This is a genomic window from Microbacterium sp. SLBN-111, from assembly GCF_049739645.1.
Classification (GTDB): Bacteria; Actinomycetota; Actinomycetes; order Actinomycetales; family Microbacteriaceae; genus Microbacterium.
The window spans coordinates 907,680-965,350 of the sequence record NZ_JBMGQH010000001.1 but is presented as its reverse complement, the minus strand read 5'-3'; the positions used below and the strand labels follow the sequence as shown (position 1 = coordinate 965,350).

At 70.6% G+C, this 57,671-nt stretch carries 49 protein-coding genes, 3 tRNA genes and 2 pseudogenes (2 of these 54 cut by a window edge); 32 read left to right on the top strand and 22 right to left on the bottom strand.

The window, feature by feature from the left end; translation table 11 throughout:
* Window positions 1-1,454, top strand: partial view of an efflux RND transporter permease subunit gene (locus tag RKD05_RS04555; protein ID WP_424711768.1) — the end only. It extends 1,711 nt beyond the left edge of the window; the window shows 1,454 of its 3,165 coding nt (coding positions 1,712-3,165); the start codon falls outside the window, past its left edge; its stop codon occupies window positions 1,452-1,454.
* Between the two features lie 310 nt (window positions 1,455-1,764).
* On the opposite strand, the pseudogene RKD05_RS04550 reads toward RKD05_RS04555, so the two are convergent.
* The 3 genes and pseudogenes from RKD05_RS04550 to RKD05_RS04540 all read right to left on the bottom strand — a co-directional run.
* A pseudogene (locus tag RKD05_RS04550) lies at window positions 1,765-2,298 on the bottom strand (DUF998 domain-containing protein); the annotation flags it as partial.
* Window positions 2,299-2,623: 325 nt separating this feature from the next.
* Window positions 2,624-3,529 carry an aldose 1-epimerase family protein gene (locus RKD05_RS04545; protein ID WP_424708319.1) on the bottom strand — a complete coding sequence of 302 codons (906 nt, stop codon included), beginning with the start codon at window positions 3,527-3,529 and terminating at the stop codon, window positions 2,624-2,626.
* Window positions 3,526-4,149, bottom strand: a complete 624-nt coding sequence (locus tag RKD05_RS04540) for an antibiotic biosynthesis monooxygenase (RefSeq protein ID WP_424708318.1) — start codon at window positions 4,147-4,149, stop codon at window positions 3,526-3,528. Before RKD05_RS04540 ends, RKD05_RS04545 begins: the two co-directional genes overlap by 4 nt.
* 497 nt (window positions 4,150-4,646) lie before the next feature.
* On the opposite strand from RKD05_RS04540, the gene RKD05_RS04535 reads away from it, so the two are divergent.
* Window positions 4,647-6,821 carry a DEAD/DEAH box helicase gene (locus tag RKD05_RS04535; RefSeq protein ID WP_424708316.1) on the top strand — a complete coding sequence of 725 codons (2,175 nt, stop codon included), beginning with the start codon at window positions 4,647-4,649 and terminating at the stop codon, window positions 6,819-6,821.
* A gap of 52 nt (window positions 6,822-6,873) precedes the next feature.
* Here the strand turns inward: RKD05_RS04535 and RKD05_RS04530 are convergent, their stop codons facing one another.
* Window positions 6,874-8,469, bottom strand: a complete 1,596-nt coding sequence (locus RKD05_RS04530) for an Rv2578c family radical SAM protein (protein ID WP_424708315.1) — start codon at window positions 8,467-8,469, stop codon at window positions 6,874-6,876.
* A gap of 156 nt (window positions 8,470-8,625) precedes the next feature.
* Between RKD05_RS04530 and RKD05_RS04525 the strand changes: the two genes are divergently transcribed.
* From RKD05_RS04525 to RKD05_RS04510, 4 genes are all read left to right on the top strand, one after another.
* Window positions 8,626-9,711 (top strand): M15 family metallopeptidase, encoded by a 1,086-nt coding sequence (locus RKD05_RS04525; protein ID WP_424708314.1) that lies wholly within the window; start codon window positions 8,626-8,628, stop codon window positions 9,709-9,711.
* Between the two features lie 34 nt (window positions 9,712-9,745).
* On the top strand, window positions 9,746-10,411 hold the full coding sequence (locus RKD05_RS04520) for an SDR family oxidoreductase (protein ID WP_424708312.1): 666 nt from the start codon (window positions 9,746-9,748) through the stop codon (window positions 10,409-10,411).
* Window positions 10,412-10,456: 45 nt separating this feature from the next.
* Window positions 10,457-10,777, top strand: coding sequence for a hypothetical protein (locus tag RKD05_RS04515; RefSeq protein WP_424708310.1), 321 nt, complete (start codon window positions 10,457-10,459; stop codon window positions 10,775-10,777).
* A gap of 126 nt (window positions 10,778-10,903) precedes the next feature.
* Window positions 10,904-11,716 (top strand): NYN domain-containing protein, encoded by an 813-nt coding sequence (locus RKD05_RS04510; RefSeq protein ID WP_424708308.1) that lies wholly within the window; start codon window positions 10,904-10,906, stop codon window positions 11,714-11,716.
* Window positions 11,717-11,732: 16 nt separating this feature from the next.
* Here RKD05_RS04510 and RKD05_RS04505 read toward each other — a convergent pair whose 3' ends face one another.
* Window positions 11,733-12,488 carry an energy-coupling factor transporter transmembrane component T family protein gene (locus RKD05_RS04505; protein ID WP_424708306.1) on the bottom strand — a complete coding sequence of 252 codons (756 nt, stop codon included), beginning with the start codon at window positions 12,486-12,488 and terminating at the stop codon, window positions 11,733-11,735.
* Complete coding sequence (locus RKD05_RS04500) at window positions 12,485-14,230, bottom strand: ABC transporter ATP-binding protein (protein WP_424708304.1); 1,746 nt, start codon at window positions 14,228-14,230, stop codon at window positions 12,485-12,487. The genes RKD05_RS04505 and RKD05_RS04500 overlap by 4 nt, the downstream gene beginning before the upstream one ends.
* A 251-nt stretch (window positions 14,231-14,481) precedes the next feature.
* On the opposite strand from RKD05_RS04500, the gene RKD05_RS04495 reads away from it, so the two are divergent.
* The 3 genes from RKD05_RS04495 to RKD05_RS04485 are packed head-to-tail and all read left to right on the top strand — an operon-like array spanning window position 14,482 to window position 17,155.
* Window positions 14,482-16,263, top strand: coding sequence for a TIGR03767 family metallophosphoesterase (locus tag RKD05_RS04495; RefSeq protein ID WP_424708303.1), 1,782 nt, complete (start codon window positions 14,482-14,484; stop codon window positions 16,261-16,263).
* Window positions 16,260-16,607: a hypothetical protein gene (locus RKD05_RS04490; protein WP_424708301.1), complete on the top strand. Its 348-nt coding sequence runs from the start codon at window positions 16,260-16,262 to the stop codon at window positions 16,605-16,607. Before RKD05_RS04495 ends, RKD05_RS04490 begins: the two co-directional genes overlap by 4 nt.
* Window positions 16,604-17,155, top strand: coding sequence for a hypothetical protein (locus RKD05_RS04485; protein WP_424708300.1), 552 nt, complete (start codon window positions 16,604-16,606; stop codon window positions 17,153-17,155). Before RKD05_RS04490 ends, RKD05_RS04485 begins: the two co-directional genes overlap by 4 nt.
* On the opposite strand, the gene RKD05_RS04480 is transcribed toward RKD05_RS04485, so the two are convergent.
* A complete protein-coding gene (locus RKD05_RS04480; protein WP_424708298.1) occupies window positions 17,152-17,706 on the bottom strand; it encodes an ECF transporter S component in 555 nt (184 codons plus the stop codon). The two genes, RKD05_RS04485 and RKD05_RS04480, sit on opposite strands and share 4 nt — an antisense overlap.
* A 151-nt stretch (window positions 17,707-17,857) precedes the next feature.
* Between RKD05_RS04480 and RKD05_RS04475 the strand changes: the two genes are divergently transcribed.
* The 3 genes from RKD05_RS04475 to RKD05_RS04465 all read left to right on the top strand — a co-directional run bounded on the left by RKD05_RS04475 (window position 17,858) and on the right by RKD05_RS04465 (window position 22,458).
* Window positions 17,858-20,419: a S8 family serine peptidase gene (locus RKD05_RS04475; RefSeq protein WP_424708297.1), complete on the top strand. Its 2,562-nt coding sequence runs from the start codon at window positions 17,858-17,860 to the stop codon at window positions 20,417-20,419.
* Entirely contained in the window at window positions 20,361-21,431 is a 1,071-nt protein-coding gene (locus tag RKD05_RS04470; protein WP_424708296.1) for a hypothetical protein, read from the top strand. Before RKD05_RS04475 ends, RKD05_RS04470 begins: the two co-directional genes overlap by 59 nt.
* 76 nt (window positions 21,432-21,507) lie before the next feature.
* Window positions 21,508-22,458, top strand: coding sequence for a hypothetical protein (locus RKD05_RS04465; protein ID WP_424708294.1), 951 nt, complete (start codon window positions 21,508-21,510; stop codon window positions 22,456-22,458).
* A gap of 58 nt (window positions 22,459-22,516) precedes the next feature.
* Here the strand turns inward: RKD05_RS04465 and RKD05_RS04460 are convergent, their stop codons facing one another.
* From RKD05_RS04460 to RKD05_RS04450, 3 genes are all read right to left on the bottom strand, one after another.
* Window positions 22,517-23,899: a hypothetical protein gene (locus RKD05_RS04460; RefSeq protein WP_424708293.1), complete on the bottom strand. Its 1,383-nt coding sequence runs from the start codon at window positions 23,897-23,899 to the stop codon at window positions 22,517-22,519.
* Between the two features lie 127 nt (window positions 23,900-24,026).
* Complete coding sequence (locus RKD05_RS04455) at window positions 24,027-25,049, bottom strand: pirin family protein (protein ID WP_424708292.1); 1,023 nt, start codon at window positions 25,047-25,049, stop codon at window positions 24,027-24,029.
* Window positions 25,046-25,384, bottom strand: coding sequence for a GNAT family N-acetyltransferase (locus tag RKD05_RS04450; RefSeq protein WP_424708290.1), 339 nt, complete (start codon window positions 25,382-25,384; stop codon window positions 25,046-25,048). The genes RKD05_RS04455 and RKD05_RS04450 overlap by 4 nt, the downstream gene beginning before the upstream one ends.
* A 107-nt stretch (window positions 25,385-25,491) precedes the next feature.
* On the opposite strand from RKD05_RS04450, the gene RKD05_RS04445 reads away from it, so the two are divergent.
* From RKD05_RS04445 to RKD05_RS04435, 3 genes and pseudogenes are all read left to right on the top strand, one after another.
* Window positions 25,492-25,869: a VOC family protein gene (locus RKD05_RS04445; protein ID WP_424708289.1), complete on the top strand. Its 378-nt coding sequence runs from the start codon at window positions 25,492-25,494 to the stop codon at window positions 25,867-25,869.
* 72 nt (window positions 25,870-25,941) lie between these two features.
* A pseudogene (gene recQ, locus RKD05_RS04440) lies at window positions 25,942-27,982 on the top strand (DNA helicase RecQ).
* Window positions 27,983-28,135: 153 nt separating this feature from the next.
* Window positions 28,136-30,238 (top strand): acyl-CoA dehydrogenase, encoded by a 2,103-nt coding sequence (locus RKD05_RS04435; protein ID WP_424708287.1) that lies wholly within the window; start codon window positions 28,136-28,138, stop codon window positions 30,236-30,238.
* Between the two features lie 49 nt (window positions 30,239-30,287).
* Here the strand turns inward: RKD05_RS04435 and RKD05_RS04430 are convergent, their stop codons facing one another.
* Window positions 30,288-30,488: a hypothetical protein gene (locus tag RKD05_RS04430; protein ID WP_424708285.1), complete on the bottom strand. Its 201-nt coding sequence runs from the start codon at window positions 30,486-30,488 to the stop codon at window positions 30,288-30,290.
* Between the two features lie 81 nt (window positions 30,489-30,569).
* On the opposite strand from RKD05_RS04430, the gene RKD05_RS04425 reads away from it, so the two are divergent.
* The 3 genes from RKD05_RS04425 (at window position 30,570) to RKD05_RS04415 (ending at window position 35,428) form a co-directional block, all read left to right on the top strand.
* Window positions 30,570-31,142, top strand: coding sequence for a DNA-3-methyladenine glycosylase I (locus RKD05_RS04425; protein WP_424708283.1), 573 nt, complete (start codon window positions 30,570-30,572; stop codon window positions 31,140-31,142).
* Window positions 31,143-31,327: 185 nt separating this feature from the next.
* Window positions 31,328-33,058, top strand: coding sequence for a DEAD/DEAH box helicase (locus tag RKD05_RS04420; RefSeq protein ID WP_424708281.1), 1,731 nt, complete (start codon window positions 31,328-31,330; stop codon window positions 33,056-33,058).
* Between the two features lie 24 nt (window positions 33,059-33,082).
* A complete protein-coding gene (locus tag RKD05_RS04415; RefSeq protein ID WP_424708279.1) occupies window positions 33,083-35,428 on the top strand; it encodes an ATP-binding cassette domain-containing protein in 2,346 nt (781 codons plus the stop codon).
* Window positions 35,429-35,490: 62 nt separating this feature from the next.
* Here the strand turns inward: RKD05_RS04415 and RKD05_RS04410 are convergent, their stop codons facing one another.
* The 7 genes from RKD05_RS04410 to RKD05_RS04380 all read right to left on the bottom strand — a co-directional run bounded on the left by RKD05_RS04410 (window position 35,491) and on the right by RKD05_RS04380 (window position 42,661).
* Window positions 35,491-35,958: a dehydrogenase gene (locus tag RKD05_RS04410; RefSeq protein ID WP_424708278.1), complete on the bottom strand. Its 468-nt coding sequence runs from the start codon at window positions 35,956-35,958 to the stop codon at window positions 35,491-35,493.
* A gap of 99 nt (window positions 35,959-36,057) precedes the next feature.
* Entirely contained in the window at window positions 36,058-37,812 is a 1,755-nt protein-coding gene (locus RKD05_RS04405; protein ID WP_424708276.1) for a cation:proton antiporter, read from the bottom strand.
* A 44-nt stretch (window positions 37,813-37,856) separates the two neighbouring features.
* Window positions 37,857-39,095, bottom strand: coding sequence for a kynureninase (locus RKD05_RS04400; RefSeq protein ID WP_424708275.1), 1,239 nt, complete (start codon window positions 39,093-39,095; stop codon window positions 37,857-37,859).
* The gene (locus tag RKD05_RS04395; protein ID WP_424708274.1) at window positions 39,085-40,020 is read right to left on the bottom strand and encodes a hypothetical protein; all 936 of its coding nucleotides are present in this window, start codon (window positions 40,018-40,020) and stop codon (window positions 39,085-39,087) included. The genes RKD05_RS04400 and RKD05_RS04395 overlap by 11 nt, the downstream gene beginning before the upstream one ends.
* A gap of 8 nt (window positions 40,021-40,028) precedes the next feature.
* Window positions 40,029-40,283: a glutaredoxin family protein gene (locus RKD05_RS04390; protein ID WP_022879717.1), complete on the bottom strand. Its 255-nt coding sequence runs from the start codon at window positions 40,281-40,283 to the stop codon at window positions 40,029-40,031.
* A gap of 43 nt (window positions 40,284-40,326) precedes the next feature.
* Window positions 40,327-41,451: a glycosyltransferase gene (locus RKD05_RS04385; protein ID WP_424708272.1), complete on the bottom strand. Its 1,125-nt coding sequence runs from the start codon at window positions 41,449-41,451 to the stop codon at window positions 40,327-40,329.
* 130 nt (window positions 41,452-41,581) lie between these two features.
* Complete coding sequence (locus RKD05_RS04380) at window positions 41,582-42,661, bottom strand: polysaccharide deacetylase family protein (protein WP_424708270.1); 1,080 nt, start codon at window positions 42,659-42,661, stop codon at window positions 41,582-41,584.
* A 181-nt stretch (window positions 42,662-42,842) separates the two neighbouring features.
* Between RKD05_RS04380 and RKD05_RS04375 the strand changes: the two genes are divergently transcribed.
* The 3 genes from RKD05_RS04375 (at window position 42,843) to RKD05_RS04365 (ending at window position 46,723) form a co-directional block, all read left to right on the top strand.
* A complete protein-coding gene (locus tag RKD05_RS04375; RefSeq protein WP_424708269.1) occupies window positions 42,843-43,799 on the top strand; it encodes a Gfo/Idh/MocA family protein in 957 nt (318 codons plus the stop codon).
* A gap of 44 nt (window positions 43,800-43,843) precedes the next feature.
* Window positions 43,844-45,037: a chromate efflux transporter gene (gene chrA, locus RKD05_RS04370; RefSeq protein ID WP_424708267.1), complete on the top strand. Its 1,194-nt coding sequence runs from the start codon at window positions 43,844-43,846 to the stop codon at window positions 45,035-45,037.
* A gap of 102 nt (window positions 45,038-45,139) precedes the next feature.
* Window positions 45,140-46,723: an AMP-binding protein gene (locus RKD05_RS04365; protein WP_424708265.1), complete on the top strand. Its 1,584-nt coding sequence runs from the start codon at window positions 45,140-45,142 to the stop codon at window positions 46,721-46,723.
* A gap of 252 nt (window positions 46,724-46,975) precedes the next feature.
* Here the strand turns inward: RKD05_RS04365 and RKD05_RS04360 are convergent.
* From RKD05_RS04360 to RKD05_RS04350, 3 genes are all read right to left on the bottom strand, one after another.
* Window positions 46,976-47,048, bottom strand: a tRNA-Phe gene (locus RKD05_RS04360).
* A gap of 64 nt (window positions 47,049-47,112) precedes the next feature.
* Window positions 47,113-47,186: transfer RNA gene (locus tag RKD05_RS04355), tRNA-Asp, on the bottom strand.
* Window positions 47,187-47,212: 26 nt separating this feature from the next.
* Window positions 47,213-47,285 (bottom strand) — tRNA-Glu (locus tag RKD05_RS04350).
* A gap of 215 nt (window positions 47,286-47,500) precedes the next feature.
* Here RKD05_RS04350 and RKD05_RS04345 point away from each other — a divergent pair.
* Window positions 47,501-48,931 (top strand): M23 family metallopeptidase, encoded by a 1,431-nt coding sequence (locus tag RKD05_RS04345; RefSeq protein WP_424708264.1) that lies wholly within the window; start codon window positions 47,501-47,503, stop codon window positions 48,929-48,931.
* A 53-nt stretch (window positions 48,932-48,984) separates the two neighbouring features.
* On the opposite strand, the gene RKD05_RS04340 is transcribed toward RKD05_RS04345, so the two are convergent.
* A complete protein-coding gene (locus tag RKD05_RS04340; protein WP_022879724.1) occupies window positions 48,985-49,518 on the bottom strand; it encodes an inorganic diphosphatase in 534 nt (177 codons plus the stop codon).
* Between the two features lie 205 nt (window positions 49,519-49,723).
* Here RKD05_RS04340 and tilS point away from each other — a divergent pair, with 205 nt between their 5' ends.
* The 10 genes from tilS to RKD05_RS04290 all read left to right on the top strand — a co-directional run.
* Window positions 49,724-50,725: a tRNA lysidine(34) synthetase TilS gene (gene tilS, locus RKD05_RS04335; protein WP_424708262.1), complete on the top strand. Its 1,002-nt coding sequence runs from the start codon at window positions 49,724-49,726 to the stop codon at window positions 50,723-50,725.
* 137 nt (window positions 50,726-50,862) lie between these two features.
* Window positions 50,863-51,888 (top strand): hypothetical protein, encoded by a 1,026-nt coding sequence (locus tag RKD05_RS04330; protein WP_424708261.1) that lies wholly within the window; start codon window positions 50,863-50,865, stop codon window positions 51,886-51,888.
* A 23-nt stretch (window positions 51,889-51,911) separates the two neighbouring features.
* Window positions 51,912-52,463, top strand: a complete 552-nt coding sequence (gene hpt / locus RKD05_RS04325; RefSeq protein ID WP_022879726.1) for a hypoxanthine phosphoribosyltransferase — start codon at window positions 51,912-51,914, stop codon at window positions 52,461-52,463.
* A gap of 149 nt (window positions 52,464-52,612) precedes the next feature.
* Window positions 52,613-54,619 (top strand): ATP-dependent zinc metalloprotease FtsH, encoded by a 2,007-nt coding sequence (gene ftsH, locus RKD05_RS04320; protein WP_424708259.1) that lies wholly within the window; start codon window positions 52,613-52,615, stop codon window positions 54,617-54,619.
* A gap of 6 nt (window positions 54,620-54,625) precedes the next feature.
* Complete coding sequence (gene folE / locus RKD05_RS04315; RefSeq protein WP_424708257.1) at window positions 54,626-55,216, top strand: GTP cyclohydrolase I; 591 nt, start codon at window positions 54,626-54,628, stop codon at window positions 55,214-55,216.
* The gene (gene folP / locus RKD05_RS04310; protein WP_424708255.1) at window positions 55,213-56,004 is read left to right on the top strand and encodes a dihydropteroate synthase; all 792 of its coding nucleotides are present in this window, start codon (window positions 55,213-55,215) and stop codon (window positions 56,002-56,004) included. Before folE ends, folP begins: the two co-directional genes overlap by 4 nt.
* Entirely contained in the window at window positions 56,004-56,372 is a 369-nt protein-coding gene (gene folB, locus RKD05_RS04305) for a dihydroneopterin aldolase (protein ID WP_424708253.1), read from the top strand. Before folP ends, folB begins: the two co-directional genes overlap by 1 nt.
* Window positions 56,369-56,998 (top strand): 2-amino-4-hydroxy-6-hydroxymethyldihydropteridine diphosphokinase, encoded by a 630-nt coding sequence (gene folK, locus RKD05_RS04300; protein ID WP_424708252.1) that lies wholly within the window; start codon window positions 56,369-56,371, stop codon window positions 56,996-56,998. The genes folB and folK overlap by 4 nt, the downstream gene beginning before the upstream one ends.
* Window positions 56,995-57,489 (top strand): DUF3180 domain-containing protein, encoded by a 495-nt coding sequence (locus RKD05_RS04295; protein WP_424708251.1) that lies wholly within the window; start codon window positions 56,995-56,997, stop codon window positions 57,487-57,489. Before folK ends, RKD05_RS04295 begins: the two co-directional genes overlap by 4 nt.
* A protein-coding gene (locus RKD05_RS04290; protein WP_424708250.1) for a PH domain-containing protein crosses the window boundary here: on the top strand, window positions 57,434-57,671 show its 5' portion. 359 nt of this gene lie beyond the right edge of the window; the window shows 238 of its 597 coding nt (coding positions 1-238); the start codon lies at window positions 57,434-57,436; its stop codon lies beyond the right edge, outside the window. The genes RKD05_RS04295 and RKD05_RS04290 overlap by 56 nt, the downstream gene beginning before the upstream one ends.

Below are 57,671 nucleotides of genomic sequence, written 5' to 3'. Positions count from 1 at the left end.
AGAAGATCGGATCGGCGCCGAGCCTCGCGGCCGAGGACACCGCCGCGCAGCGCGTCGAGGCCGTCCTGCGGGACGTGCCGGGTGTCGAGACCGTGCAGACGTCGATCGGCTCCAGCGGCTCGGCCCTGCGCGACGCCTTCTCCGGCGGCGGCTCGGGCATCACGTACTCCATCACGTCCGAGGCGGGCGTCGACCAGGTCGACCTGCGCGCGCGTGTGCGCGACGCGGTGTCCGGGATCGCCGACGCCGGCGACATCGAGGTCAGCGCCCAGGGCAGCGGCTTCGGCTCGAGCGACATCACCGTCGACGTCACGGCCGCGGACGGCCAGGGGCTGCAGCAGGCCGCCGACGCGGTCGTCGCCGGATTGCAGGGTCGCGACGGCATCGGGCAGGTCACGAGCAGCCTGTCGGCCTCGCTGCCGTTCGTCTCGGTGAAGGTGGACCGGGATGCCGCGGCCGAGCGCGGGCTGTCCGAGCGCACCGTCGGTGCCCTGGTGTCGGGCGCGATGCAGCCGCGCCAGGCCGGCACCGTCGAGATCGACGGGCGCGGCGTGAGCGTCTACATCGCGTCGCAGGACCCGCCGACCACCGTCGACACGCTCAAGGCGCTCGAGATCCCCACCGCCCGGGGTGCAGTGCGCCTCGACCAGATCGCGACGGTGGAGACGAGCCAGACGCCCCCGAGCATCACGACCTCGCGCGGCCTGCGGACCGCCACGGTGACCGTCACCCCGACGACTGACAACCTCAGCAGCTCCTCCGCGAGCGTGCGCGAGGCCCTCGCCGACGTGTCGCTCCCCGACGGCGCGACCGCGAAGCTCGGCGGCGTCGTGACGAACCAGCAGGACGCGTTCGGCCAGCTCGGTCTCGCGCTGCTCGCGGCGATCCTCATCGTCTACGTCGTGATGGTCGCGACGTTCAAGTCGCTGCGTCAGCCGCTCGAGCTGCTGGTGTCGGTGCCGTTCGCCGCGACCGGCGCGATCCTCATGCTGCTGATCACGGGCGTGCCCCTCGGGGTGGCCGGCATGATCGGCGCGCTGATGCTCGTCGGCATCGTCGTCACGAACGCCATCGTCCTGATCGACCTGGTGAATCAGTACCGCGCGAGAGGACTCAGCGTCTTCGAGGCGACGGTCGTGGGCGGCTCACGCCGACTCCGTCCCATTCTCATGACCGCGCTCGCCGCGATCTTCGCGCTCGTGCCGATGGCGCTGGGGATCACCGGGCACGGGGGATTCATCTCGCAGCCGCTGGCCGTCGTGGTGATCGGCGGGCTCGTGTCGTCGACGTTCCTGACGCTGCTCGTGCTGCCGACGCTGTACAACCTCGTCGAGGGAGCACGGGAGCGCCGTACCGCTCGGCGCGCGGCGCGGTCGACGCCGGCCGCAGTCGAGGTCGAGCCGACGACGGACGAGCACCCGCTGAGCCGGCGAGAGCTGCGCGAGCGCCACTGACGATCGCGGGACGACGCCGCACCGCGCTCACGCGGCCGCGGCGGACCGGGCGCGACCCGAGGGTCGTGGGGCTGACGGGCGTGCCCGCGAGGACCGTGCGGGTGTCGGGTGTGCGGGTGATGGGCGTGCCGGTGAACCAGGCGGCCACGGCCGCGACGCCGGTGGCGGGGATGCCGATGAACGGTGACGCGGCGGCGAGGGTGTGGCCGGTAGCGACCGGCTCGCGGCGTGCGACGGCGACGGCGGGGTCTTCTGCGGCCGCGACCGGACGCGCGTGAGCGCCGGTCAGGCAGTGCGTGAAGATCCCGGACCATGTGAACATCGCGCTGAAGGCGATGACCTCGAACAGGGCGAGGTTGATCGTCGAGGTGACGAACAGCCAGGCGCCGGCGAAGAGGAAGACGAACACCAGTGACGTGGCGATCGGGAGACGCTTGGGCAGACGGTGGAGGAGGAAAGGCGAGGTGAGCAGGAGCGCCGCGAAACCGAGGACCATCATTCCGGCGACCTTGTCGTGCAGGTCTTTGTTGGTGTTGAGCGGAATGCATCCGACGAGGGCCAGATTCACGCCGATCACGGTGAGGAAGAATGCCGCGGCGGTGGGAGCGCCGCGCCGTCCCGCGCGCCGCCCGAGGTGACGGAGATCACGCCGCACGCGGACGGCGTAGACGACGACGAGCGATCCGCCGACCTTGAGCGTGGTGTTGAAGAATGCCGCCGAGAGGTCGTGGAAAGTGCCGAGCTCGCTGAAGTGCAGCTGCCACCACAGCGGATCGCTCGTGGTGAGGATCGACGCCAGGATGCCGCCGACCAGCACGACGAGCACGAGACCCGCGAGGTGCATCGTGGGGATCGCGTCGAAGCGACGGGTGACACGCCGCGCGAAGGTGGGGAGGGCGGCGGAGGGGACGGCGGGACGGACCGCAATGCTCATCTCGGGCACTTTCGTCGTGGACGGGTTGGGTGTCCCCCCACACCGCGAGACCCCCGGCCCCCGTCGGCTCATTCGGGTTTGAGCCGAGGGAACGATGGTCCTCGGTCTCCCCGGCGGCGACGGAATCCGTCAAGGGAATGGTAACTTTCCCGACGGTCGCTTAGGAAAGGTCTTGCCTGCGAATTCCCCAGATCGTATGCGAAATTCATTGTCCCCCATTTGGGGGACAAGACCCTCATGCGCGGTAGGAAACACCCCATTCGCGACGCAATTCTCCGCCCGGTTCGAGGGCGATGAGATCCAGTCCGGTCGCAAAGGCGTTCGAGGGAGCGGTCATCGGTTCGATGGCGACCGCGAGGGGATTCCCCGGGTACCGGTCGGTGGTGAAGACCTGCGCCCACGGGAAGCCGGCATCCTGCCAGAGTTCGACGCGACGACCATCGGGCGCCGTGAGGGTGTGGCGCGTGCGGCCATCGGCATCCCGGTCGAATCCCCGATAGGCGTTGTCGAGCGAGACGTCGCCCAGACGCCGGCCTTCGCGGAGGTCGGTCGCGTCGTCGACGGGGACCTCGTCGACGGGCAGTTTCCGGTCGTCGAGTACGAGCGTCGAGGTACCGGTGGACCGGATGACGAGGTCTTCGGTGGGCACCCCGCCGATCTGCAGATACGGATGGATGCCGAGCGCCACCGGCGCGGTCGCGGCGCCGACGTTTTCGATCACGTGCTCGACGTGCAGGCCGTCGACGAGGAGGGTGAAGATCACGCGCGTGCGCAGGTGAAACGGGTAGCCGGTCTGCGGGACGACGTCGGCGGTGAGCACGAGCCGGTCGTCGGTCTGCTCGGCGGCCGTGTAGGAGCCGAAGCGGAGGAGCCCGTGGCTGGCGTTGCCGAACGCGGGCTCGCTGATCGCGAGCTGCCGCTCCGCGCCGCCGAAGGTGTACTTCCCATCCCGGATGCGATTCGGCCACGGGACCAGAACGACCCCGGATGCCGCCGGCGTGGGCACGTCGTCGGCGTAACGCGGTACGAGGTCGACGCCGTCGACCGTCAGCGCGCGGAGGGCGGCGCCCACCTGCGCGATCTCCGCCGAGGAGCGGGGGCCCTGCAGGCGGAAGCGGTGGCCGGTGGGGTCGGCGGTCATGAGGCGGCCTTTCGAGAGCGGGGCGGGCGTTGCAACCAGGGTCGCAGGAGACGTGTCACCCAGGGAAGCACCGCGTAGGTCATCACCGGGGTGAGCAGCAGTGTCGTGCCGAGGACGCGCAGCGGCAGCGGAACCTCGGTGAATCCCGGGATGAACCCGAGCAGCCAGCTGGCGAGCAGATTCGTGGGGAAGAAGCCGATCCAGATCGTCACGGCCTGCTTCCACCGGGGCGGCGCGACCGGGACCGGTTGCTGGACCGTCTGGGTCGTGGCATCCGTCGGCTCGAGGACCGAACCGAACGGGGCGTCGAACCATCCCTCGATGCCGGTGCGCCGCTCGACGCGCTCCTCGCGCGCGAACGGGCGGCCGGAGTCCAGCCACCACCGGCGCTGCGAGGACGTCTCCCAGCCCTCGAGGGTGGTGATGTCGCGGAAGCGGTACAGCATGTACCAGAGGTCGCTGTCTTCGCCCGCGCGCACCCAGCCCGAGCCGAGAAAGCCCGGGAAAGCGGTCGCGAGGTCGGTGCCGGCCTGCATCCAGGAGGTCGCTTCGGCGGTGCGCGTCGGGTCGATGCGCCGCTCGATCGCCACCGTGATGGGGTGGGCGTCGGTGTCTGCCATGGTTCCATCTTCGGTCAGCGGCGGGGCGTCGTGCCGTGGCCAGCGCGGCGCCGGGGTGGGTGTGTCCCGCTTTGTGCGGGTAGCCGGGTGGGGTGTGTCCCACTTTGTGCGGGTAGCCGGGTGGGGTGTGTCCCACTTCGTGCGGGAATCGGCGGTCGAATGTGCACGAAGTGGGACATGGGGCGGGGTGGGGCGTGGAGCGGTGCGGGGCGGGGCGGCGTGCGGGGGAGGGGTGTCCCACTTTGTGCGGAAATCGGTGGTCGAATGTGCACAAAGTGGGACATGGATGCCATTCCCAGGAGCGACCTGTAACGTTGAGAGGTCGGCTCTGGACACCGCACTGTGTGCGGATGGGTTTGTGAGTCCAAGGGGCCGATGGAGGGAACGCGATCGCGTTCTCGACCATCACTAGTGAATGGCCCCCGGCCGACGGATGTCCGGGTTGCACCGCCGTGCGGTGCCGCTGTTTCGCGCAAACAGAACCCAGAAGGACACCCATGCCCAAGAACAAGAAGCCGGCCGGCGGCCGCGCCGCGAAGAACTTCGAGCCGCGCTACGGCGCGAAGACCTCGTTCCAGGACCGCAAGCGCCGTCCCGGTACCGAGGCGCCTGCCAAGCCCGGCAGCAAGAGCCCCAACCACCGCGGCTACCGCGCCCCCGAGGCCGACACCGCGCCCGCGAAGCGTCGCTGGACCTCGCAGGAGCGCGCCGGCCGCGACGAGGCTCGTGGCATCCGCAACCACGCCCGCGGTGACGAGCGTCCGGCCCGGTCGTTCGATCGTGACGAGCGTCCGCGTCGTTCGTTCGAGGACCGTCCTGCCCGGTCGTTCGAGCGTCGTGACGAGCGTCCTGCGCGTGACGACCGTCCCGCGCGGTCGTTCGACCGCGGCGAGCGCCCTGCCCGTTCGTTCGATCGTGACGAGCGTCCGCGTCGTTCGTTCGAGGACCGTCCGGCTCGGTCGTTCGAGCGTCGTGACGAGCGTCCCGCGCGTGACGAGCGTCCTGCTCGGTCGTTCGACCGCACGGACCGTCCTGCTCGTTCGTTCGATCGTGACGAGCGTCCGCGTCGTTCGTTCGAGGACCGTTCGGCCCGCTCGTTCGACCGCCGTGACGAGCGTCCTGCGCGTGACGAGCGTCCTGCTCGTTCGTTCGACCGCACGGATCGTCCTGCTCGTTCGTTCGATCGTGACGAGCGTCCGCGTCGTTCGTTCGAGGACCGTCCGGCTCGGTCGTTCGAGCGTCGCGATGAGCGCCCCGCCCGCGAGGATCGTCCGGCTCGGTCGTTCGAGCGTCGCGATGAGCGCCCCGCTCGCGAGGACCGTCCTGCCCGTTCCTTCGAGCGCCGCGAGGACCGTCCCCGCCGCAACGACGGCCCCAACCGCTCCGACTGGAACGCTTCGCCGAAGCGTTCGGCCGAGCACGAGGAGCGCGTCGACGTCGTCCACGAGCGTCTTCAGGCGGAGGCCGTGGATGCCGCGACCGTCGCCGAGGCGAGCTTCGCCGACCTCGGGCTGGGCGACAACATCGTCCGCGCGCTCGCCGGTCTCGGCGCTGCGAGCCCCTTCCCGATCCAGGCCGCGACCGTGACCCCGATCCTCGAGGGTCGCGACGTGCTCGCGCGCGGTCGCACCGGCTCGGGCAAGACCATCGCGTTCGGCGCCCCGCTCGTCGAGAGCATCCTGCGCGCCCAGGCGGGCAAGCGCCGCGAATTCGGGCGTGCCCCGAAGGCGCTCATCCTGGCGCCGACGCGCGAGCTCGCGCTGCAGATCGACCGCACCGTCCAGGTCATCGCGCGCAGCGTCGGCCTGTTCACCACGCAGGTCTACGGCGGTGTGCCGCAGGCGCGCCAGGTCGGCGCGCTCAAGAAGGGCGTCGACATCGTCATCGGGACGCCCGGCCGCATCGAGGACCTCCTCAACCAGGGCAAGCTCGACCTGTCCGACGTGAGCATCGCGGTGCTCGACGAGGCCGACCACATGTGCGAGCTCGGCTTCCTCGAGCCGGTGCAGCGCATCCTCCGTGCGACCGCGGACGGCAGCCAGAAGCTGCTCTTCTCGGCCACGCTCGACCGCGAGGTCGCCGCGCTCGTCGACGAGTTCCTCGTCGAGCCGGCCGTCTACGAGGTCGCCGGTGAGGACCAGGACTCGGGCACCATCGACCACCGTGTGCTCGTCATCGACCACCGTGACAAGGCCGAGATCCTCGGTTCGCTCGTCGACCGCGAGGGCAAGACGCTCGTCTTCGCGCGCACCCGTGCGTACGCCGAGATGCTCGCCGAACAGTTCGACGAGGCCGGCATCGCTGCGGTCGCCCTGCACGGCGACCTGAACCAGCAGAAGCGCACCCGCAACCTCGAGAAGCTCACCTCGGGCCGCGTGAACGTGCTCGTCGCCACGGACGTCGCCGCTCGTGGCATCCACGTCGACGACATCGACCTGGTCATCCAGGCCGACGCTCCCGATGAGTACAAGACGTACCTGCACCGCTCCGGCCGTACCGGTCGCGCCGGTCGCCGGGGCACGGTGGTGACGCTCATCACGCGTCAGCGCCGCCGGCGCATGACCGAGCTGCTCGACCGCGCCGAGATCGAGGCGCCGTTCGAGGAGACGCAGCTCGGTGACGACGTCATCGAGGAGCTCGCGGGTCGCCAGCTCTCCGACGTCACGTCCTGAGCCTCCCCGTCGAGAGCCCCGTCCGCCGTGTGCGGGCGGGGCTCTCGCGTTCTCAGAACAGGGTGGGCTCACTCGCCGGCGCGACGGAGGGGCGAGCGGATGCCGTCGACCCGGTGGTGCGCACGGGGCCGAGCCGCGGCGCGGTCGCGGTGCGGCTGGCGAGTCCGGGTTGGGGCCTGCCGCGCGGGTGGTCGTCCTCGTCCCACCCGTCGAGCCGGTGCATCCGCAAGAGGGGCTGCACGCGTTTGCCGAGCCACCGCCGGTACGCCTGGGGCGCCTGGACCGACACCCCGGGGTACAGGCCGCGGTACGACGACACGAGCTCCGGATGCTCGCGTTCGAGCCATTGCAGGAACCACTCCTTGGCGCCGGGCCGCAAGTGCAGCGCGCCGTAGACGACCCGCGGCGCACCGGCGGCACGGATGCGGGCGAGGGCGTGGTCGAGCGCCGCGACCGAATCGGTCAAGTGCGGGAGGATCGGCATGAGGAACACCGTCACGCGGAAGCCCGCGTCGGTGGCGGCGCGGACGGTGTCGAGGCGTGCCTCCGCGGTGGGCGTCCCGGGCTCGAGCGACCGCTGCAACGTGTCGTCGAACACGGCGATGGACATCGCGAGCGTCACGTGGACCTCTTTCGCCGCGTCGGTGAGCAGCGGGAGGTCGCGCCGCAGCAGCGTGCCCTTGGTGAGGATCGAGAACGGCGTGCGGTTCTCGGTGAGCGCGCCGATGATGTCGGGCATGAGCCGGTAGCGCCCCTCGGCGCGCTGGTACGGGTCGGTGTTCGTCCCGAGCATCACGGGCTCGCGCGCCCACGATCCGCGCCGCAGCTCGCCGCGCAGAACGTCGGCGACGTTCACCTTGACCACGATCTGCGAATCGAAGTCGGCGCCCGAGTCGAGGTCGAGGTACTCATGCGTCTTGCGAGCGAAGCAGTTGTGGCTCACGACGCCGTTGGCGATGAAGTCACCCGTGCCGGTGGTGATGTCGATCATGTCGATCTCGTAGCCCAGGTCTTCGACGGAGACGACGCGGAGGTCGGAGCTGGTTTTGACGGCTGCCCCGACGACATCGAGCGAGGTTCTGGCGGATTCGGGCGTGATGGCGCCCACGCCGAAGCCCTGCAGACGATTCGATGTCGTCAGATACGGGCGTTGATCCGGCCCCTGCATCGCGCCGCGGACGAACTTCCATCCGCGTTCTGTGAGGAAGCGATGGTCCGCGCTCGCGACGATCTCGGTACCGTCGGCCAGGGTCACGCGGAAGGCTCGCTTGCGCGTGGGCCACTTCGCCAGGACTTCGGTGCGCACGAACCTTCGGTAGGCGCCGCGACGCTCCGTGCCGATGATCCCGTCGCCCACCTTCACGTCCGCGAGGGCAACGTGCCGTCCGTCCGCAGCCAGGATGAGCGTGTCGGGCGACAAGCAGTAGGCACACGAATGACTGCACCCTCGGTACGGGTTCACCGTCCAGTCGAACGGCATCGCGGAGGCGCCGGGAACGCGGTTGAGCGCCGTCTTGGCGAGCACCTCGTGGAACGTCATGCCGGCGAACTCGGGGGTGGTGACCGAGCGTACGAGACCGTCCATGCGCTCCATGCCGGGGAGCGCCGCCGTGTCGTCGACGCCGAGCTTCTGTCCCTGCCACCTCATTCATCCATGAGAACAGATGTTCGAATGCAAGGCAACCCGCGAGCGAAAGAAGTAGAATAAAGAGACTCGCACGCCGCCGCCGTCCCAGCCGTGGATCCGCTCGACACCACCGCGCCCGACTCGACCTCGGCGAATGCGCGGGCGACAATGGGGCGAGTGACGTTCCACGATCCCGAGACCTCGCCCCGCCGCGCCGCGCGCGCGGAGGCCGAGCGACGGGCGACGGCGGCGATCACCCTCCCCCACGGTGGGCCGGATGCCGTGGAGCCGCCGTCGCGGCGGAATCTCCGCGCCGACCCCGGCCCGCGTCTCCGCGCGATCCCGCTCCTCGTCCGGCGCCGCATCGCGGTCGCCGCTCTCGCCCTGGTCGTCGTCGCGTCCGGCGCTGTGGCGATCGGAGCCGCCGTCGCTTCCGGGAAGACGCCGGCGACCGAACCGCAGGCCGCGGCGGCGATCGCCGGCCCGCCGGCCGTGCCCGCCGAGGGGCTCCCTGTCCCGGTCATCGCCGAGGCGCCGGCCCCGAAGAGCCCCTGCGACGACCCGGCGTTCACCTCCGCCCTGGCGTCGGGCGACGACGGAGCGACGATCGCCGCGATCGGTGGCGGGGAGGCGTTCCGTTCGGCCGTGGCATCCGGGATTGCTCCGTGCGTCTCGTTGGCGGATGCCACCCGCCAATGGGTCGTCGTCAACAAGCAACGCCCGTACGACCCGGCGAATTACCGCCCGAACGACCTCGTGATGCCGAACGGCGTGCGGGCGCTCGAGGATTCGGCGCTGCGGCAGCGGGCCGCGGACGCCCTGTCGAAGCTGGTGCAGGCGGCCGAGGATGCCGGCGCCGGGGAGATCGGCTACCTCAGCGCGTTCCGTTCGTACGAGACGCAGCAGAAGACGTACGCGGCGCGGGTCTCGGTCGGCGGCGTCGCGGAGGCAGACAAGGAGAGCGCGCGCGCCGGGTTCAGCGAGCATCAGTCCGGCCTCGCGGTCGACATCGTTCCCTGCAGTCGGTCGTGCGGCACGCTCGACGACGTCGGCGGGTCGACCCAGGGCGCGTGGGTCCGCGACCACGCGTGGGAGTACGGCTTCATCACCCGCTACGAGCAAGGGCGGATCGACGTCACCGGCTACGAGCCCGAGCCGTGGCACCTGCGCTACATCGGGCCGGAGCTGGCCAAGGCCTATCACGACGGCGGCTACACGACGCTCGAGGAGTTCTTCGGCTTGCCCGCCGCCCCGTCCTACTGACCACAGACTGGCGGCCGTCGTTACGATCGAGCGCATGCCCCTCGCCCTCGTCACCGGTGCCGCGCGCGCCAACAGCATCGCCGCCGGCATCGTTCCGCGCTTGGCCGCGGACGGCTGGGACGTCGTGACCAGCGATCTTTCGACGGGCGACTTCCCGTCCGACCTCTCCGACCCGGCGGCGCCGACGGCGTTGATCGAACGTGTCACCCGCGAACGGGGCACGCTGTCGGCGCTCGTTCTGAGCCACGCGCACGACGTGGAGTCCGGCATCCTGGACACGACCGCCGAGAGCTTCGACGCGCACGTCGCGGTCAACGCCCGTGCGACATTGCTGATGATCGCGGCCTTCGCCCGCCAAGCGGATGCCACCGGTGGGGCCATCGTGGCCTTCACGAGCGATCACACCACCGGGAACCTGCCCTACGGTGCATCGAAGGGGGCGCTGGATCGCATCGTCATCTCTGCCGCGCGGGAACTCGGCCCCCTCGGAATCTCGGCCAACGTCGTGAACCCTGGGCCGATCGACACGGGCTGGATGGACGACGAGACGCGCGCTGCCCTCACGGCGATGCATCCGCTCGGTCGATCGGGGACGCCGAAGGACATCGCGGCGCTCACGTCGTTCCTCCTGTCCGACGAGGGGCGCTGGGTCAGCGGCCAGCTCCTCCACGCCGACGGGGGATTCTCGGCTCGGCTCTGAGCGCTGACCCGCGCGGATGGATGCCATGCGACCTACACTCGGCGCATGAATGACGTGCTGGGCTGGGGGAGCATCGCGGTCGTCCTCGGCCTGCCCGTTGTACTCGTCGTGTCGGCCGCGATCGGGCGTCGTCGCCCGAAGGGTGATGCCGTGCTGTCGTCCGGCGGTCTGCTCGGATTCGATGAACTGTTCCACCCGTCCGCTCACGAAGCGCGGGTCGTGTGGGAGGCCGAGCAGGAGACCCCGGCTCCCGCCCCGACGCCGGACACCGGACCCGGGGTCATCGAGAACGGTCGGCGGATCACGATCGAACTGACAGCGGATCGCTTGGCAGAGAGCGTTGCGGGTGAGAAGCGTCACATCTGAGGTGATCCACGCCAAGACCGCGGAGCGCGTCATGTAGCCTCGACGCAACGTGCCCTTGCCGTTGACCACCCAGCCGATTGTGGGTAGGCCGATGACAAGGGCCTTCTTCTTTCGAGAGGCAGGCGAATGGCTGGTCGACAGCGCGAGGCGTTACTCACGCCGGTAACCGGGCGCGTCGATTCGGCGCCGATTCCCGTACGCGCCGAGCAGGTCACCGCCATCCTGGTTGACGGCGATTTCTATCGTCGACGTGCCGCACGACTCTTCGGACACAAGGAGCCGTCCGAACGTGCCGACGAACTCCTGGAGTACAGCCGCCGCCATATCAAGCAGTCGAAGTCGCGGCTGTACCGAATCTTCTACTACGACTGTCCGCCCTCGGAAAAGGTCGTCTTCCACCCCTTGACCCGCCAGGTCGTGAACCTCGCCAAGACGGCCGACCACGACTGGATGGTCGCACTCCATAGTGAACTGGTCAAGCGCAGGAAGGTCGCACTGAGGCGGGGGGAACCCCTCGAGACCCAAGCGGGATATCAGCTCAGACCTGAGAAGCTCAAGGAGCTTCTCTCCGGGCAGCTCTCGACTGCGGATCTGACGGAGAAGGATTTCAGCCTCGACCTGACGCAGAAAGGCGTCGACATGCGCTTGGGGCTGGACATCGCGACATTGGCCGCCAACGGGCACGTCAACCAGATCATCATGATCGCCGGCGACAGCGACTTCGTGCCTGCGGCGAAACACGCCCGTCGCGCCGGCATCGATTTCGTCCTCGATCCAATGTGGGCACGCGTATCGGATTCGCTGCACGAGCACATCGACGGCCTGTGGCAGTGCGTCAGCCCGGAACCAAGGAATCTCAAGGATCCACTTCACGTCGACAACTTGAGGTCGCGAGACGCGAGTGCGGTCGGTGGCGACATCGGCGCCGAAGAGTTCTGACAGGTCGAGCCCCGCGTCACACCACGACGAACACCGCCGCCGACACCACCCAGAACGCGAGCACGAACGCGGTGTCGCGGCGACGCCACGGGACGAGGTGCCGTTCGGTGCGGTCGGGGTGGGCGCCGAAGGCGCGCGCATCCATGGCGAGGGCCACGCGTTCGGCGTGACGAATGCCGCCGGCGAGCAGCGGCACGACCGTCCGCATCCACCGCGCGGGCGGGAAGCCGCCGACGCCGCGGACCCGGTGGGCCTGCCGGATCGTCTCGAGTTCGCGGCCGAATCGCGGGACGAACCGGATCGCCGCGAGGGCCGCGTATCCGATCCGATACGGCACGCGCAGCTGCTGGACGAGCGCCCGAACCAGATCAGGGCCGGTCGTCGTGAGGCCGCCGATGAACGCGAGCGTCATGATCGCGGCCAGGCGCAGGCCGGTCGCCCACCCGACGGCGAGGGCGCTGTCGGTGAGGACCCACGACCCCACGCGCACCACGGCGGACCCGCCCGAGGCATCGGCCCACAGCGCGAAGCCCCCGGTCACGACGAGGACCGCGAGCGGCACGACGACGCCGAGCAGCACGACGAACCGCGCCGACCAGCGGGCACCGGTGAGGAGCACGAGGTACGCCAGGCCCAGGAACGCCGCCGGAGTCGCGACGTCGCGCACGAACACGAGGGCGACCATCGCGGGGAGCGCCGCCGCGATCTTCGCGAGCGGGTTCAGCCGCGCGAGGTACGTCGTCCGACCGGTGTCGAGCGCGACGGCGGTCACCGGTCACCGCCGGGGAGGTCGCGGAGCCGCGTGATCGACGCGAGTTCCGGATGCTGCCGGAGCCCCTCGAACGCCCGGCGCAGGGGTGGGACCCCGAGGCCGGTCCGTTCGAGCAGCGCCACGTCGGCGAACGCGTCCGCGACGGTCGCATCGGCGGCGAGTCGGCCGGCATCCATCACGACCACCCGATCGGCGTGCTCGGCGACGAGCTGCAGGTCGTGCGTGACCACGACGATCGCCGTTCCGCTCGCGCGGAGGTCGTCGAGCATCGCGAGCATCTCCTCCGCGCGGGCGCGGTCCTGCCCGTAGGTGGGCTCGTCGAGCACGAGCAGCCGAGCCCCGCCGATGAGCGCCGTGCCCACCGACAGGCGCCGCTTCTGCCCGCCCGAGAGCAGGAACGGGTGCGCGTCCGCGCGGTCCGCGAGGCCGAACCGCGCGAGCATCTCGTCGACGCGCGACCGCACCTCCGCCTCGGGCACCCGTAACCGGCGCAGGCCGTGCGCGAGTTCGTCGTCCACGGTGGTCGCGATGAACTGGTGCTCGGGGTTCTGGAACACGAAACCGACGTGACGGGACAGCTCCCGCGCGGACAGACGCCGCACGTCGACCCCGTCGATGCGCACCGTGCCGCGCGGCGGCCGCCGCACTCCGGCGATCGCCTGCACGAGCGTGGTCTTTCCGGCACCGTTCCGGCCGACAACGGCGACGAACTCGCCCGCCGCGACGTCGAGGTCCACGTCGTGCAGGATCGTCGCGCGCCCTCGCGTGACCCCGAGGCCCCGCACGCGAAGGAACGGCTCACCGCCGGGCTTCCGCGGGGTCGGAAGAGCCGTGGATGCCACGCCCCCGGCCGCCTTCTCCAGAGCCGCCCGCAGCTCCTCGGGCGTCAGCGGCAGTCGCCCGAGGTCGTAGCCGGCGCGCTGGAGCCGCAGTGCCGCGAGGGTTGCGGTCGGCAGCCACACCCCGAGGTCGTGCAGCTCGCGCGCCCGCCCGCGGAGCACCTCATCCACGCTGCCGTCCGCGACGACACGCCCCGCGCCGTCGAGCGCGACGACCCGGTCGACCAGTTCGACCGCGGCATCCAGGTCGTGTTCGATCAGCACGATCGCCCGGTCTCCCGCGGCGACGACGTCGCGCAGCGCCGCGTAGACCTCCGCGACCCCGGCCGGATCGAGGCTCGCGGTCGGCTCGTCGAGAACGAGGAGGGGGGATGCCATCGCCAGCGCGCACGCGATCGCGAGACGTTGCCGACCCCCGCCGGACAGGACGTCGGGGGACTCGTCGCGCCGGTCCCACAGCCCCACGCGGCGCAGCGCCGACTCGGCGCGCGCGAGCACCTCGGCCACGGGGAGCCGCAGGTTCTCGGGGCCGAAGCAGACCTCGTCGAGCACGGTGCCAGTGATGAGCTGCGCGTCGGGGTCCTGGAAGACCATCGCGACGGTCGGCGCGAGCTCGGCGACCGGGGTGGTCGTGGCATCCCTCCCCCCGACAATCACCTCGCCGAGGACCTCGCCCGGGACGGCCTGGGGGAGGAGCCCGTTCATCGTGAGCGCCAGGGTGGACTTGCCCGACCCGCTCGGCCCGAGCAGCAGCACCACTTCGCCCGGGCGCACCTCGAAACTCACGTCGGCGGGCGTCGGGCGGTCGGCCTCGAGGTGCGTGACGGCGACGTTCCGCAGGCGCAGCAGCGCGTCGACCTCGGCGCGGGGCTCCGCGGCGGTCGGGTGCGGGTGGGCGGTCACGGGTGTCCTTCGGCGAGACCTCCAGTCTATTTAGGTAGGCCTTACCCGCGCCGGATGGCGTCTCGACGTCGAGGCGACGGCATCCGCGTGTGTGAACGAGGGAGGGTCTGGGACGAGCGGAGGACCGGCTCGCCGCCGCGGCTCCTCCGCCCGTCCCTCGCCCTCCGCTCCTCACGCGCGACCGCGCGCTCTGGACGGCCGAATTGCGCGAACGGTACATTCGAGGTTCCTCCGCCCGAACGGATGATCTCGTGACCGGTCTCTCCCGCCGTCAGTTCCTGCACGCCACCGCCGCCGCCGCCGCCGCGACGGGGCTCGGCTTCGACGTCCTCGCGCCGCAGCTCGCGCGCGCCGCGACGCCCTCGGTCGACATCCCGTCGACGCTGCTCCAGACGATCCGGCAAGGCGCGATCCTGTCGGGCAAGTACCGCACGCTCACGACCGGGCCGGGGGAGCCGTACCTGCCGCGCATCGACGTGCTGCGACGCTCACCGTCGCCCGCGCGCGCCACCGCCCGTCGCTCGCTGCTGTACCTCGGGCACCTGTCCGACCTGCACGTCATCGAGGCGCAGTCGCCGGGCCGCATCGAGCCGATGATCGTGCAGGCCCACTCGGCGTGGGGCTCGGCCTTCCACCCGCAGGACCCGCTGAGCCCGCACGCGACGGCGGCGATGGTGCAGGCCTTCTCGGACGCCCGCTACAGCCCGCTCACGGGCGCACCGATGAGTGCGGCGATCGTCACCGGCGACAGCGCCGACATGCACTCGCACCTCGAGCTGCGCTGGTACATCGACCTCATGGACGGCCTCGCGGTCGATCCGGCCACGAGCGGGCCGACATGGCAGGGCGTGCAGGCCTGGAGCGAGGCGACGTGGGCGTATCGCCCGGGCGATCCGAGCGGCGGCGACTTCGGCGACTACGGCTTCCCGCGCCTGCCCGACCTCCTCGCGCAGGCGATCGCGCAGCCCGTGAAATCAGTCGGCCTCCCCGCGCCCTGGTACGCCGTCTACGGCAACCACGACACGCTCCTGCTCGGAACGTTCGACATCAGCCCGCAGCTGCGCGCGCTCGCCGTGGGCGCCCGGAAGTCGTACACCCTGGATGCCACGGCCTCCACGGCCCTCGAAGGGTGGGCCGCGGGCACGAGCGTCCTCGCGCAGGTGCTGGCCGCTCTCGGATTGGCATCCGGGGGTCCGGGGTTCAAAGAGGTCACGGCCAACCCCGAGCGCTACCTGTTCGAGCAGCGCGACTTCATGGCCGAGCACTTCCGGACCGAACCCACGCCCGGACCCGTCGGCCACGGCTTCACCGCGCACAACCTCGCCTCGGGCGAGACGTGGTGGCAGGCCGACCTCAGCCCGCGCATCCGGGCGTTCGGACTCGACACGTGCAACGCCGTCGCCGGACCCGACGGCGCGGTGCCCGAATCGCAGATGCAGTGGCTGCGCGCGCAGCTCGAGATCGCGCAGCGCGACCAGGTGCTCGCGCTGATCTTCAGCCACCACAACAGCCTCACGCTCGAGAACCGTGCGACCCGACCCGGGGTCGACGAGAAGCTGTACGGCGCGGACGAGTTCGTCGCGATGCTGCTGGAGTTCCCCGTCGTCGTGGGGTGGCTGAACGGCCACACGCACCTCAACCAGATCCTCGCCCACACGAACGCGGGCGGCGGGTTCTGGGAGATCACGACCGCGTCGTGCATCGACTTCCCGCAGCAGCAACAGGTCGTGGAGATCGTCGACAACCGCGACGGCACGCTGTCGCTGTTCACGACCGTGCTCGACCACGCCTCGCCCGCCGCTCCGGGGAACTCGGGTTCGGTCGCCGACCTCGCCGCGCGCAGCCGCGAGCTCGCCGCGAACGACTGGGCCGAGACGCCGCTCATGCGGCGCGGATCGCCGCTCGACCGCAACACCGAGCTGCTCCTGCCGGCGCCGTTCGACCTGTCGGTGATCACTGACGCGCAGCTCGAGGCGCAGCACGTGACCGAGCGCGCGCGGATCCTCGCGTACGAGAAGGAGCGGGGACTGTGAGGCGGTTCTTCGGGGTGTGCGCGCTGGCGGCGACCGTCGCGCTGGCCGGCTGCTCGCAGGTCGCCGCGATCGCTCCCGTCGGCGGGAATCACCTGACCGAGGTGCGTTTCGCCACCATCGACGTGCTGCAGCAGAAGAGCGTCGCGCTGGAGGAGGTGCCGACGTGCACGCGCGCGTCCGACGGGGCGATCTCGTGCACCGGGACGACCGCGGACGGCGCGGCGGTCACGGCCGCCTCCCCCGCGGACGACCCCGACAGCTTCACCGTGACGGTGGGCTCCGACACCGTGTTCACCGGCAGCGTCAGCGCCGTGATCGACCAGGCCGCGGGGGTCGCCCCGTGAAGCGCGTCCTGCTGATCGCGGCCGTCGTGCTGGGGAACGCCGTCGTGCAGGCGCTGTGCGTGCTCCCGGGCGCGACGCCCTCCGTCGACCCGCTGTTCCTCGCTCTGCTCGCGGCATCCGTCCTCTCGCTCGTGGCCTCGGCGACGGCGGTGGTCGCGCTCGTGGGCGGTTCGGGTGCGCGGTGGCTGCGCGCGCTCGCCGCCGTGGTTCTGGCGTTGGCGATCGTCGGCGCGCTCGCGGTGCTCTCGTCGGCCACCCTCATCCCCGCCGCGCTGGCCGCCTTCGTCTTCGTCTCACCCGCGGGGAACCCGGATGCCACGGCGTGGAGCGGCCCGCGGGCGTTCGCGTGGCATCCGGTCCGGGCGATCCTGCTCGCGATCGTGACGTTGGTCGCGCTCGTCGTGCTCGCCGTGGCCGCGCTGCTTCTCGGGTTCTTCGTGACCGGATGGCTCGGGTCTTTCGCGACGTGGGTACTCGTGGGGGCCGTCGCAGCGCTGCTCGCCCGGGCCTGGGCGCAGGTCGCGTCGCGGCCGCGTCGGCCCCGTTAGCGCCGAGACAGCCCGCGCGCGACGCCGGCGCCGCGGAGGCCCGAACCGATCGCGATGCCCACCGCCGTCCAGGCGACCGGCCCCAGCACGCTGATCACCAGGTACGTCACCTGCGCCCAGGGCGCGAGGGCGCCGAGGTGCGCCGCGAACCACACGGCCGCCGCGACGATCAGCCCGATGATCACCGCCGACACGAAGAAGCGCGCCGTCGCCCACACGCGGTAGCGCGTGAGCGCGGCGATGCCCTCCTGGATGCCACCGAAGAGGATCGCGGTGCCGAGGAAGCGGAAGGTCCACTGCGGAGCCATGGCGCTCGCGACGAGGGCCGCGAGCACGTGGGTGAGAAGGGCGACCCACGGCCGTCGGACGACCTGCTGAGCAATGATGCCGGGCAGCACGTGCGAGCCGAGCACGAGGCCGTACGCCCACGGGGCGGTGGCCAGCACGGCGAGGGTCAACCAGCCCGCGGCGCCCCCCAGGATCCCGGTTCCCACGCCGATCGCAGCGCACACGAGAAGGATACGGGTGGACAGACGGGATGCCGACGACACGGGGTCAGCGTATCGGGGCGGCGCCGTCGGGTTCCCGGACGCCGTCCAAAAGAAAACGTTGGTGATGAATTTGCCGTGAGTTATGTTTGTGCGACGCGCGCCACCGAAGCCGCGCACATCGCTCAATTCATCCCCCCGTTTGGAGCGCACTATGGGTCGTACCCTGCGTTCGGCCGCGGTCATCGCATTGGCCGGGCTGTTCACCGCTGCCGGAGTCACCTCCGCGCAGGCCGCCGTCGTGGGCGAGGGGGTGACGCCTCCCACACCCATCGAATCCGCCACCGGGCGCTACATCGTCGTGCTCGACGAAGCGCCCGTCGCCACCTACGACGGCGGCGAAGCGGGCCTGCGCGCCACGAAGTCCGACGACGCGCGGCTCGACACCGGCTCCGACGCGGTCCGCGAGTACTCGGAGTTCCTCGAGAAGCGCCAGCAGGACGTCGCGGCCGAAGCCGGGGTGGATGCCGACTACTCGTACACGCTCGCCGTCAACGGCTTCAGCGCCGCGATGGACCCGAACCAGGCCGCGAAACTCGCCGCCACGAAGGGCGTGCAGAAGGTCGTCCCCGACGAGATCCGCCACCCCGCGGCCGTGCCGTCGACCGAGTTCCTCGGTCTCGAGGGCGACGGCGGCGTCTGGCAGAAGGTCGGCGGCATCGACGCGGCCGGTGAGGGCATCGTCGTCGGTGTCGTCGACACCGGCATCGCGCCGGAGAACCCGTCGTTCGCGGGCGACCCGCTCGGCACGACGCCGGGCGACGAGCCCTACCTCGACGGCAACGACGTCGTGTACCGCAAGGCCGACGGCACCGACTTCCGGTCGCCGCGCGTCGCGACGGGCGACGGGTGGTCGGTCGACGACTACTCCACGAAGCTCGTCGGCGCCCGCTACTTCGACCAGGGTGCTGCGGCGACCGGCTTCACGTTCGAGGCGGACTACCGCTCCCCGCGCGACGGCGACGCGCACGGTTCGCACACGGCGAGCACCGCCGCGGGTAACAACGGCGTCGAGGCCAGCGTCGAGGGCATCGACTTCGGGGCGATCTCGGGTGTCGCTCCCGCCGCCAAGGTCGCCGCGTACAAGGCGTGCTACTCCGGCCCCGACCCGCTCGTCACCACCGATGACATCTGCGCGCTGAGCGACCTGCTCGGTGCGATCAACGCCGCGGTCGCCGACGGCGTCGACGTCATCAACTACTCGATCGGCGGCGGGGCGGCCACCACCACCCTGGCGCTCGAGGATGCGGCGTTCTTCAACGCGGCCGCCGCGGGCATCTTCGTCTCGGTCTCGGCAGGCAACTCCGGTCCCGACGCTTCGACCGCCGACCACGCCTCGCCCTGGTACACCACCGTCGCGGCATCCACGATCCCCACCTACGAGGGCACCGTGAAACTCCCGAACGGCTTCCAGGCCGCCGGTGCGTCGGTCTCCGTCCGCGCGGGTGAGGACGTGACGGCGCCGGTCGTCTACGCCGGCGACATCGCGGCATCCGGAGCGGATCCGGCGAACGCCGCGCTGTGCCTCCTCGGATCGCTCGACGCCGCGAAGGCCGCGGGCAAGATCGTCGTGTGCGACCGCGGGCAGAACGCCCGCATCGAGAAGTCGCAGGCCGTCAAGGAGGCGGGCGGCGTCGGCATGATCCTCGTCAACGTCACGCCGGCCTCGGTCGACAACGACTTCCACGCGGTGCCGACCGTGCACATCGATGCGCGGTACCGCGACGACCTGCTCGCCTACGTGCAGGGGACCCCGGATGCCACGGCCACGCTGATCGGCGAGAACGTCACCGGCGTCGAGACCCCGACGCCGCAGGTCGCCGGCTTCTCGAGCCGCGGGCCCATGCTCGCCGACGGCAGCGACGTGCTGAAGCCCGACATCTCGGCTCCGGGAGTGGCGATCCTCGCCGCGGCCGCGAACGCCGAGGGCGCGGCGCCGACGTTCGAGTTCCTGTCCGGAACGTCGATGTCGTCGCCGCACATCGCGGGTCTCGCGGCGCTGTACCTGGGGGAGCGGCCGCTGGCCACGCCCGCCGAGGTGAAGTCCGCCATGATGACCACCGCGTACGACACGGTCGACGTCGACGGGGCTCCCGCGCAGGATCCGTTCGCGCAGGGCGCCGGCCACGTCGACCCGACGAAGTACTTCGATCCGGGCCTGCTCTACCTCAACGGCCCCGCCGACTGGGCGGCCTTCCTGCAGGGCAAGGGCCTCGAGGACTTCGGCGTCGAGCCGATCGACGGCAGCGATCTGAACCTGGCATCCATCTCGATCGGATCGCTCGCGAAGCCCCAGACCGTGACCCGCACGGTGACGTCCACGCAGGCGGGGACGTTCGCGGCATCCATCGACGTTCCCGGACTGGATGCCACGGTCGAGCCATCCACGCTCACGTTCGGCGCCGCGGGCGAGACGCAGGACTTCACGGTCACGTTCTCGCGCACGACCGCCGCGGCGGAGGAGTGGACGACGGGCTTCCTCACGTGGACGAGCGGCGACACCCAGGTGCGCTCGCCGATCGCGGTGCGCCCGACGACCGCCGAGGCTCCAGCCGAGGTGTCGGGCGCGGGACTGTCGGGTTCGACCCCGGTGGAGATCCTGCCGGGCGTGAGCGGCGACCTGCCGTTGACGGTGTCGGGCCTCGCGGCGGAGACGCGTGCTGGCCGACCCCGACAACCCGGTCGACGGGCACTCCGGCAATCAGGACTCGGGTGACGCGGACGGTTACGTCCGGTGGGTCGTCGACGTGCCCGAGGGGACGACCCTCTCGCGCTTCGACCTCGACTCGTCAGACGACACCGGCAGCGACCTCGACCTGTTCGTGTCGCGCGTGGTGAGCCCCGACGACCTGCGGTACTACGAGCGGTTCACGTCGGCGACGGGCTCGGCGGACGAGCGCGTCTCGCTCCCGAACCCCACGCCGGGCACCTACCTCGTCGAGGCGAACATCTACTCGTTCACGGCGCCGTTCACGTGGGACATGTCCTACGCGAACGTGACTCCGGGAGGCGAGGGCCAGCTCACCGCGACGCCGAACCCGATCCCGGCCGAGCAGGGCGTCGCGACGACCTACGACCTGTCGTGGCAGGGCCTACAGCCGCAGACGCGGTACCTCGGCGTCGTGCAGTACGGCGAGTCGAACGTGCAGACGGTCCTGACCGTCGACTCGGGTCAGGCGGCTCCGATCAACGTGGAGGCGCCGACGATCTCGGGCACGCCGAAGCTCGGTCGCACCCTCACGGCGACCCCGGGCACGTGGGATCCCGCCGAGGTGACCACGGCGTTCCATTGGCTGCGCGGCGGTGAGCCGATCGAGGGCGCGACCTCGTCGACCTATCGCGTGAAGCGCGAGGACGTGGGCACCGTGCTGTCGGTCCGCGTGACCGCGACCGACCCCGCGACCGGCCTCACCGGCACCGCGGACAGCGCGGGCGCTCCGGTGACGGTCGCGTCGTTCACCACCGTGACGGTGAACCCGTGGGTCGGCCGCAGCTCCGACACCTACACGCTCACCGTGAAGGTGCGCGCGCTCACCGGCCCGACGCCGACGGGCGACGTGACGGTGACCGTGGCGGGCAAGCCGTACACGGCGACCCTGCAGGACGGCCGTGCGACGATCACGCTCGACCCGCAGACGCGGGGCGTGCGCATCGTGACCGCGGAGTACGCCGGCAGCGAGACGGTCGAGGAGTCCACGGCGCACAGCGCGTTCATCGTGCTGCGCTGATCCCTTCGCCGACGCGGCGCCCGGGCTTCGGCTCGGGCGCCGCGTTCGTTCGATCGGCGTGAGGTCGCGGGCAGGAATGGGCGAATTGTCTGTATTCTGCACAATCCGTGACGGGTTTTTGCGTAGGCCTATCGAATTGTTAGATGCGATAAACGCAATGCGTATTCTCAAAGCGCATATGGACGCGTCAAGAGATCGCGCGAGCGAAGAACTCAACAATTTTGGATGGCATTCCCTCACGGATATCGGCAGTCTCCAGATCGACGGGGTGGGCTCGGCCGATCACTACATCGGCCGGGCCTGGTCCCCGGACGGCTCATACCGAGCCCTTGGCTCCCCCGGCGGAATATACGTCCTCCTGGGAATCGAAGGACGTGCGACGGTCACGTATGACGGAGCGTCGTACGACGTCCCACGCGATCACCTCTTCTTCCTCGATGCCGAGGCCGACATCCACGTGCACCTCACCGCCGCCACAGCGCGTTATCTGTGGCGATTGCGGCCCGATGCCTTTTCGCATCCGCTGGTTCGCGCCACCATCGGCGAACCGCTTCCCGTCTCGGGCGATACCTGGAAGATCGCGGGAGCGCTGACCAACAGTGCGCTCGATGCGCCGGCTCGACTCGGCGACTCCGTTCATCTCGCCCGTGCCGCGGAGAACCTCTTGACCGCCGTCGCCGTGGACGCGACCGCCCGCGTCGCTCCGTCCCGACGGGCAGACCACGTGTATTCCGAGGCCATGCAGCAGATCGAACTATCGTTCCGGCATCCGGACTGTGGGATCGCCACGATCGCCGCCGGAGTGTTGGTCTCGGAGCGGACGCTCGGGCGCGCCTTCGCCGCGATGGGGACGACCGTCCGTGCGCAGATCGAGAACCGACGCGTCGAGGAACTCCTGCGGATCGACCGGACGGGCGAGTTCGATTCGTCGTTCGCCGTGCGCACGGAGATGGCCGGTTTTCGGAATGTGCGGCAGGCTCGCGCGGCTCTCGTCCGCGCGGGAGCCAGGATCCGCGAACACGGCTGAGGGCCCGCCGCCGGTGTGCAGCCGGCGACGGGCCCCTTCGTTCGAACTATGGCTTAGATCACACGCATTGGCGGAGCTTGATGTTGACGAGATTGCTGCTGTCCAGGCCGGAGAAGCCTACGGCGGCGCGCGCGACCCCGGTCTGGATCACGGTGTTCCCCGACCACAACCGGCCCTGCTTGTCGAGGAAGTAGTTGTATCCGAGCGGAGTGGCGTTCGACGGGACGTCGGCGAAGGTCGTCCCCCAATCCCGGTTGGCCAGCTGGGACGCGCTCGCGCTGTGCCAACGGCCCTGGGGATCGCGGACATTGACGCGAGGGTTGTCGCTCGTGCCCATGAACGTCTTGATGCCGGGAACACTGGTCGATGTCGGCGCATTGACGATCGTGGCGGTGTTTCGGACGTACAGCGTCGACCCGCTCTGGAAGTAGTCGTACCCGAGGTTCCTCGCGTCCGCGGGGACATTCGTCAGCTGCTGGATGTTGGCGAAGTCGCCATTGACGACTCGCCACCACCCCGAGACGACCGACCCGTTGGCGAGCGTGCGCTGGGCATAGAAGGTCACGACGTTGCCCACCCCGGGCATGTCGTACGCCGACACCTTTTGCGGAGCCCCGTCGACGCTGAACTCCGTGCGTGCGCCGCCGTCAGTGGTCGTGTAGACCAGGTCGGGGTCAGTCACCCCCGGCGATTGGAAGTAGCCGTTTCCGCGGCTGACGTAGTCCGACGGCACGTCCAGGTTCGACGTTCGGGTGGAGCCGTTGACCTGGAACCAAACGCCGTTGTTGTTCTTGATCGTGGCGCGGTTGTTCGTCGGGTCCGCGGTCTGCCAGGCCCCGCCTCCCACCACGCCGCCGGCGTTGGCGACCTGGGCGTTGTTGTACCAGAGCGCGCCGCCCGGGCCGACGAAGTAGTTGTAGCCCTGGGGGCTCGAGGCCGCGGGGACGGCCGGGAAAGCCGTCCACCCGCCCGTCGCCGTCATCCGGCCCCAGACGCCGCGCTCCGAGGAATCCACGGTCACCTGGGTGGCCCCGGTGGCGCCGCTGTACTGTGCGGAGAAGCTCACCGTGTCGTCGGGCGACGTCACGGTGATGGTCGGCAGCGTCGCGGTGCCGTCAGCGCCGGCCGTGACGGTCGTCGTCCGTGAGCCGTTCGGGAAGGCGAAGCCCTCGGGCAGGGTGACGACGATCGGTGAGCCTGCGGCCGCCGGAGTCGTCGCGTCATCCCATGCCTTCACGCGCACTCCCGTGAGCGGCGCACACGGGTCGGCGGTATACGCCGGCCGAAGGAACTCGACGCGTGGGTCGGTGGCCACGGATGCCGAGGCCTGCGGTGCGGCGACCGCGACGGCGACGACGGGGATGGTCCACGCCGCGCCCTTCACGATCGTGCGGCGGGTGACGGCGGGTGCGGCCCCGATATTCGGATCTTCTTCGGTCATTGCGATTCCCCTTCGTAACGGATTTCTTCCGTTCTAGAGAGGGAATGCGTTGCGTTTTCGGTTACGGGGAGATCTGGCCGGATAGTCCGAGGATTGTGGCTGCAAAGTGCAATCTGCAGCTTCAGTGCTACACCCGGCGCCGCCGCGGCGTCAGGCGCACGGCGGGGAGCGGCGGAGCCGGAACGCGTTCGGGTCCGTGGTCGACGACGGCGCCGAAACGCGGAGCCTGCGCCTCCCACGCCTCGCGCGCCTCCACGATCTCCTCGTGCGAGCGGCCGACGAAGTTCCACCACATGACGATGTCGGCCTCGAACGGCTCGCCGCCCAGCAGGAACACCCGGGCGCCCTCCGACGCGGTGACGTCCACGTGGTCGCGGCCCTTCCCGAGATAGAGCAGCCTCGTTCCGTCGACGGATGCCGTGGTCCCCGCCGTCTCGAGGGGCGCCGTACGGTGCGCGGCGTCGGCGTCGGTGGCATCCATCCCCGTCTCCACCTCGGCGGAGCCGGTCATTCCGTAGAGGGCATATTCCCAGTCGGAGCGCAGCGGAACACGCACGACGATGCCCGGGGGCAGGCGCAGTTCGGCGCCCACGATGGGGGTGTGGACGGTCGCGGGGGAAGTGGCGCCGCCCAGTTCGCCCATCACGACGACGGCGTCCGCCCCGTCCCCGAGGTCGAGGGTCGGCAGGTCCTCGTGTCGCTCGAATGCCGGCTCGCCGTGGCGGCGCGACTCCGGGAGCGCGACCCACAACTGCAGCGCGTCGAGCGGGATCGGGTCGTCTCCGACCGAGTATTCGGAATGGGCGATGCCCTGGCCGCTCGTCATGAGGTTGAGCGCGCCGGGACGGACGACGACGTCGCTCCCGACGGCATCCCGGTGCCGCACTTCGCCGATGATCGGCCACGTCACGGTCTGCAGGCCGATGTGCGGGTGCGGCTCGACGCGCATCACCGTCTCCTGCGGGCCGAAGCGGTCGAGGAAGCACCACGCCCCGACCATCGGCAGCGCGCGGTGGGGGAGCGTGCGGTGCACCTCCATCGCGCGCACCCCGCCGAGCGGCACCTCGCGAGCTTCGACGACGAGCGCGCGCGGACCGTCGCAGTCCACCGGACCCTCGGACGCCGGCGGCGCGACGTCGAGCCTGGTCACGCCGGTTCGCTCGGGTCGGCGGAGTCGGCCGGGTCCTCGTGGTGCGGCCAGTCGATCACGAGACCGGGCACGTCGTGGTCGTGCAGGTAGTGCACGACGAACGGGCAGGTCGGGATGATCGTGTCACCGCGCCGTGCGAGGTCGGACAGCGCCTCGCTCGCGAGCGTCGAGCCCAGGCCCATGCCCTTGAAGGCGGAGTCGATCTCGGTGTGCGGCAGGACGACGCGGGCTTCGCCCGCGGGGCGGAACTGCAGCACACCGCCCAGTTCTCCGTTCACGTGGATCTCGTAGCGGTGCGCCTCATCGTTGCGCGTCACGGTCAGGTCGTCGGTCATGTCGCCTCCGGTCGTCGGTACTGCGTCCAACGTTCGCAGGATGCGCCGTGTTCCGCCATCCCACGCCGGACCTGGCGGGTGTCGCGGTCGCCCGCTAGGTTGCGGGCATGACGGTTCTCGGAATCGGTGGCCTCCTCCTGCGCAGTCGCGATCCCGAGGCCCGTGCGGCTTGGTACCGCGATCTCCTCGGCATCCCGGTCGGCGCGGAAGGATCCGACGCGGTCTGGATGCAGGATGCCGGACCGACGGTGTTCGCGCCGGTGTCGACCGCGACCGCGGACTTCGCTTCCGATCAGCCGTTCCTCCTCAACCTCCGCGTGACCGACCTGGATGCCATCGTGCGGCGCCTCGAGGATGCCGGGGTCGTCGTCGAAAGACGGGACGAATGGGAGACCGACTACGGCCGCTTCGTGCGCCTGCACGACCCGGAGGGGCTGCCGATCGAGCTGTGGGAGCTGCCTCCGGACTCTTCTCCCCAGGACTGAATCCGGCCCGGTTCTCCACCGTGGGCACCGCCGCCCGCAGCCGGTGTCGGTGCCCCGGGTTACCGTGGTCGAGTGACATTCCCCGGCCCCGCCCCCGAGCCGTACGCCGACGCGCCCCCCGACGCGTTCGACGCGTACGACGACCCCTACGCGGGTGCCGACTGGGACCCCGATCTCTTCGCTCCGCCCGACGATCCCGATGCCCCGCCCCCGCCGATGGATGCCGCGGCCTCGCCGTTCGCCCGCGCCGCGGTCGCGACGGGCACCGCGCGCGAGCTGCCCGCCGTCCGCGATTTCACGGGCCGCGATCCGCGCGAGGTCCTGCACGAGGTCTACGGCTACGACACGTTCCGCGGCGATCAGGCCGGCATCGTCCAGCGCGTGATCGACGGTGGGGATGCCGTCGTGCTCATGCCGACCGGTGGGGGAAAGAGCGTCACCTACCAGGTGCCCGCCCTCGTGCGGCCCGGGACCGGCTTGGTGGTCAGCCCCCCTCATCGCTTTGATGCACGACCAGGTCGACGCCTTGGTCGCCAACGGCGTGCGGGCGGCGTACCTGAACTCGACGCAGTCCCCGGCCGAGCGACAGGCGGTCGAGCAGGCGTACCTCGCCGGCGACCTCGACCTCCTCTACGTCGCCCCCGAACGCCTCAACGGGGCGCAGACCCTCGGGTTGCTGTCGCGCGGCCGACTGAGCGTCATCGCCATCGATGAGGCGCACTGCGTGTCGCAGTGGGGCCACGACTTCCGGCCCGACTACCTCGCTCTCGGCGACCTCGCGGATCACTTCCCCGGCGTCCCGCGCATGGCGCTCACCGCCACCGCCACACCCGAGACGGCGCGCGAGATCGTCGAACGTCTTCGTCTTCGCGACGCGAGAACCTTCATCGCGAGCTTCGACCGGCCCAACATCCAGTACCGGATCGAGGCCAAGGTCGACCCGCGGCGCCAGCTGGTGTCGTTCATCCGCTCGCAGCCCGAGGGCTCTGCGGGGATCGTCTATGCGTTGAGCCGCAAGAGCGTCGAACAGACCGCGGCCTACCTCGCGGCGCAGGGCCTCGACGCGCTTCCGTACCACGCCGGACTCGACGCGTCCGTCCGGGCGGCGCACCAGTCGCGATTCCTCCGCGACGACGGGGTCGTGATGGTCGCGACCATCGCCTTCGGCATGGGCATCGACAAGCCCGACGTGCGCTTCGTCGCGCACATCGACCTGCCGAAATCCGTCGAGGGGTACTACCAGGAGACGGGCCGTGCCGGCCGTGACGGTGACCCGTCGGTCGTCTGGATGGCCTATGGTCTCGGCGACGTCGTCCAGCAGCGGCGCATGATCGACCAGTCGCCCGGCGACCGGTCGTACAAGATGCGTCTCGGCCAGCACCTCGACGCCATGCTCGCCCTCTGCGAGACCGTCGGATGCCGTCGGCAGAACCTGCTGGCGTACTTCGGTGAGCAATCCGAGCCGTGCGGCAACTGCGACACGTGCCTCACCCCGCCCGACACGTGGGACGGGCTCGTCGCGGCGCAGAAGCTGCTCTCGACGATCGTCAGGCTGCAGCGCGAACGGGGTCAGGCCTTCGGCGCCGGCCACCTCATCGACATCCTGCGGGGAGCCAAGACCGACCGTATCGCGCAGCAGGGGCACGACCGCCTGACCACGTACGGGCTCGGCGCCGACCTGTCCGATCAGGATTGGCGCAGCGTCATCCGGCAGCTGCTCGCGCGGGGCATCATCGTCGCGCAGGGCGACTACGGCACCTTGGCCCTCAGCGAGGCCTCGGGGGGAGTCCTCCGCGGCGAGACGCCCGTCCCGCTCCGGCGCGACGCTCTCGGTAGCTCCGGCGGCGGGGGCTCGAGTCGGCCGCGGAAGTCGAGCGCCGACGACGTGGCACCCGGCGACCGCGACCTCTTCGAGGCGCTCCGGGCGTGGCGCGCCGAGCAGGCGCGCGAGCAGGGCGTCCCCGCCTACATCGTCTTCGGCGACGCCACGCTGCGCGCGATCGCCGCCGCCCGGCCGTCGTCGATGGGCGACCTCGACGGCATCACGGGCATCGGCGCCAAGAAGCGCGAGGCGTACGGCGATGGCATCCTGACCGTCGTCGCCCAGAACTGACGCGTCCCGGCGCCTCCCGAGGATGTTGACGCCCCACAACCAACCGGCCCGGCGCCGCCCGCCCGCGTTGTGTGCACCTCACACAATGTTTGTTCGCGCGTTGTGGGACTCCTACCGTGGAGGCATCCCTTTGCAACGTCGAAAGGTGCCGAAATGACCGACGCCGCCGTCCGTCCCACCACGCCCGCCACGAGCACGCGTACCCCCGTCGGGGGTGCGCCGACCGCCGCGCATTCCGCCGCCGAGGCCGCCGAGAGCCGCATCGACATCGAGCAGGTCACCGATCTGCTGCTCGGAACGTGGGCCGACACCCGCCGCGAGGCGCGCGCGATGCTGAAGGATCCGATCTTCTGGCGCGACGACAGCCTCGGCATGGACGCCCACCGCACCCGCACCCTCGGCCAGCTGCACGAGCTCGTCGCGCGCAAGGCCGTGCACCGCGCGTTCCCGAAGCGGTTCGGCGGCGAGGAGAACAACGGCGCCAACATCGCCGGGTTCGAGGAACTCGTCGCCGCCGACCCGAGTCTGCAGATCAAGTCGGGTGTCCAGTGGGGGCTGTTCGGCTCGGCCGTCCTGCAGCTCGGTACCGAGAAGCACCACGAGAAGTGGCTCCCGGGCATCATGAGTCTCGAGATCCCCGGGGCCTTCGCGATGACCGAGACCGGTCACGGCTCGGACGTCGCTGCGATCGGCACGACCGCGACCTACGACCCCGACACCGAGGAGTTCGTCATCCACACGCCGTTCCGCGGTGCGTGGAAGGACTACCTCGGCAACGCCGCGCTGCACGGCAAGGCCGCGACGGTGTTCGCTCAGCTCATCACGAACGGTGTGAACCACGGCGTGCACTGCTTCTACGTTCCGCTGCGCGATGACGAAGGGAACTTCCTCCCCGGCATCGGCGGCGAGGACGACGGCCTCAAGGGCGGCCTCAACGGCATCGACAACGGACGTCTGCACTTCGACCAGGTCCGCGTCCCGCGCGAGAACCTGCTCAACCGCTACGGCGACGTCGCCGCCGACGGCACGTACTCGAGCGACATCGCCAGCCCCGGTCGCCGCTTCTTCACGATGCTGGGCACGCTCGTCCAGGGGCGCGTCTCGCTCGACGGCGCGGCCGCGTGGGCGTCCGCGATCGGCCTCACCATCGCGATCACCTACGGTAACCAGCGTCGTCAGTTCGACTCCGGCAGCGGAACGCCCGAGGTCACGCTGCTCGACTACGGCAAGCACCAGCGCCGCCTGCTGCCGCGCCTCGCGACCACGTACGCCGAGATCTTCGCGCACGACGAGTTCCTGCAGAAGTTCGACGGCGTCTTCAGCGGACGCCTCGACACGGATGCCGACCGCGAAGACCTCGAGACGCTCGCCGCCGCGCTGAAGCCCCTGTCGACGTGGCACGCGCTCGACACGCTGCAGGAGTCGCGCGAAGCGTGCGGCGGCCAGGGGTTCCTCTTCGAGAACCGCCTCGTGGGGCTCCGCGCCGACCTCGACATCTACGTGACGTTCGAGGGCGACAACAACGTCCTGCTGCAGCTGGTCGGCAAGCGTCTGCTCGCCGACTACGCGCGCCAGTTCAAGGGCAAGGATGCCAAGGCCCTCGCCGCGTTCGCGGTGGGACAGACCGCCGGGAAGCTGTTCCACGGCGCGGGTCTGCGCCAGCTGGGGCAGGCGGTGACCGACCGCGGCTCGACCGCCCGCTCCGTCGAGAAGGGCCTGCGCGCGCAGCAGCAGCACGAACTGCTCGCGGGTCGTGTGCAGCAGATGGTGGCCGATATCGCGGGGCGGTTGCGCCCGGCATCCAAGCTCTCGCGAGAAGACGCGGCGGCTCTCTTCAACGAGAACCAGGCCGAGCTGATCGAAGCCGCCCGGGCGCACGGCGAGTTGCTGCAGTGGGAGGCGTTCACCGACGCCATCAACCGCGTCGGCGACGACGGCTCGCGTCAGGTGCTGACGTGGCTGCGCGACCTGTTCGGCCTGCAGCTCATCGAGAAGCACCTCGCCTGGTACCTCATCAACGGACGCCTCTCGACGCAGCGTGCGGCGGCGGTGTCGAGCTACATCGACCGGCTCTGCGTCCGGCTCCGCCCGCACGCGCAAGATCTCGTGGATGCCTTCGGCTACGGCCCCGAGCACATCCGGGCGTCGATCGCCACGGGTGTGGAGGACGACCGGCAGAACGAGGCCGCGTCGTACTACTCGGCGCTGCGCGCGTCGGGCAACGCCCCGGTTCCGGAGAAGAAGCCGGGCAAGTAATCCGCACGGACGGAGGCGGTGGTCGTGAGGGCCGCCGCCCTTCGTCGTGTCAGGTCCGGCGCAGCAGCACCAGACGGACGATGGCGATTCCGGCGATGATGGCACCCGCGAACAGCATCACGAGGGCGAACCACAGCGGTCCGTTCACGCCGATGGCCACGATGCCGACGACGATCATGACGACGGCCAGGACAAGGCCGAGATACAACGAGACGCGTGTCCTTCGCGGACCCAGGGGAACGGTGTGCATGCCGGGAAGCTAGCGGCCGGCCGAGGGCGGGGCCAGGGCTTGCGTCCGGCCCGTGTCCGACCCCCGGCCTACCCTGAGAGCATGACCGACCTCATCATCGACGCCGACGGCATCGCCCGCTGCGCGTGGGCGGGCGACGACGCCGAGTATCGCCGGTACCACGACGAGGAATGGGGTACGGAGTTGCGGGGCGATCGGCCCCTGTTCGAGAAGATGAGCCTCGAGGGCTTTCAGGCGGGCCTGTCGTGGATCACGATCCTGCGCAAGCGCCCGCGCTTCCGCGAGGTCTTCCAGGGGTTCGAGCCGTCCGTGGTCGCCGCGTACGGGCCCGACGACGTCGAACGACTGCTTCAGGATGCCGGGATCATCCGCCACCGCGGCAAGATCGAGGCCGTGATCGGCAACGCCGCGCTCGTCGCCGACATGGCCGACGGTGAGCTCGACGCCCTGCTGTGGTCGTTCGCCCCCGCCGCCCACACGCCCCCGTCGTCGTTCGCCGAGGTGCCGGCCGTGACGCCCGAGTCCGAAGCGATGAGCAAGGAGCTGCGGCGACGCGGCTTCCGCTTCGTCGGCCCCACCACCATGTACGCGCTCATGCAGTCGTCGGGCATGGTCGACGACCACGTCGAGGGGTGCTGGCGAGCGGCCGCCTGACCGCACCCGCTAGACTGGAGGTCGGAGCCCTCGCTCCCAGCGTCGTCGAACGCACCGGCCCCCTTCCCGCGGGCCTTTGACCTTCACGGCGAACGGATGCGCCACCCGGCGCCTTCGCCCATTGCAGCCGCAGCATCGCGGCATCCCGAACCGCCGTGCGCGCGTGCGCGTCGGCAGGAGACTTCATGACGTCCCAGACTTTCACCGACCTCGGCGTGCCCGCGCCGCTGATCGCCGTGCTCACCGAGCAGGGCAAGAACGAGCCGTTCCCGATCCAGGCCGACACCCTGCCGGACACCCTCGCCGGGCGAGACGTGCTCGGTCGCGGCAAGACCGGCTCGGGCAAGACCCTCGCGTTCTCGCTGCCGCTCGTGGCGCGCCTGGCCGCCAAGAGCGACCGCCGCCGCGGACGCAAGCCCCGCGCCCTCGTGCTCGCTCCGACCCGCGAGCTGGCCAACCAGATCGACGAGGTCATCAAGCCCCTCGCCGCGGCCTACGACCTCACCACCACGACCGTCTACGGCGGCGTGAACCAGAAGCGCCAGGTCGACGCTCTGAACGCGGGCGTCGACATCCTCGTCGCGTGCCCCGGGCGTCTGGAAGACCTCATCGGTCAGGGCTTCGCGAGCCTCGACGCGATCGAGATCACAGTTCTCGACGAGGCCGACCACATGGCCGACCTGGGCTTCCTCCCCGGCGTGACGCGTCTCCTCGCGCGCACGCCCGCCGACGGTCAGCGCCTGCTGTTCTCGGCGACGCTCGACAACGGCGTGGACAAGCTCGTCAAGCGCTTCCTCCGCAACGAGGTCCTGCACTCGGTCGACGAGGCCCACTCGCACGTCGCCGCGATGACGCACCACGTCTTCGTGCCGGCCGACGCGGATGCCAAGAAGCAGCTGGTCCGGACACTGGCTTCCGGAACGGCTCGCCGCATCCTCTTCATGCGCACCAAGCACCAGGCCAAGAAGCTGGCCAAGGAGCTGACCGCCGCCGGCATCCCGTCCGTCGACCTGCACGGCAACCTGTCCCAGCCCGCCCGCGACCGCAACCTCGCGGCGTTCGGCGACGGCCGCGCCAAGGTGCTCGTCGCGACCGACGTCGCCGCCCGTGGCGTGCACGTCGACGGCGTCGAGCTCGTGGTCCACGTCGACCCGCCCGTCGAGCACAAGGCGTACCTGCACCGCTCGGGCCGCACCGCCCGCGCGGGTTCGGCCGGTGACGTCGTGACGATCATGCTGCCCGAGCAGCGTCGCGACACCCTCGACATCCTCCGCAAGGCCAAGATCGACGTCACCCCGCAGCCCGTCACCTCGACCTCTCCGGAGGTCGTCGCGCTGGTCGGCGAGGTCGCCCCGTACGTCAAGCCCGAGCCGATCGTCGCGCAGCCACAGGGCGGCGGACGCTCGCAGGGTGCCAACGCGCAGCGCAAGCGCGCCGCCCGCGGACAGGGATCCTCGGATGCCGCTCCCCGCACGTCCGCTCCCGGTGAGGGGCGTCGTCGCCGCGGTCGCGGTGCCGGTCAGGCGGCCCCCGCGGCCGACGCCGCGCAGCCCACACGCCAGGGCCAGCGCTCGGGTTCGGGTCGCGGCCAGGGCGGCGGCAACGCCCGCGGCGGAGCGAACACCGCCCGCCCCCAGGGCGCCGGGCGCTCGGCATCTGGTGCTCCGACGACCGGCATGGTCGTCGGACGAGGCGCGCGCACGAACCGTCGCGCCCCAGGGCTGATCTCCCGTTCACGATGCCCCCGCGGATCCGTCCGCGGGGGCATCGTCGCTTCCGTGGCCGCCGTCGTGCGGAGTTCGGTGGTGACACGCCGGTTCCGGATGCCGCGGAGCGGCGTGCCGTGCGGATTCTCCGCGCGACGGCACGGCCGAGCGGGGCGCGGTCGCGAATGTCGGAGGCCTCCGTCACACTGAGGGACGACCCACCGAGGAGCCGCCATGACCGATGCCCCCGCCGACGCCCATGACGTCATCCGCGTGCGCGGTGCGCGCGAGAACAACCTCAAGAACATCGACGTCGACGTTCCCAAGCGGCGGCTGACCGTCTTCACGGGGGTGAGCGGGTCGGGCAAGTCATCGCTGGTCTTCGGCACGATCGCGGCCGAGTCGCAGCGGCTCATCAACGACACGTATCCGACCTTCGTGCAGCAGTTCATGGGTCAGCCCTCGCGGCCCGAGGTCGATGCCCTCGAGAACCTCAGCGCGACGATCCGAGTCGACCAGGAGCGGATGTCGCCGAACGCGCGCTCCACCGTGGGGACGGCGAGCGACGTGCACGCCATGCTGCGCGTGCTGTTCAGCCGCCTCGGGCAGCCACACGTCGGCTCGTCGCAGGCGTTCTCGTTCAACGTGCCGTCGCTGTCCGGCGCGGGCGCCGTGACGATCGCGACCGGTGCCCGCAAGGGGCAGCGAGAGCGCCGGTCGTTCGAGATCACCGGCGGCATGTGTCCCGACTGCGAGGGCCTCGGGCAGGTGAGCGACATCGACCTCGCGCAGATCGTCGACGAGTCGCTGTCGCTCAACGACGGCGCGATCCTCGTCCCCGGGTACACCGCCGACGGCTGGATGGTGCGGATCTTCGCCGAGGCGGGCTTCTTCGACGGCGATACGCCCGTGCGCGACTTCACCCCCGAGCAGCGGCAGATCTTCCTCTACGGCGAGCAGCAGAAGGTGAAGATCGCCAGCTCGAACATGACCTACGAGGGGCTCGTCCCCAAGATCACGAAGAGCATGCTGCAGAAGGATCGCGACGGTCTGCAGCCGCACATCCGCGCCTTCGTCGATCGGGCGGTGACCTTCGTGCCGTGCCCCGCGTGCGGGGGCACCCGCCTCAACGAGGGCGCGCGCTCGTCCCGCATCGACGGCGTCAACATCGCGGATGCCGCGGCCATGCAGATCACCGACCTCGCCGCCTGGGTGCGGACGATCGACGACCCGTCGGTGGCGCCGGTCGTCGACGGCCTCCGCGACACGCTCGACGCCTTCGTCCACATCGGCCTCGGCTACCTGTCGCTCGACCGCGCGAGCGGAACCCTCTCCGGCGGGGAGGCCCAGCGCACCAAGATGATCCGTCACCTCGGCTCGAGCCTGACCGACATCACGTACGTCTTCGACGAGCCGACCGCGGGTCTGCACCCGCACGACATCCAGCGGATGAACGACACCCTGCGCCAGCTCCGCGACAAGGGCAACACGCTGCTCGTCGTCGAGCACAAGCCCGAGGTGATCGAGATCGCGGACCACGTGGTAGACCTCGGCCCTCGCGCCGGTCGCGACGGCGGGACGATCCAGTACGAGGGCGACGTCGCCGGACTCCGCGGTTCCGACACACTGACCGGCCGCTTCCTCGATCATCGCGCCCAGCTGAAGACCGCGGTGCGCCCGCGGACCGGGGCGATCCCGATCCGAGGAGCGTCGCAGCACAACCTCAAGAACGTCGATGTCGATGTTCCTCTCGGTGTCCTCACGGTCGTCACGGGGGTCGCCGGATCGGGGAAGTCGTCGCTGATCCACGGCAACCTTCCCGCGCACGACGACGTGGTGGTCGTCGACCAGACCCCGATCAAGGGCTCGCGGCGCAGCAGCCCGGCGACCTACACCGGCATCCTGGACGCCGTCCGCTCGGCCTTCGCGAAGGCGAACGGCGTCAAGCCCGCGCTGTTCAGCGCCAACTCGGAGGGTGCGTGCGTGGCATGCAACGGGCTGGGGGTGATCGTCACGCAACTGGGCTTCCAGTCGACGGTCGAGACCGTCTGCGAACTGTGCGGCGGAACCGGGTTCGCCGACGAGGTGCTCGAGTACACGCTCGACGGCAAGAACATCGCCGAGGTCCTGCAGATGTCGGTGACCGAGGCATCCACGTTCCTCACCCGGGGACCCGCGGCGACGGTGCTGGGGCGCCTCGTCGATGTGGGGTTGGGGTACATCACGCTCGGTCAGTCGCTCAACACCCTGTCGGGCGGCGAGCGGCAGAGGTTGAAGCTCGCGATCTCGATGGCGAAGAAGGGGGCGGTGTACGTGCTCGACGAACCGACGACGGGTCTGCACCTCGCCGACGTCGACACCCTGCTCGCCCTGCTCGATTCCCTCGTGGATGCCGGTAACACCGTCGTCGTGATCGAGCACCACCAGGCCGTCATGGCGCACGCCGACTGGATCATCGACATCGGTCCGGGTGCCGGGAGGGACGGCGGCACGATCGTGTTCGAGGGAACCCCGGCCGACCTCGTCGTCGCGCGTTCGACGCTCACCGGCGAGCACCTCGCGCGGTACGTCGGCGCCTGAGGCGCGGCAGCCGCCGCGACCTCGCGCGGGACGTCGGGGCCCGGCGCGCGGCCGCGGCCGGTTCAGGCCGGGGGAGTGACCGTCGCCGTGTGCAGGTGGCGGTCGCCGTGGGCGAGCACCTTGACGATGACCCCGCGCTGACGCAGCTCGGCCACGGCACGGGACGCATCGGCGCGCGAGACGCCGAGCGCCTCGAGGGTCGTGACGACGAGGACGTCGCCGCGCGTCAGGGTGCCGAAGAACCGGTCGAGCCGTGCGGCCCAGTCCTCGAGCGTTTCGGGCGCGGGGTGGCGGAAACCCTCGATGGGGACGCCGAAGCGGGTCAGGTCATCGCGCTGCTGCACGATCGACGGGAGCCCGGGGCGGGACACGACCAGCCCCACGAGCCGCGAACCGGCGGGGCGGGCGCGCCACCAGGCTCCGTCGCTCTGCATCTCGGTGAAGCACTGCGGGCAGTCGGCAGCGGTGTGAGCGACCGGCGTGGCGGCGCTCGTGGCATCCGTCGACGACGTCGGGATCGGTTCGCTCATGGCACCTCCGCTTCTATTGTGCCGTACGCCCCCGACAGCGCCCCGCCCCCGCCGCAGCCCGCACCCCCCCCGCAGCCCGCCCCCGCACGCCCCGCGGCGTCAGTCGTCCTCGCCGTCGATGCGCAGCTCCAGGCTCAGCTGGTCGGCGTCGAGCTCGGCAAGGGCGTGGCGCAGCGCGGCCGTGCTGTACCGGCCGTCGTGGCTGATGCGGTTCAGCTCGCGCCGCATCGCGTCGACCGACGCGAGCCGGAACTCGAGCAGGTCGCGGGCTCTCGCCGTCAGGTCGTCGTCGGTCGGGCGCGCCAGCCGCGCCCCGGCCTGCTCGAGGAGGTCCGCAGGGAACGGTTCGCCGTTCCGTCGCGTGAGCTTCCCCGCAGTCAGGGCCGCGACCGAGGCCGTGCGGAGCTCGGTGTCCAGCGCGTGCTGCTCCTCCCGCGTGGGTCCTTCGCCCGCCCCCTCGGAGAGGCCGACGCTCCGGACGACCAGCGACAGCGTCAGCCCCTGAATCAGGAGGCTGAACAGCGCGACGAGGAACGCCACGAAGATCAGCAGCGCACGGTCGTTCACGCCCTCGTTCTCGCCGGGCAGGGTCTGCGCGGCCGCGAGCGTGACGACGCCGCGCATCCCGGCCCAGACGATGATGATGCCGTGCCGCCAGCCCAGGGGGCTGTCGCGGTAGTAGTCGAGGTCGGCCAGGGTCCGGGTCACCCGACGGCGGACCAGGCCGAAGCCGCGCTTGGCCCGGTCGGGGTCCGAGACCCGGCTCTCGAACGCGGCGGGGTCGGCACGATACGCCTGTTCCATCTCATCGATGCGCTCGCTGATCTTCTCCGCGCGCTGGCGGTGGGTGACGCGCCTCCGGCTGCGCCGGCCCTGCAGCCAGATGATCCCCGCGACGTAAAGGGCGCGCACCCCGAGTGAGATGCCGAGGGCGCTGAGCGCGAGCCACGTGCCGTACCAGAGGCCCTCGTGCTCTCCGAGGTTGGCGTTGACGATGTCCTTCAGCTCCAGGCCGAAGACGAGGAAGACGCCGCCCTCGAGGATCAGCTCGATCGTCCGCCAGTTGAGTCGGTCGCTGAGTCGCTGCTCGGGGGTGAAACGGCGGGCTGCGCCCTGCCCGGTGACGATGCCCGCGACGACCGCCGCCACGAGCCCCGACCCGCCGAGGTGCTCGGTGGGGAGGTAGGCGATGAACGGGATCGTGAAGCTCAGCGCGGTGTTCGCCGCGGGGTTGCTGACGCGCTCGCGCACGCGCAGGTTCCCCCACCCGACGAGCGCTCCGATCGCGAGGGCGATCACGACGGCCCAGGCGAAGTTGGCCACGGCGTCGCCGAAGGCGAAGCTGGATGCCACGGCCGCCACGGCCGTCCGCAAGAGCACGAGCGCGGTCGCATCGTTCAGGAGGCTCTCGCCCTCGAGAAGGGTGATGACGCGGGGAGCGATGCCCAGACGCTTGGCGATCGAGGTGGCCACGGCATCCGTCGGACTCAGGATCGCGCCGAGCGCCACGCCGAGGGCGAGTCCGAGTCCCGGGATGACGGCGGCGAAGAACAGGCCGAGGCCGAGCGAGCTCAGCACCACGAGGAGCACCGACAGCCCCGCGATGGGGGCGAAGTCGCGGCGGAACTCGATCGCGGGCAGCTGCAGCGCGGCCGAGTACAGCAGCGGCGGGAGCACGCCGATCAGGATGACTTCGGGGTTGACGGTGACCCCCGGGACGAACGGCAGCAGGCTCACGCCCAGGCCGATCGCCATGAGCACGAGAGGCCCGGCGATGTTGAAGCGCGGCGCAATGACCGTGACGAGCGAGACCACCACGATCCCGCCGACGACGATGAGGAGGGGGTCGATCACCCTCGAAGGGTAACCGGAGCGACGCTGCGGGATGAAGCCGAGGGTCAGCCCTCGGCGCGTACGGCCTCCGCCACGGCGACGAGTCCGGTCAGGGTTTCGGCGAAGCTCGTCGACAGCGGTGCGAGGCCGATCCGCAGTCCGTGCGGGTCGCGGTAGTCCGGGATGACGTCGCCCGCCCACAGCCGCGCCGTGACCGCCCGCATCGCCGGGTGCGACAGCGTCACGTGCCCACCGCGCTCGGCCGGATCGCGCGGCGACGCGAGGCCCACCCCGAGCGGAGCCAGGATGCCATCGCCCACCCGGAGCGCGAACTCGGTCAGCGCCACGGACTTCGCGCGGATCGCCGCGATGCCGACGCCCTCGATGAGATCGAGCGTGTCCTGCATCGCGAGCATCGCGAGCACGTGCGGAGTGCCCGAGAGGAACCGCCGCATGCCGTCGGCCGGGCGGTACTCCGGCCCCATCGCGAAGACGTCCGCGGCGCCCATCCACCCCTGGATCGGCTGCGTCAGCGTCCGATGGTGCCGGTCGGCGACGTACGCGAACGCGGGGGAGCCCGGGCCGCCGTTCAGGTACTTGTACGTGCAGCCGACGGCGAGGTCCACGCCCCACGCGTCCAGCTCGACGGGCACGGACCCGGCGGAGTGGCACAGGTCCCACAGCACGAGGGCGCCGGCGTCGTGCGCGATACGCGTGAGGGTCTCGGCATCCGCGAGATATCCGGAGCGGTAGGACACGTGGCTGAGCAGCACGACCGCGGTGCGCGGGCCGACGACGGCGCGGAGCGCGTCGGCATCCACTCCGCGTGATGTGTCGACCTCGACCCACACGACCCGTGCGCCGCGTTCGGCGGCGATGCCCTCGACGAGGTAGCGGTCGGTGGGGAAGTCGTCGCGGCCCACGACGATCTCGACGCGTTCCGGGTCGGCCGCGGAACGCTCCGCGAGTCCGGCGCGCAGCAGCTTGTAGAGCAGCACGGTGGTGGAGTCGCCGATGATCGTCTGCCCGGTCGCGGCCCCCAGCGTCGACCGGCCGAGGCGGTCGCCGATGCGGAACGGCAGGTCCATCCACGACTCGTCCCAGCCGCGGATGAGGCGCCCGCCCCACTCCTCGGTCACGAAGGTGCGCAGCCGCTCCGCCGTGGCGCGCGGCGGCCGCCCGAGCGAGTTGCCGTCGAAGTACACCAGCGACGTCTCGGTGCCGACGAACGCGTCGCGGTACGCGGCGAGCGGGTCGGCGGCATCCGAAGCCTCGGCCTCGGCGGCGAACGATTCAGTCGACACGGGTGAGCTCCTCGGTCGGGACGACGACCGCGCGCGACAGCCAGGTCGCGAGGTCGTCGGGGTCGGTCGGTGCGGGACCCACCAGGAAGCTGCGGACCGCGTCGGTGCCCGTCCTCGCCGGCCACGGATCGGTGAGGGATGCCACGAGCGCGTCGCCGCGGATCCCGGCCTCCTGCAGCGCGAGGAGCTCGCGGCGATTGACGCCGAGGGGGAGCGGGCCGTTGCCGAGGTCGGTGCCGTACAGCACGCGTCCGCCCTGAGCGGCGAAGGCGCCGAGGTGGGCGATCGCCCGGGCGCGCGCCTCCCCGCGGTGGATGTCGAGCGTGGAGATCCAGATCTGGCCGCCCTCCGCCGCCCGGGTGAGGGAGTGCCGGGAGAGTGTGGCGTCGAACGGCGTGTGGGCCAGTGCCGCGACGCCCCGGTCGATCGCGCGCTCGACCTGCCCGGCACCCTGGGCGTGGGCGACGACCGGCAGACCCCGGTCGGCCGCCGCGGCGAGGACGGCGTCCAGGACCGTGTCGGGCATCACGGGCCCCGCGTCGGCGTTCAGCGCGACCTTGATGACGGTGGCACTGGCGTCGGCCTGCGCGTCGACAGCGGTGCGCGCCCCGCCCGGAACCCCCGGATGCAGCGACGGGTCGGACACGGTGTGCACGATGGCATCCGGTGCCCACGACCGTCCGCTCGGGTATCCGCCGGGTGCCGTGAGGAAGGCCCCGGCGAACGACACCCGTGGCAGTCCCGCCGCGCGTCGTGCGAGCACCGCCGGATCGCCACCGAGGTCCACGACAGCGGCGATCCCGCGAGCGGGGAGGGCGTCGATCTCGACGAGGTGCCCGTGGACGTGGTGGTCGGCGAACGCCGGGAGCGACGTCCCGATCTCACCGGTCGCGTGACGGCGAACCGGCCACGCGGCGGCGAGCATCAGGAGCGTCAGATGAGCGAGAGCTCGCGGAGCTTGGCTTCGACGTCGGCGTTCGACGGCTCGACGTGGTGCGAAGCGTCGGGGTACACCACGACGGGGATGTTCGTGCGGCCCGAGATCTCCTTGGCCACATCGGCGGCCGCCGGGTCGGCCACCAGGTCGACGTACTCGTAGGCGACGCCGAGTTCGTCGAGCTGCTTCTTGGTGCGGATGCAGTCGCGGCACCAGTCGGCGCCGAACATGCGAATGGATGCGTCAGACATGGTTCCAGGGTACGCCGCCGGGACGGAGCCCGGCCGGGGTCGTTCAGGCGGCGATCTCGTCCTCGAGGGTCTCGGGGAGGGGCATCTGCGCCAGGCGGCTGCGCTTGGGGGCGTAGACGACGAGGGCGTGGTAGACGAACCGGACGACGAACGCCGCGAGCAGCGTCACCGCGGTGGCGATGACCACGTGCAGGTGCGCGGCGCTGACGAGCAGCCACAGCAGGGGGATGCGGACGAGCGCCTCGATGCCGTTGAACGTGAACGACTTCAGGAACCGGTGGCGCATGAGCCCCGACTCCGCGCGCATGTCGGCGAAGACGAGGTACTCGAGCGCGAGGAAATTGCCGATGATCGTCAGTACGCTCGCGATCACGGAAGCCACGAGGTACTGCACGCCGATCCCGGTCAGGGCCCACGTGATGAGCAGGTTCGCGACCGCGCCGATACCGCCGACGACCGCGAACGCCGACATGCGGCCGAAGCGCAGCATCGTGAGCTGCGTGAGGAACCGCATGCCCTGGCTGAAGGAGGCCTTCGACTCGCCGGCGAAACGCGGGGCGAACGAGAACGGGACCTCGGCGACGCGCATCTGCTTGCGGGCGAGGATCTCGAGGAGGATCTTGAAACCGCGCGGACGCAGACCCTCGACGTCGAGCGAGGTGCGGTCGATGAGGAAGAACCCCGTCATCGGGTCGGAGCAGTTGTGCAGCTTCCGCGGGAACATCGCCTTGGTCAGCATCGTCGACCCGCGCGACACGAGCGTGCGCACCGCATTCGCGAGTCCGTCCGACGTTCCGCCCGCGGTGTAGCGCGAGGCGACCACGACGTCCGCGTCACCCATCTCGGCGCGGGCGAGCAGTTCGGCGATGACCTCCGGCGGGTGCTGCAGGTCGCCGTCCATCACGACGCAGAAGTCGGATGCCGCGGCCCGGATTCCGTCGACCACGGCGCCGCCGAGGCCGCCGACCGGCTGGTCGCGGTGGAGGAGCCGCACCGGGATGGATGCCTGAGCGGCGACCGCCCGGATGATGTCGGGGGTGTCGTCGGTGGAGTCGTCGACGAAGAGGATCTCGACGGCACGACCGGGAAGCGCGGCCGTCGTTCGACGGACGAGTTCGGCGACGTTCGGACCCTCGTTGAAGGTCGGAACGATGACGGATAGGTCCATGAATGCTCGCGTTTCGGTGGTTCCGGAGATACAAATCTAGACGGGCCCACGCGTGGCCCAACTTAGGATTGTGGATCATTCACCTGTGAGATAGCGGCACGCGGAACCCAGGGAGCGGTTCCAGGGCATCTCAGCCGATGGCATCCTTCAGGTCGTCCACCGTCATCCCGTAATTGATGCGGATGACCGGGAGCGCGAGCTTGTCGGTTCCGACGTGCACGTATCCGTGTTCGACGGTGCGTCCGAGTTCGAACCCGGCGCGACGCATGCCTTCTTTTGTCGTGTCGTTGTAGTGGCCGAACGGATACGCGACGACTTCCTTCGCGCCGAGGATCTTGGCGGACTGCTCGAGGTCGGCGGCGATGGTGTCGGCATCCTCGTTCACCATGCGCCCCTTTCCGTTCGCGCCCGCGCGGTGCATGTCGTGCGTGTGCGAACGCTGCTGCACGAAGCGATTGGGCGTGCCTTCGGTGCGGGCCGACGTGATCACAAACGACGTGGTCAACAGTTGGCGGGCGTCCACGACCGGTGCGGCTTGCTCGAGCCACGTGCTGTCGGCGTCGTCGTCGGTGATGATCACGGAGTGGCGGGGGAGGAACAGTGCCCCATCGATGAAGGCGCTCAGCTCGTCCCAGGTCGGCAGGTAGAAACCGGACTGCTGGATGTACGCCATCTGCGCGTCGAAGTCGCCGATGAAGGTGTAGTTCGCGCGGAGCCAGTTGTCCTCGCCGTCGGGGTTCCGCGTGAACTGGTGGTACATGAGGATCGGGATGCCGGCATCCTCCGCCGTGTTCTTCTCGGGAGTCGTCCACGCCCCGTACAGAGTCTTCTCTCGGCCGGTGCAGGCGACCAGGTCGGCGCCGTTGATGCGAGCCGGGAGCGCGAGTGCTGCCGCGTCGGCGGCGGTCGCGTACCAGCCGGCGAACACCCGGCCGTCGGCACGCGGCAGCGGCAGCGCGGCGTAGCGGGTGTCCTCGGTCTGCAGCTGCGGGTCGAGGGCGATCCCGTCCCCCGTGAAAGACACGGCGCACGCCTTCGGATCGGCGCTGGTCGACAGGAGTCTCTGCGCCGCGGTGAGAGGCGTCGGGGTCGGGGTGGGCGTCGCGGTCGCCACGGGCGTCGGGCTGTTCTCGGCCACCGGTTCGGCGGACAAACCGCGCAGCAGCGCGAACACCGTCACGCCCCCGCCGATCAGGGCGATCGCGACCACCGCCGCGACGGTTCGGCGCAGGCGTGCCCGCCGCGAAGCGCGTCGTCGTGCCTGCGTGCGCGTCCCCATTGATCCCGCCCCCTCGATCGTGCCGATCGTCCCCACGATCAGGGCGATCCTAGTAGGACGTTTCACGCAGGACCTCGACGAAGACGCAGGACGTCGCCGCCATGATGGGGGGATGATCCGCATCGGCATCGTCGGGACCAGTTCCATCTCCGAGCGTCTCGCGGACGCGGTCCGCGCGGTCGACGGCGTCGAGCTCGGTCGGGTCGCGTCGCGCGATGCGGGACGCGCGCGGGAGTTCGCCGAGCGCATCGGCGCCCCGGGCATCGCGGAGGGCCTCGACGCGCTGCTCACCGCGGGCGACGTCGACGCCGTCTACCTCGCGAGCCCGAACTCCGTGCACGCGGCGCAGGTGCGGGCGGCGGTGGATGCCGGCATCCCGGTGCTCGTCGAGAAGCCCGCGACCCTCACGGCGGGGGAGTGGGACGCCCTCGTGGCGCGGGCGCGGGAGCGCCGAGTGGTGCTGCTCGAAGCGATGCGGACGGCCCACGATCCCGGCATCCGTGTCGTCCAGGACCTCCTCCCGCGGGTGGGACGGCTGCGCCGGGTGTCGTTCCGCTACGAGAAGCGCTCACCCCGGTACGACCACGTGCTCGCGGGCGAGCAGACGAACATCTTCGACCCGGCGCTGGGCGGCAGCGCGCTGCGCGACCTGGGCGTGTACCCCCTCCACGCGCTCGTGCTGCTGTTCGGTGAGCCGCGCGGGATCCTCGGGAGCCGCGTGGGCATCGCGTCGGGCACCGATGGGCTCGGCAGCGCCATCGTCGAGTACGACGGGTTCCTCGCCGATGTCGCATGGTCGAAGATCACCGACACGTCGCTGCCGAGCGAGATCCAGGGCGAGGACGGCTCTCTCGCGATCGACGCGATCGATGCCCCGCGCCGCCTCGTCCTCACGCCGCGCGGCGGGGCACCCGAAACCATCGAGGTGGACGCGCCCGAGAACCCCATGATCGGCGAGGTCGAGCGCTTCCGCGACGCGGTGAACGGTGCCGACATCGCGGCCGATCAGGCCCGGACGGCGGAGACGCTGCGGCTCGTCGACCGCGTCCTCCCGCGACCCCTGCGGTGAGCCCGGTTCACCCGTCGTTTCCCCCGGGGCGTTAGGAAGAGCGGATGACACGAGCCGGCACCGTTCCCGAGGTGTTCCTCGCCTTCCTCCGTCTGGGCGTCACGTCGTTCGGCGGACCGATCGCGCACCTCGGCTACTTCCGCGACGATCTGGTCACGCGACGCCGGTGGATGGACGACCGCGCGTACGCCGACCTGGTCGCCCTGTGCCAGTTCCTCCCCGGACCGGCGTCGAGCCAGGTCGGGTTCGCGATGGGACTGCAGCGCGCGGGGTTCGTCGGCGCTCTCGCGGCGTTCCTCGGGTTCACCCTTCCCTCGGCCGTGCTCCTCGTCGCCTTCGCCGCCGGAGCATCGCTGTTCGGCGGGCCGGTGGGCGGCGGCATCCTGGACGGGTTGAAGATCGTCGCCGTCGCGATCGTCGCCCAGGCCGTGTGGGGGATGGCGCGCTCGCTCACCCCCGACCCGCCGCGGGCCGCGATCGCGGTCGTCGCGACGGCCCTGGCCCTCGTCGCTCCGGGGGCGGTGGGGCAGCTCGGTGCGCTCGCGGTCGGGGTGCTCGCGGGCCTCCTCCTGCTGCGGGAGGTGGCCGACCCGCCGGGGGAGTCCCTGCCGTCGTTCGGCGTCCCTCGCGCCGTCGCGATCGGATGCCTCGTCGTCGCGGTCGTCGCGCTCCTCGGGCTTCCCGTCCTGGCCGCGGTGACGGGATCGGGTGTGGTCGCGCTCGCCGACGCGTTCTACCGATCCGGTGCCATCGTCTTCGGGGGCGGTCACGTCGTCCTGCCGCTCCTCCAGGGCGCGGTCGTGGAGACCGGCTGGGTCTCGCCCGACGCGTTCCTCGCCGGCTACGGCGCCGCACAGGCCGTCCCGGGTCCCCTCTTCACGTTCGCCGGATACCTGGGCGCCCTCTCCTCGGTCGGCCCCGGCGGAGTCGCGGGAGCGGCCGTCGCGCTCGCCGCGATCTTCCTGCCGGGGTTCCTCGTGCTCGTCGGCGTGCTGCCGTTCTGGGATGCGCTGCGCGGCCGTCCGCGGGTCCGCGCGGCCATGCGCGGAGCGAACGCGGCGGTCGTCGGCATCCTGGCGGCCGCGTTGTACACACCGGTGTTCACGACGGCGATCACCGGGCCGGGGCCGTTCGTGCTCGCGCTCGTCGGCTTCGTGCTGTTGACGACGTTCCGGACGCCGGCGTGGGCCGTCGTCATCGTCGGAGCCGCGGGCGGGGTCGCGCTGTCACTGCTCTGAGAGTCGGCTGAACCTCCGTCTCGAAAGGAGTGACACCGAGTTTCGCCTTTGGCAGGATGGGCGCACGGCGACGGCGCCGCATCCGGTATCGAAGGAGATCCCGTGTTCCACAGCCCGTACTCGCGTATCGAGATCCCCTCCGTCAGCGTCTACGACCACCTCTTCGGCTCGCTCGAGGACACCGACCTCGACCGGGTGGCGATCATCGATCCCCAGACGGGAGCCGAGACGACCTACGGCACGCTGCGCGCGCAGGTCGACGCCTTCGCCGGTGCCCTGGCCCATCGGGGCGTCGACACCGAGACGGTGGTCGCGCTGCTGTGCCCGAACGTCCCCGCCTTCGCGACGGTGTTCCACGGCATCCTGCGCCTGGGGGCGGTGGTGACGACGGTCAACTCCCTCTACACGGCCCACGAGATCGAGACGCAGCTGAGGGATGCCGGCGCCACCTGGCTCGTGACCGTCTCGCCGCTGCTCGGGCCCGCCGCGGAGGCCGCGCGCGCCGTCGGGATCCCGGACGAGCGCATCGTCGTCCTCGATGGCGCCGAGGGTCACCCGGATCTGCGGTCGTTGCTCACGGAGCAGCGGACCCCGCCCGAGGTCTCGTTCGACCCGGCGACGCACGTCGCCGTGCTGCCGTACTCGTCGGGGACCACCGGCGTCCCGAAGGGCGTGATGCTCTCGCACCGCAACCTCGTCGCGAACGTCGACCAGTGCCGCGTGAGCATCCGCCTGAACAGCGACGACCGCGTGCTCGCCGTGCTGCCGTTCTTCCACATCTACGGCATGACCGTGCTGCTGAACCTCGCGCTGCGGCAGCGCGCGACGCTCGTCACGATGCCGAAGTTCGATCTGCTGGCGTTCCTGCGGTGCATCCAGGCGCATCGCTGCACGTTCCTGTTCATCGCCCCGCCGATCGCGCTCGCCCTGGCCAAGCATCCGGTCGTCGACGACTTCGACATCTCCAGCGTCCACACGGTCTTCTCCGGCGCCGCGCCGCTCGACGGGGAGACGGCCGAGACGGCGGGCCGTCGCATCCATGCCCGGTTCTTCCAGGGCTACGGCATGAGCGAGCTGAGCCCGGTGTCGCACGCGATCCCGCCCGAGCGGGAGGACATGCCGGTCAGCTCGGTCGGCGTCCTGATCCCGAACGTCGAGGCCAAGCTCGTCGACATCGACTCCGGTGCCGAGATCGAGGAGCACGGCGACGACGGGTTCACCGCGCCGGGCGAACTCTGGGTGCGCGGACCGAACGTGATGCTCGGCTACCTCAACCGCCCGGATGCCACGGCGGACACGATCGACGCCGACGGCTTCCTGCACACCGGCGACATCGCCACCCACCACGAGGACGGGTACTTCACGATCGTCGACCGGCTCAAGGAGCTGATCAAGTACAAGGGGTATCAGATCGCCCCCGCCGAGCTGGAGGCGCTGCTGCTGTCGCATCCGAAGATTCAGGATGCCGCCGTCATCGGCGTCCTCGACGAGGAGAAGCAGGAGATCCCCAAGGCTTTCGTGGTTCCGGCCGCGGGCGCGGAACTCACGGCCGACGACGTCATGGCGTTCGTCGCAGCCGAGGTCGCGCCCCACAAGAAGGTGCGGCGCGTGGAGTTCGTGGATGCCATCCCGAAGTCGGCATCCGGGAAGATCCTGCGGAAGGACCTGCGCGCCCGCGAGGCGTGACGCGGGCGGCGGGCCGGTGCTCCCGCGACGGCGGCGCGTGCGAGTGCCGGGGCCGGCGTTCGTGTCCGTTGAGTGTCCAGGACACGCGGACGGCCCCGCCGCGCGTCCGCGTGTCTTGGACACTGAAACGGGGTGCGGGCGCCCGAGCGCCGAGCGCGGGGCGTGGCGGCGGGACGAGCGGGAAAAAGACGAAACCCCCGCGATGTAGAAGCTACGCGAGGGTTCCTGGGGTGACTGTAACGGTCACCCTTGTGGCTCCGACCGGCATCGATCCGGTGACCTTTCGATTTTCAGTCGAACGCTCTACCAACTGAGCTACAGAGCCGAGCGGCATGTCTGCCGCTTCCTAAACGAAAGGCCTCCTCGAAAGAAGGCCCGTCGCTGTGGAGCGACCCTGACGGGACTTGAACCCGCGACCTCCGCCGTGACAGGGCGGCACGCTAACCAACTGCGCTACAGGGCCATGCTTGTTTAATTGTGACCGGTGAGTGACCCCAACGGGATTCGAACCCGTGCTACCGCCGTGAAAGGGCGGCGTCCTAGGCCGCTAAACGATGGGGCCGGATGAACCCCGAATCGTGCGATTCCGTGCTCACTTGCCGACGACCGAGCCTACTTCATGATTCTTGAGATTGCCAATCGGGGGCGTGGCGCTCCGCATCCCTGGCGTGTCGGCGGTCCAAACTTGTCCCCGGCAGCGGGAACTCGCCCTGTTGTTCGTGTGATTCGTGTTGCTACTGTGGTGCGAGTTGCGAACCGGTGAGATGAGGTATTCCCGTGACGCCTGAACCCCACGACGGCGCTGACGACTGCGGTTGCGCGCCGAGCCCGAGCGAACGAGCCCGGCTCTGGCCCTCCGTCGATCGCCGTGGTGCCCTCATGCTCGGCGCGTTCGGTGCGGTCGCCCTCGGCGCGATCGGGGCCACGGTCCCCTCGCTGGCATCCTCGTCGCCCGCCTTCGCCGCGGATTACCCCTCGTGGGCCGACGTCGAGGCCGCTCGAGCGAACGAGGCGGCGAAGGCCGCGGAGATCACTCGCATCCAGGGCCTGATCGCGGGACTGCAGGCCGATGTCGACCGCACCCAGGCCGAGGTCGTCGCACGCTCGGACGAGTACTACGCGGCGCAGCAGGCGTTCTTCGACGCCGACTACCGCGCGCAGCAGCTCCGGACCCAGGCGGACGCGGAAGCGGCCAAGGCGACGGATGCCGCGACCAAGGCCGGCAAGGTCGCCGCCCAGCTCTACAAGACCGGTGGCGACGACACGTCGCTCGACCTCTTCTTCTCGGGATCGGCGGCCACGGCCGACGATCTGCTCGCCAAGCTCGGCACGATGGACAAGCTGCTCGAGCGCAACCGCTCGGTCTACGCGGCCGCGGTCGCCGCGCGGGACAACGCGAAGAACCTGAGCGGTCAGGCCGATGACGCCAAGGCCGAGCGCGACCGTCTGCAGAAGATCGCCGAAGACAAGATGGTCGCCGCTCAGCAGGCCGCCGACGCCGCGCAGGCGGCTCTCGCGGCGCAGCAGGCGAACCAGGTCGTCCTCCAGGCCCAGCTCGCCGCGCTGCAGGACACCACGGCCAAGACCGTGGCGGACTACCAGGCCGGTGTCGAGGCGGAGCGCAAGGCGCGCGAGGAGCGCGAGCGCAAGGCGCGCGAAGAGGCTGAGGCACGCGACCGTGCCGCGGCGGCCGCCGCAGCGGCCGCTGCCGCGAACAACGGCGGCGGCGGTGGCGGCGGCGGTGGCGGCGGTGGCGGCGGAGGCGGCGGTGGCGGCGATGTCGTCGGATCCGGATGGGCCCGCCCGTCCTCGGCAGGCACCACGTCCGGATATGGCCCTCGCACCGGCCAGTGCGGGGCGAGCTACTGCGCGAGCACGTGGCACCTCGGCCTCGACTTCGGTGCGGGCTGCTGGTCGCCGATCTACGCCGCGGCGAATGGCCGCGTGACCTACGCCGGGTACAACGGCGGCTACGGCAACTACATCCGTATCCAGCACGACGACGGCTCGGGCACCGGCTACGCACACATCGTCAACGGCGGAATCTACGTCTCGAGCGGCCAGCGAGTCTCCGCGGGCCAGCAGATCGCCGCCACGGGGCAGACGGGCAACTCGTTCGGATGCCACCTCCACTTCGAGGTCTACCCGCCGTGGGGCGGGACGACCGACCCGGCCCCGTGGCTGCGTGATCGCGGCATCTGGGTCTGAGAAACGCGAAAGCCCCCGGTCGAGGACCGGGGGCTTCGTCGTGACCGGGAAGGTCAGAGCGTGTTGGGCGCTTCGCCCTCACCCTGCGTCTTGGTCTGGGCGTCGTGCTCCTCGAAGCGCGCGAACGCCTCGCCGACCAGGCGCTCGGCCTCGGCGGCATCCGCCCATTCGTCGACCTTGACCCACTTGTTGGGCTCGAGGTCCTTGTAGTGCTCGAAGAAGTGCGAGATCTCCTTCTTCGTCCAGTCGTCGATGTCGCCCACGTCCTGGATGTGGTCCCAGCGGGGGTCCTTCGCGAGAACCGCGACGACCTTGTCGTCGCCGCCGGCCTCGTCGCTCATCTTCAGCACGCCGACGGGGCGCACCTTTGCGAGGATGCCGGGGTACAGGTCGCGGTCGAGGAGAACCAGCACGTCGAGGGGGTCGCCGTCCTCGCCGAGCGTGTTCTCGAAGAAGCCGTAGTTCGCCGGGTAGCCGAACACCGTGTACAGGATGCGGTCGAGGAAGACCCGACCGGTGCCGTGGTCGACCTCGTACTTCACGCGGCTGCCGCGCGGGATCTCGATGACGGCGTCGTACGCGCCCATACGTGTGCTCCTTAGATCGGTGGATTTCCGCGCCCAGCCTAGCCGGGGCGGTTCTGCTGCCGTCGGCTCCGGTTCTCGCCGCGACACAACGAAGGAGAATCGCGAGCAGCCCCGCGGATTCCCGGCCTCCCACAGGGCGCGGACGACGGATCTCCTTCGTTGTGTCCGCGCGGGTGGGCGCACGGCGGCGGATAGCGTGGATGCCATGCACGAGCGACGCCCCGGACTCGATCCCGCCGTCGCCGAGGTGCGGCGGGCGGTGCGCACGAGCCTCGAGGGACGCGACGGCGCGGTCCTCGTCGCGCTGTCGGGGGGAGCGGATTCGCTCGCCCTCGCGGCGGCGACCGCGTTCGAGGCCCCGCGGCTCGGCATCCGGGTCGAGGCCGTCGTCATCGACCACCGGCTGCAGGACGGGTCGGCGGCGATCGCCGAACGTGCGGCCGATGTCGCGCGCGGGCTCGGGCTCGCCGCCCGGGTGGTCGCGGTCGAGGTGCGCGGGGCGGGTGGTCCCGAGGCCGCGGCGCGCGACGCGCGTTATGCCGCACTCGCCCGTGCCGCCGCGGAGACCGGGGCCGACGCCGTCCTTCTCGGCCACACCCTCGGCGACCAGGCCGAGACGGTGCTCCTCGGCCTCGCGCGCGGGTCGGGCGCGGCGAGCCTGTCCGGCATGTCTCCCGAGCGGAGGGATGCCACCGGCCCGGTGTGGCTGCGCCCACTCCTCGGCGTCCGTCGCGAGGTGACCGCCGCCGCGTGCGTCGCGGAGGGGCTGGATCCGTGGCGCGACCCGCACAACCTCGACCCCGCCTACGCACGTGTTCGCGTCCGCGAGACCGTCCTCCCCACGTTGGAGCGCGAGCTCGGACCGGGCGTCGCCGAGGCGCTCGCCCGCACCGCGGAGCAGCTTCGCGAGGATGCCGCGGCGTTCCAGGACATGATCGACGAGACGATCGAGGACATCGTCGAGCACGCCGAGGCCGGTATCTCGGTGTCGGTCGCGGCGTTGGCGGCGAATCCCGCGGCGCTCCGGAATCGCATCGTGCGGTACGTCGTCGACAGCGAGTTCGGCGTCGCCCTGACCCGCGCGCAGACGCTCGAGGTCGCCCGCCTCGCGACCGACTGGCGCGGGCAGGGCCCCATCGACCTGCCCGGCTGCGTCGCGCGCCGCGTCGGCGGGCGGATCGAGATCACCGCGCGGGCGGCATCCTGAATACTCTCGCCGACGCGCTCCGTCGGGGCGTGATGCCCGCGGGTCGGTAGCATGCGCGGGTGCCGTACATTCCCTATCGTGCGAAGGACTTCCCCGTTCCGTTCGCTCCGGATGGACGTAGCCATATCGACGTGACGATGGCTGACCTCCAAGCGCACGCCGTCTCGGTCGGTCATGCATCGATCCTCGACGGAGCGAACGGCGGGCCGCGCCTCGACCTCCGTTGGCGCGCCGCAATGATCGAATCGTGTTTGACCGAAGCGAACGACCACTGGGTCCTCGCCGACGGATATGCGGGTCTCGACGGTTCGGAGAAAACAGTGATCAGCTATGTCCTGGGGATGACGCAAGGGTCCGTCATAGCCGAGCGCCTGTTCGGAGCGGGTGCTCTTGTTCATGTGGATGCCGTTCTGCGGTTGCTCGGGCATCTGTACCGTGCCGGACGTCCCGACCTGATCGGTTGGGCGCCGCTGCCACCGGCCCCGCCGGGTCAACCCCTACCCGGAGCGCGGATCTTGTTGGAGGCCAAAGGAACCGCCGGTCGGTACGACTCGAGAGTCGCGGAGCGGGCCCGCGCGCAGCTGAAGCCTCAGCCCGGTGTGCGGGTGAACCGCAACCTGCGGCAACTGGCACTCCTGCTCGGGTCCCACGCGATCTACGCCGTATCGGTCGCCCACTTTGCGCCCGGCGCGATCGGTCCGGGCGGTACGGATCGCACGGAGGATGCCGTGTGGCGCAACTTCGTGCAGGACCCGCCGCCGGGTCTCGACGAAAACTCGTCCTGGTCCGAGGACGATTTCCGCGGCCTCATCCTTGCTGCCACGCTGCTCCCCCTGTACGCCGCGCTCCGCGACGGGGAGATCGACTCCCCGGGGTTGCCCGCCGGGCTGGAGGAGTCATCGGTGGGATACGCGCTCTCGCCGACCATGACCATCGGACTTCCCCGCGCAGCGGTCGACATCTTCGAAGACGCAGATTCGCTCGAGCTTCTCGGCCGATCGGCTAGCGCCGGGCACGAGCAAGATGTCCGACGCCTGGCTCGACGATTGAGCCAGGCTCTGCCCGAACGAACGGTCGTCGCCTCCGAGACGGCCGGTGTCGAGAGTAGTTGGGAGATCGGGTCGTCGGCCTCGGGCGTGATCGTCGCGCGGGCGGCATCCTGAATCCTCCTGCGTAGACTTTCAGGATGCGCGCGGCCGACATCTCCGACGACATCAGCGAAGTCCTCCTCACCGAGGAGCAGATCCACGGCAAACTCGCCGAACTCGCCGCGCAGGTCGCGGAAGATTACGCCGGGCGCGACGTCGTGCTCGTCGGCGTGCTGAAGGGCGCGGTCATGGTGATGGCCGACTTCGCCCGTCACCTGCCGATCCACATCACGATGGACTGGATGGCGGTCTCCTCGTACGGCGCGAGCACGCGCTCGAGCGGTGTCGTGCAGATCCGCAAGGACCTCGACACCGACATCACGGGCAAGGACGTCCTGATCGTCGAGGACATCATCGACTCGGGCCTGACCCTCAGCTGGCTGCTGGAGAACTTCGCTTCGCGCGGCGCCGCGTCGGTCGAGGTCCTCGCGCTGCTGCGAAAGCCGGACGCGATGAAGGTCGAGGTCGAGTGCCGCTACGTCGGGTTCGACATCCCCAACGACTTCGTCATCGGCTACGGGCTCGACTACGCCGAGAAGTACCGCAACCTGCGCGACGTCGCCGTGCTCGCGCCGCACGTCTACTCCTGACGGCGGTCGGGATGCCGCGCGCGGGGGCGTGGCATCCATGGTCCCGGTACGCCCACGACGAACGCACAGTCTCGGCATAGCCGTCGGGCGTTACCCTGTTTGAACCGCTTTTTCCCGAGCGGATCACGAAAGGGCTGGGCTCGCCCACCATGGATTTCAAGAAGATCACGCGCAATCCGATCATCTACGTTCTGCTGGTCGGTCTGCTTCTGGTCATCGGTTTCTCGCTCATCACGAACCTCAGCGGCGCGCGCCAGATCTCCACTCAGGAGGGCCTCCAGCTGCTCAAGGGCAACACGGTGGCATCCGCGACGACCAATGACACCGATCAGCGCGTGGATCTGAAGCTCTCCCAGCCGTACGAGGGCGCCGACAGCGTGCAGTTCTACTACGGCGGCGCGCGCGCGTCGGAGGTCGCGACCGCGATCGACAACGCCGCCCCGAAGGACGGCTTCAACGACGTGGTCCCGCGCCCGGGCTGGTTCGACGGGTTCATCTCGCTCATGCTGCCGCTCGTGCTGCTCGGGCTGCTGTTCTGGTGGCTCCTCTCCAGCGCCCAGGGCGGTGGAAGCAAGGTCATGCAGTTCGGGAAGTCGCGGGCGAAGCTCGTCACGAAGGAGACGCCGACCGTTACCTTCCAGGACGTCGCGGGCTCCGACGAGGCGATCGAAGAGCTCGGCGAGATCAAGGACTTCCTGAAGGACCCGAAGAAGTTCGAGGAGGTCGGCGCGCGCATCCCCAAGGGCGTGCTGCTGTACGGCCCTCCCGGAACGGGTAAGACCCTGCTCGCCCGCGCCGTCGCCGGCGAAGCGGGCGTGCCCTTCTACTCGATCTCCGGTTCGGACTTCGTCGAGATGTTCGTCGGTGTCGGCGCGAGCCGCGTGCGTGACCTGTTCAACCAGGCCAAGGAGAACTCGCCCGCGATCATCTTCATCGACGAGATCGACGCGGTCGGTCGCCACCGCGGCGCCGGCATGGGCGGCGGGCACGACGAGCGCGAGCAGACGCTGAACCAGATGCTCGTCGAGATGGACGGCTTCGACCCCAAGGTCAACGTCATCGTCATCGCCGCGACCAACCGTCCCGACATCCTCGACCCCGCGCTCCTCCGTCCGGGTCGTTTCGACCGGCAGATCGGCGTCGACGCCCCCGACCTCAAGGGCCGCCAGCGCATCCTCGAGGTGCACGGCCGCGGCAAGCCGCTGTCGGACTCCGTCGACCTCGAGGTCGTGGCGCGCAAGACGCCCGGCTTCACCGGTGCCGACCTCGCGAACGTCCTGAACGAGGCCGCTCTCCTGACGGCGCGCTCCAACGCTCAGCTCATCGACAACCGCGCCCTCGACGAAGCGATCGACCGCGTCATCGCCGGTCCGCAGCGCCGCACGCGCGTGATGAAGGACAAGGAGAAGCTCATCACGGCCTACCACGAGGGCGGTCACGCTCTCGCGGCGGCGGCGATGAACCACACCGACCCCGTCACCAAGGTCACGATCCTCCCGCGCGGCAAGGCGCTGGGGTACACGATGGTGCTGCCGCTCGACGACAAGTACTCCGTGACCCGCAACGAGCTGCAGGACCAGCTGACGTACGCCATGGGCGGCCGCGTCGCGGAGGAGATCGTCTTCCACGACCCCACCACCGGCGCCTCGAACGACATCGAGAAGGCGACCAGCATCGCCCGCAAGATGGTCACCGAGTACGGCATGACCAACGAGGTCGGCCCGGTCAAGCTCGGCTCGTCGTCGGGTGAGGTCTTCATGGGCCGCGACATGGGTCACGGCCGCGACTTCTCGGAGCGCATCGCCGAGCGCGTCGACGCCCAGGTCCGCGGGCTCATCGAGCAGGCGCACAACGAGGCCTACCAGGTGATCAACGACAACCGCGAGGTGCTCGACCGCCTCGCGCTGGCCCTCCTCGAGAAGGAGACGCTCGACCACCTGGAGCTGGCCGAGATCTTCAAGGACGTCAAGCGTCTGCCCCCGCGCCCGCAGTGGCTCTCGTCGGGCGACCGCCCGGTGTCGAGCCTGCCGCCGGTCGAGGTGCCTCGTCGCCAGGCGCCCTCGGGTGTCGCCGCGTCCATCGAGGCCGACGCTCAGCCCGCGACCCAGCCGCAGCGCCAGCGGCCGAGCGGACAGACGCGTCCGGCCACCGCCTAAGGCGCCGTGGCCGTCGACCGGGAGCGCGTGTCGGCGCTCGTACGCGAGCTGCTCGAGGCGATCGGGGAGAACCCCGATCGCCCGGGCCTCCGGCAGACTCCGGCGCGCGTGGCGGATTCCTGGACCGAGTTCTTCGGGGGAGTGGGGCAGGATGCCACGGCCCCGCTGCAGCACACGATCTCGGTGAGTCGTGGGCCGGCGCCGGACACGCTGCCCTCCGGGGCGGTGATGCTGCGTGACATCGCGTTTCGTTCGATGTGCGAGCACCATCTGCTGCCGTTCCGCGGCCGGGCGCACGTCGCGTATCTGCCGGGTGAACGGGTCGTGGGACTCGGGGCACTGCCGCGCGTGATCGACATCCTTGCGGCCCGCCCGCAGGTGCAGGAGCGTCTCGGGGAACAGGTCGCGGACGCGATCGCCGGCGCCCTCGACGCGCGCGGCGTGCTCGTGATCCTGGATGCCGAGCACGAGTGCGTCACGATGCGCGGTGGCCGTCAGCCCGACGCGTCGACCGTCACGATCGCCGCGCGAGGGGTGTACACCGACCCGGTCGCCCGCGCCGAGCTCGTCGCGCTGATCGGGCGGGACCGCCCGTGACGCTCGTGATGGGCATCCTCAACGTCACCCCTGATTCCTTCAGCGACGGCGGGCGTTTCCTCGACCCCGACGTCGCGATCGCGCACGGCCGCTCCCTCGCGGCCCAGGGGGCCGACCTGCTGGACGTCGGCGGCGAATCGACGCGGCCCGGCGCGGACCGCGTCGCACCGCGGATCGAGCAGCAGCGCGTGCTCCCGGTCGTGGAGGTGCTGGCATCCGAGGGGCTGTTCGTCAGCATCGACACGATGAACGCCGCGACGGCGCGGGCCGCCGTGGCGGCGGGGGCGCGTCTGGTCAACGACGTGTCCGGCGGGCTCGCGGATGCCGAGATGCTGGCGGCGGTCGCCGAGTCCGGCGCGGACATCGCGCTGGGACACTGGCGCGGGCCGTCGTCCGAGATGTACGCGCGCGCCGAATACGACGACGTGGTGGCCGAGGTGCTCGCCGAGCTGGGGGAGCGGGTCGACGCGGCCGAGGCGGCCGGCATCCCGCGATCCCGCATCGTCGTGGATCCCGGCATCGGCTTCGGCAAGCGGGGCGACCAGAACTGGGAGGTGCTGCGCGCGCTGTCACGGCTGGCGGGGTTCGGTTGTCGCGTCCTGGTGGGCACGAGCCGCAAGCGTTTCCTCGCGGATGCGATCGGCGCGGATGCCGACCTCGCCCGCCGCGACCTCGCGACCGCCGTCACCAGCGTCCTGGCCGATCGGGCCGGTGCGTGGGCCGTGCGCGTCCACGACGTTCCGACCACTCGCGACGCCCTCGCCGTCGCCCGCGCCTGGGAGGCCTGATGGACTTCGCCGACGAGATCACGCTGACGGGGGTGCGCGCCTTCGGCTTCCACGGCGTGTACGCCGATGAGAAGCGCGAGGGGCAGGAGTTCGTCGTCGACGCGACGCTGCAGCTGTCGCTGCGCCCGGCGGCCGAGTCGGATGACGTCGTGGACACCGTGCACTACGGCGAGCTCGCCGAACGCATCGTGGCGCACGTCGAGAACGACCCCGTCGATCTCCTCGAGACCCTCGCGCAGCGGATCGCCGACGACGTGCTGTCCGACGAGCGGGTGATGCTCGTCACGGTGACCGTGCACAAGCCGCAGGCGCCGATCACGGTGCCGTTCGGCGACGTGTCGGTGACGATCCGGAGGGGCCGCGCGTGAGCGTTCGTCTGGCCCACGGCATCGGCGACCCGCCCGCCGATCATCCGGTCGCGGCGGTCGTCGCGCTGGGCGCCAACCTCGGCTCCCGCGCCGAGACGCTCGCCGCCGCCGTGGAGGAGCTCCGGCTCCTGCCGCTGACCACCGACGTGCGCGTGTCGGCGCCGATCGAGACGGTGGCCGTGACGCTCGCCGGTGAGGACGCGGACGCACCGCGGTACCTCAACGCCGTGGCTCTGCTGCAGACGCGGCTCGCTCCGACGACCCTGCTGCGCGAGCTGCACCGCATCGAGGCCGAGCACGGCCGCGTGCGGCGCGAGAAGTGGGGCGATCGCACGCTCGACCTCGACCTGATCACCTACGGTGACGAGCGCATCGACGACGAGCGGCTGACGGTTCCGCATCCGCGCGCCCACGAGCGCGAGTTCGTGCTCGCTCCGTGGGTGGCGATCGACCCGGATGCCGTGATCCCCGGCCGCGGTCGCGTGGACGCGCTGCTGGCGGGTGTGCGCGGCGGTGCGGGGCAGGACGCACGGTCGGGCGGCGGTGCGGGGCAGGGCGCTCGGCCCGTCGGCGGCGCGGGGCAGGACGCTCCGTCGGTCGACGCCGAGGGGAAGGACACGCCGTGAAGCGGACAGGGGCGACGATCCTCCTCGTCGCGGCGCTCGTGGGTCTCGTCGTCGGGTTCCTCGTCGACACCGTGCTCACGTCGACGGGTCGTCCCACCTTCGTGCCGGCGACGAGTCTGCCGACGATTCTCGTCCTTCTGGGCGCGGTCGTCGTGGCGTTCGCCGTGCCGATCTTCCGGGCGTCGCGGGGCCGCAGCGGTCGGCGCATCGACCCGTTCCGGGCCTTGCGGATCGCGATGTTGGCGAAGGCCTCCTCTCTCGTGGGTGCTGCAGCGACCGGCTTCGCGCTGGGGCTTCTCGCTTTCGTCTTCACACGTCCCTTCACTCCGTCGTTAGGCTCATTGGGGTCGATCATCGCGACGGCCGTGTGTGGTGCCCTCCTCGTCGTCGCGGGTCTCGTGGCCGAGCAGCTGTGCACCATCCGGAAGGACGACGATGACGAACACCCCGGATCTTCCGGAGCGCACCCCGACGCCGGTTCCCCCGCCTGAGTCCACGGCATCCGTTCTCGACGACGCGACGTATTCGCGGATCCTCGAGCCGCGCGGCCCGGGGCGGCTGCCCCTCGGGGACGGCACATGGCACCAGCTCGCCCGCGCGTACGTGAGGGTGCAGCTGATCTCGCAGGGTGCCCTGTTCGTGCTGGCGCTGGCCGCCGCCATCGTCGTCCAGG

Coding starts and splice junctions, on each gene's coding strand:
- RKD05_RS04545 (WP_424708319.1), bottom strand. CDS start 3,529: ATGACCGCCGACCCCACCGGCCACCGCTTCCGCCTGCAGGGCCCCCGC.
- RKD05_RS04540 (WP_424708318.1), bottom strand. CDS start 4,149: ATGGCAGACACCGACGCCCACCCCATCACGGTGGCGATCGAGCGGCGC.
- RKD05_RS04535 (WP_424708316.1), top strand. CDS start 4,647: ATGCCCAAGAACAAGAAGCCGGCCGGCGGCCGCGCCGCGAAGAACTTC.
- RKD05_RS04530 (WP_424708315.1), bottom strand. CDS start 8,469: ATGAGGTGGCAGGGACAGAAGCTCGGCGTCGACGACACGGCGGCGCTC.
- RKD05_RS04520 (WP_424708312.1), top strand. CDS start 9,746: ATGCCCCTCGCCCTCGTCACCGGTGCCGCGCGCGCCAACAGCATCGCC.
- RKD05_RS04515 (WP_424708310.1), top strand. CDS start 10,457: ATGAATGACGTGCTGGGCTGGGGGAGCATCGCGGTCGTCCTCGGCCTG.
- RKD05_RS04510 (WP_424708308.1), top strand. CDS start 10,904: ATGGCTGGTCGACAGCGCGAGGCGTTACTCACGCCGGTAACCGGGCGC.
- RKD05_RS04475 (WP_424708297.1), top strand. CDS start 17,858: ATGGGTCGTACCCTGCGTTCGGCCGCGGTCATCGCATTGGCCGGGCTG.
- RKD05_RS04465 (WP_424708294.1), top strand. CDS start 21,508: ATGGGCGAATTGTCTGTATTCTGCACAATCCGTGACGGGTTTTTGCGT.
- RKD05_RS04460 (WP_424708293.1), bottom strand. CDS start 23,899: ATGACCGAAGAAGATCCGAATATCGGGGCCGCACCCGCCGTCACCCGC.
- RKD05_RS04450 (WP_424708290.1), bottom strand. CDS start 25,384: ATGACCGACGACCTGACCGTGACGCGCAACGATGAGGCGCACCGCTAC.
- RKD05_RS04445 (WP_424708289.1), top strand. CDS start 25,492: ATGACGGTTCTCGGAATCGGTGGCCTCCTCCTGCGCAGTCGCGATCCC.
- RKD05_RS04435 (WP_424708287.1), top strand. CDS start 28,136: ATGACCGACGCCGCCGTCCGTCCCACCACGCCCGCCACGAGCACGCGT.
- RKD05_RS04430 (WP_424708285.1), bottom strand. CDS start 30,488: ATGCACACCGTTCCCCTGGGTCCGCGAAGGACACGCGTCTCGTTGTAT.
- RKD05_RS04425 (WP_424708283.1), top strand. CDS start 30,570: ATGACCGACCTCATCATCGACGCCGACGGCATCGCCCGCTGCGCGTGG.
- RKD05_RS04420 (WP_424708281.1), top strand. CDS start 31,328: ATGACGTCCCAGACTTTCACCGACCTCGGCGTGCCCGCGCCGCTGATC.
- RKD05_RS04415 (WP_424708279.1), top strand. CDS start 33,083: ATGACCGATGCCCCCGCCGACGCCCATGACGTCATCCGCGTGCGCGGT.
- RKD05_RS04410 (WP_424708278.1), bottom strand. CDS start 35,958: ATGAGCGAACCGATCCCGACGTCGTCGACGGATGCCACGAGCGCCGCC.
- RKD05_RS04395 (WP_424708274.1), bottom strand. CDS start 40,020: ATGCTCGCCGCCGCGTGGCCGGTTCGCCGTCACGCGACCGGTGAGATC.
- RKD05_RS04390 (WP_022879717.1), bottom strand. CDS start 40,283: ATGTCTGACGCATCCATTCGCATGTTCGGCGCCGACTGGTGCCGCGAC.
- RKD05_RS04385 (WP_424708272.1), bottom strand. CDS start 41,451: ATGGACCTATCCGTCATCGTTCCGACCTTCAACGAGGGTCCGAACGTC.
- RKD05_RS04375 (WP_424708269.1), top strand. CDS start 42,843: ATGATCCGCATCGGCATCGTCGGGACCAGTTCCATCTCCGAGCGTCTC.
- chrA (WP_424708267.1), top strand. CDS start 43,844: ATGACACGAGCCGGCACCGTTCCCGAGGTGTTCCTCGCCTTCCTCCGT.
- RKD05_RS04340 (WP_022879724.1), bottom strand. CDS start 49,518: ATGGGCGCGTACGACGCCGTCATCGAGATCCCGCGCGGCAGCCGCGTG.
- tilS (WP_424708262.1), top strand. CDS start 49,724: ATGCACGAGCGACGCCCCGGACTCGATCCCGCCGTCGCCGAGGTGCGG.
- RKD05_RS04330 (WP_424708261.1), top strand. CDS start 50,863: ATGGCTGACCTCCAAGCGCACGCCGTCTCGGTCGGTCATGCATCGATC.
- hpt (WP_022879726.1), top strand. CDS start 51,912: ATGCGCGCGGCCGACATCTCCGACGACATCAGCGAAGTCCTCCTCACC.
- ftsH (WP_424708259.1), top strand. CDS start 52,613: ATGGATTTCAAGAAGATCACGCGCAATCCGATCATCTACGTTCTGCTG.
- folB (WP_424708253.1), top strand. CDS start 56,004: ATGGACTTCGCCGACGAGATCACGCTGACGGGGGTGCGCGCCTTCGGC.